Source organism: Sporolactobacillus sp. STSJ-5 (genome assembly GCF_024385605.1).
Classification (GTDB): domain Bacteria; phylum Bacillota; class Bacilli; order Bacillales; family Sporolactobacillaceae; genus Sporolactobacillus.
Genome location: NZ_JANFOJ010000015.1, coordinates 1 through 57671, shown reverse-complemented (window position 1 = coordinate 57671; position 57671 = coordinate 1). Strand labels below are relative to the sequence as shown.

At 42.8% G+C, this 57671-nt stretch carries 56 protein-coding genes and 2 riboswitches (1 of these 58 running past the window's edge); of the genes, 12 read left to right on the top strand and 44 right to left on the bottom strand.

Going from position 1 to position 57671, the window contains the following annotated elements; genetic code table 11:
* A protein-coding gene (locus NOM01_RS13250) for an HD-GYP domain-containing protein (RefSeq protein ID WP_255748980.1) crosses the window boundary here: on the top strand, positions 1-101 show its 3' portion. The gene continues 919 nt to the left of window position 1, outside the view; 101 of the gene's 1020 nt are visible here — the last part of the coding sequence; the start codon falls outside the window, past its left edge; its stop codon occupies positions 99-101.
* Between the two features lie 22 nt (positions 102-123).
* Here NOM01_RS13250 and NOM01_RS13245 read toward each other — a convergent pair whose 3' ends face one another.
* The 15 genes from NOM01_RS13245 to ilvB all read right to left on the bottom strand — a co-directional run bounded on the left by NOM01_RS13245 (position 124) and on the right by ilvB (position 14679).
* The gene (locus tag NOM01_RS13245; protein WP_255748979.1) at positions 124-588 is read right to left on the bottom strand and encodes a GNAT family N-acetyltransferase; all 465 of its coding nucleotides are present in this window, start codon (positions 586-588) and stop codon (positions 124-126) included.
* A 209-nt stretch (positions 589-797) separates the two neighbouring features.
* Positions 798-1526 carry a DsbA family oxidoreductase gene (locus NOM01_RS13240; protein WP_255748978.1) on the bottom strand — a complete coding sequence of 243 codons (729 nt, stop codon included), beginning with the start codon at positions 1524-1526 and terminating at the stop codon, positions 798-800.
* Between the two features lie 792 nt (positions 1527-2318).
* Positions 2319-2642 carry a type II toxin-antitoxin system RelE/ParE family toxin gene (locus NOM01_RS13235; protein ID WP_255748977.1) on the bottom strand — a complete coding sequence of 108 codons (324 nt, stop codon included), beginning with the start codon at positions 2640-2642 and terminating at the stop codon, positions 2319-2321.
* Position 2643: 1 nt separating this feature from the next.
* Positions 2644-2889 (bottom strand): type II toxin-antitoxin system prevent-host-death family antitoxin, encoded by a 246-nt coding sequence (locus tag NOM01_RS13230; protein ID WP_255748976.1) that lies wholly within the window; start codon positions 2887-2889, stop codon positions 2644-2646.
* A gap of 351 nt (positions 2890-3240) precedes the next feature.
* Positions 3241-4596 carry a PTS cellobiose transporter subunit IIC gene (celB, locus tag NOM01_RS13225; RefSeq protein WP_255748975.1) on the bottom strand — a complete coding sequence of 452 codons (1356 nt, stop codon included), beginning with the start codon at positions 4594-4596 and terminating at the stop codon, positions 3241-3243.
* Positions 4597-4610: 14 nt separating this feature from the next.
* A complete protein-coding gene (locus NOM01_RS13220; protein WP_255748973.1) occupies positions 4611-5111 on the bottom strand; it encodes a hypothetical protein in 501 nt (166 codons plus the stop codon).
* Between the two features lie 29 nt (positions 5112-5140).
* Positions 5141-5449 (bottom strand): PTS cellobiose transporter subunit IIA, encoded by a 309-nt coding sequence (locus tag NOM01_RS13215; protein WP_255748972.1) that lies wholly within the window; start codon positions 5447-5449, stop codon positions 5141-5143.
* A gap of 16 nt (positions 5450-5465) precedes the next feature.
* Complete coding sequence (locus NOM01_RS13210; protein ID WP_255748971.1) at positions 5466-7466, bottom strand: BglG family transcription antiterminator; 2001 nt, start codon at positions 7464-7466, stop codon at positions 5466-5468.
* A gap of 62 nt (positions 7467-7528) precedes the next feature.
* Positions 7529-7843 carry a PTS cellobiose transporter subunit IIB gene (locus NOM01_RS13205; RefSeq protein ID WP_255748970.1) on the bottom strand — a complete coding sequence of 105 codons (315 nt, stop codon included), beginning with the start codon at positions 7841-7843 and terminating at the stop codon, positions 7529-7531.
* A gap of 19 nt (positions 7844-7862) precedes the next feature.
* Positions 7863-9299 (bottom strand): 6-phospho-beta-glucosidase, encoded by a 1437-nt coding sequence (locus NOM01_RS13200; protein ID WP_255748969.1) that lies wholly within the window; start codon positions 9297-9299, stop codon positions 7863-7865.
* A 465-nt stretch (positions 9300-9764) separates the two neighbouring features.
* Positions 9765-10565: an ABC transporter ATP-binding protein gene (locus tag NOM01_RS13195; RefSeq protein ID WP_255748968.1), complete on the bottom strand. Its 801-nt coding sequence runs from the start codon at positions 10563-10565 to the stop codon at positions 9765-9767.
* A gap of 15 nt (positions 10566-10580) precedes the next feature.
* The gene (locus NOM01_RS13190) at positions 10581-11585 is read right to left on the bottom strand and encodes a threonine ammonia-lyase (RefSeq protein WP_255748967.1); all 1005 of its coding nucleotides are present in this window, start codon (positions 11583-11585) and stop codon (positions 10581-10583) included.
* 36 nt (positions 11586-11621) lie between these two features.
* Positions 11622-12656, bottom strand: a complete 1035-nt coding sequence (gene ilvC, locus NOM01_RS13185) for a ketol-acid reductoisomerase (protein WP_255748966.1) — start codon at positions 12654-12656, stop codon at positions 11622-11624.
* Between the two features lie 54 nt (positions 12657-12710).
* Entirely contained in the window at positions 12711-12968 is a 258-nt protein-coding gene (locus tag NOM01_RS13180) for an ACT domain-containing protein (protein WP_255748965.1), read from the bottom strand.
* A gap of 4 nt (positions 12969-12972) precedes the next feature.
* Entirely contained in the window at positions 12973-14679 is a 1707-nt protein-coding gene (gene ilvB, locus NOM01_RS13175; RefSeq protein ID WP_255748964.1) for a biosynthetic-type acetolactate synthase large subunit, read from the bottom strand.
* 562 nt (positions 14680-15241) lie between these two features.
* Here ilvB and NOM01_RS13170 point away from each other — a divergent pair.
* A complete protein-coding gene (locus NOM01_RS13170; protein ID WP_255748963.1) occupies positions 15242-15751 on the top strand; it encodes a hypothetical protein in 510 nt (169 codons plus the stop codon).
* A 67-nt stretch (positions 15752-15818) separates the two neighbouring features.
* Here NOM01_RS13170 and NOM01_RS13165 read toward each other — a convergent pair whose 3' ends face one another.
* Both NOM01_RS13165 and NOM01_RS13160 read right to left on the bottom strand, forming a co-directional pair.
* Positions 15819-17243: an IS5 family transposase gene (locus NOM01_RS13165; protein ID WP_255748962.1), complete on the bottom strand. Its 1425-nt coding sequence runs from the start codon at positions 17241-17243 to the stop codon at positions 15819-15821.
* Positions 17244-17724: 481 nt separating this feature from the next.
* Positions 17725-18234 carry a DUF1643 domain-containing protein gene (locus NOM01_RS13160; RefSeq protein ID WP_255748961.1) on the bottom strand — a complete coding sequence of 170 codons (510 nt, stop codon included), beginning with the start codon at positions 18232-18234 and terminating at the stop codon, positions 17725-17727.
* A gap of 268 nt (positions 18235-18502) precedes the next feature.
* Between NOM01_RS13160 and NOM01_RS13155 the strand changes: the two genes are divergently transcribed.
* Positions 18503-20323: a GmrSD restriction endonuclease domain-containing protein gene (locus NOM01_RS13155; protein WP_255748960.1), complete on the top strand. Its 1821-nt coding sequence runs from the start codon at positions 18503-18505 to the stop codon at positions 20321-20323.
* A gap of 343 nt (positions 20324-20666) precedes the next feature.
* Here the strand turns inward: NOM01_RS13155 and NOM01_RS13150 are convergent, their stop codons facing one another.
* The 6 genes from NOM01_RS13150 to NOM01_RS13125 all read right to left on the bottom strand — a co-directional run bounded on the left by NOM01_RS13150 (position 20667) and on the right by NOM01_RS13125 (position 24214).
* Positions 20667-20849, bottom strand: coding sequence for an amino acid transporter (locus NOM01_RS13150; RefSeq protein WP_255748959.1), 183 nt, complete (start codon positions 20847-20849; stop codon positions 20667-20669).
* Positions 20850-20876: 27 nt separating this feature from the next.
* The gene (locus NOM01_RS13145; RefSeq protein WP_255748958.1) at positions 20877-21266 is read right to left on the bottom strand and encodes a hypothetical protein; all 390 of its coding nucleotides are present in this window, start codon (positions 21264-21266) and stop codon (positions 20877-20879) included.
* Positions 21267-21383: 117 nt separating this feature from the next.
* Positions 21384-22004, bottom strand: a complete 621-nt coding sequence (locus NOM01_RS13140) for a C39 family peptidase (protein ID WP_255748957.1) — start codon at positions 22002-22004, stop codon at positions 21384-21386.
* 300 nt (positions 22005-22304) lie between these two features.
* Positions 22305-22619, bottom strand: coding sequence for a type II toxin-antitoxin system RelE/ParE family toxin (locus NOM01_RS13135; RefSeq protein ID WP_255748956.1), 315 nt, complete (start codon positions 22617-22619; stop codon positions 22305-22307).
* On the bottom strand, positions 22616-22879 hold the full coding sequence (locus tag NOM01_RS13130; protein WP_255748955.1) for a type II toxin-antitoxin system Phd/YefM family antitoxin: 264 nt from the start codon (positions 22877-22879) through the stop codon (positions 22616-22618). Before NOM01_RS13130 ends, NOM01_RS13135 begins: the two co-directional genes overlap by 4 nt.
* Positions 22880-22948: 69 nt before the next feature.
* Positions 22949-24214 (bottom strand): hypothetical protein, encoded by a 1266-nt coding sequence (locus tag NOM01_RS13125; RefSeq protein WP_255748954.1) that lies wholly within the window; start codon positions 24212-24214, stop codon positions 22949-22951.
* A 158-nt stretch (positions 24215-24372) separates the two neighbouring features.
* Between NOM01_RS13125 and NOM01_RS13120 the strand changes: the two genes are divergently transcribed.
* On the top strand, positions 24373-25896 hold the full coding sequence (locus tag NOM01_RS13120) for an AMP-binding protein (RefSeq protein WP_255748953.1): 1524 nt from the start codon (positions 24373-24375) through the stop codon (positions 25894-25896).
* Between the two features lie 124 nt (positions 25897-26020).
* On the opposite strand, the gene NOM01_RS13115 is transcribed toward NOM01_RS13120, so the two are convergent.
* A complete protein-coding gene (locus NOM01_RS13115) occupies positions 26021-26470 on the bottom strand; it encodes a MarR family winged helix-turn-helix transcriptional regulator (RefSeq protein ID WP_255748952.1) in 450 nt (149 codons plus the stop codon).
* Positions 26471-26602: 132 nt separating this feature from the next.
* On the opposite strand from NOM01_RS13115, the gene NOM01_RS13110 reads away from it, so the two are divergent.
* Positions 26603-27568 carry a quinone oxidoreductase family protein gene (locus NOM01_RS13110; protein ID WP_255748951.1) on the top strand — a complete coding sequence of 322 codons (966 nt, stop codon included), beginning with the start codon at positions 26603-26605 and terminating at the stop codon, positions 27566-27568.
* 61 nt (positions 27569-27629) lie between these two features.
* On the opposite strand, the gene NOM01_RS13105 is transcribed toward NOM01_RS13110, so the two are convergent.
* The 7 genes from NOM01_RS13105 to NOM01_RS13075 form a co-directional block, all read right to left on the bottom strand.
* Positions 27630-28880 carry an MFS transporter gene (locus NOM01_RS13105; protein ID WP_255748950.1) on the bottom strand — a complete coding sequence of 417 codons (1251 nt, stop codon included), beginning with the start codon at positions 28878-28880 and terminating at the stop codon, positions 27630-27632.
* A 333-nt stretch (positions 28881-29213) separates the two neighbouring features.
* Complete coding sequence (locus NOM01_RS13100) at positions 29214-30260, bottom strand: bifunctional transcriptional activator/DNA repair enzyme AdaA (RefSeq protein ID WP_255748998.1); 1047 nt, start codon at positions 30258-30260, stop codon at positions 29214-29216.
* Between the two features lie 597 nt (positions 30261-30857).
* Positions 30858-31340, bottom strand: coding sequence for a tetratricopeptide repeat protein (locus tag NOM01_RS13095; RefSeq protein WP_255748949.1), 483 nt, complete (start codon positions 31338-31340; stop codon positions 30858-30860).
* A 172-nt stretch (positions 31341-31512) separates the two neighbouring features.
* Positions 31513-33900, bottom strand: a complete 2388-nt coding sequence (locus NOM01_RS13090) for a glycoside hydrolase family 31 protein (RefSeq protein ID WP_255748948.1) — start codon at positions 33898-33900, stop codon at positions 31513-31515.
* Positions 33901-34211: 311 nt separating this feature from the next.
* Positions 34212-35087, bottom strand: coding sequence for an AraC family transcriptional regulator (locus NOM01_RS13085; protein WP_255748947.1), 876 nt, complete (start codon positions 35085-35087; stop codon positions 34212-34214).
* A gap of 142 nt (positions 35088-35229) precedes the next feature.
* On the bottom strand, positions 35230-35790 hold the full coding sequence (locus tag NOM01_RS13080) for a sugar O-acetyltransferase (RefSeq protein WP_255748946.1): 561 nt from the start codon (positions 35788-35790) through the stop codon (positions 35230-35232).
* 107 nt (positions 35791-35897) lie between these two features.
* Positions 35898-36833, bottom strand: a complete 936-nt coding sequence (locus tag NOM01_RS13075; protein WP_255748945.1) for an L-lactate dehydrogenase — start codon at positions 36831-36833, stop codon at positions 35898-35900.
* Between the two features lie 280 nt (positions 36834-37113).
* Between NOM01_RS13075 and NOM01_RS13070 the strand changes: the two genes are divergently transcribed.
* From NOM01_RS13070 to NOM01_RS13055, 4 genes are all read left to right on the top strand, one after another.
* Positions 37114-39681 (top strand): EAL domain-containing protein, encoded by a 2568-nt coding sequence (locus NOM01_RS13070; RefSeq protein ID WP_255748944.1) that lies wholly within the window; start codon positions 37114-37116, stop codon positions 39679-39681.
* Positions 39682-39965: 284 nt separating this feature from the next.
* Positions 39966-40493 (top strand): glycosyl-4,4'-diaponeurosporenoate acyltransferase CrtO family protein, encoded by a 528-nt coding sequence (locus NOM01_RS13065; RefSeq protein ID WP_255748943.1) that lies wholly within the window; start codon positions 39966-39968, stop codon positions 40491-40493.
* Between the two features lie 14 nt (positions 40494-40507).
* Positions 40508-41671, top strand: a complete 1164-nt coding sequence (locus NOM01_RS13060; protein WP_255748942.1) for an MGDG synthase family glycosyltransferase — start codon at positions 40508-40510, stop codon at positions 41669-41671.
* Between the two features lie 31 nt (positions 41672-41702).
* The gene (locus NOM01_RS13055; protein WP_255748941.1) at positions 41703-42620 is read left to right on the top strand and encodes a lysylphosphatidylglycerol synthase domain-containing protein; all 918 of its coding nucleotides are present in this window, start codon (positions 41703-41705) and stop codon (positions 42618-42620) included.
* 136 nt (positions 42621-42756) lie between these two features.
* Here the strand turns inward: NOM01_RS13055 and NOM01_RS13050 are convergent, their stop codons facing one another.
* The 10 genes from NOM01_RS13050 to NOM01_RS13005 form a co-directional block, all read right to left on the bottom strand.
* Positions 42757-43518, bottom strand: coding sequence for a hypothetical protein (locus NOM01_RS13050; protein ID WP_255748940.1), 762 nt, complete (start codon positions 43516-43518; stop codon positions 42757-42759).
* Between the two features lie 93 nt (positions 43519-43611).
* Entirely contained in the window at positions 43612-43869 is a 258-nt protein-coding gene (locus tag NOM01_RS13045) for a DUF4180 domain-containing protein (RefSeq protein ID WP_255748939.1), read from the bottom strand.
* Positions 43811-43996 (bottom strand): Fur-regulated basic protein FbpA, encoded by a 186-nt coding sequence (locus NOM01_RS13040; RefSeq protein ID WP_255748938.1) that lies wholly within the window; start codon positions 43994-43996, stop codon positions 43811-43813. Before NOM01_RS13040 ends, NOM01_RS13045 begins: the two co-directional genes overlap by 59 nt.
* Before the next feature lie 92 nt (positions 43997-44088).
* A riboswitch (SAM riboswitch) is annotated at positions 44089-44194 on the bottom strand.
* 131 nt (positions 44195-44325) lie between these two features.
* Positions 44326-45450, bottom strand: a complete 1125-nt coding sequence (locus NOM01_RS13035; protein ID WP_255748937.1) for an amidohydrolase — start codon at positions 45448-45450, stop codon at positions 44326-44328.
* Entirely contained in the window at positions 45447-46574 is a 1128-nt protein-coding gene (locus NOM01_RS13030; RefSeq protein ID WP_255748936.1) for an iron-containing alcohol dehydrogenase family protein, read from the bottom strand. The genes NOM01_RS13035 and NOM01_RS13030 overlap by 4 nt, the downstream gene beginning before the upstream one ends.
* 16 nt (positions 46575-46590) lie before the next feature.
* Positions 46591-47901: an O-acetylhomoserine aminocarboxypropyltransferase/cysteine synthase family protein gene (locus tag NOM01_RS13025; RefSeq protein ID WP_255748935.1), complete on the bottom strand. Its 1311-nt coding sequence runs from the start codon at positions 47899-47901 to the stop codon at positions 46591-46593.
* Between the two features lie 42 nt (positions 47902-47943).
* Positions 47944-49020 (bottom strand): Ldh family oxidoreductase, encoded by a 1077-nt coding sequence (locus NOM01_RS13020; protein ID WP_255748934.1) that lies wholly within the window; start codon positions 49018-49020, stop codon positions 47944-47946.
* An 11-nt stretch (positions 49021-49031) separates the two neighbouring features.
* Positions 49032-49448, bottom strand: coding sequence for a GNAT family N-acetyltransferase (locus NOM01_RS13015; protein ID WP_255748933.1), 417 nt, complete (start codon positions 49446-49448; stop codon positions 49032-49034).
* Positions 49449-49465: 17 nt separating this feature from the next.
* Positions 49466-50608: a trans-sulfuration enzyme family protein gene (locus NOM01_RS13010; protein WP_255748932.1), complete on the bottom strand. Its 1143-nt coding sequence runs from the start codon at positions 50606-50608 to the stop codon at positions 49466-49468.
* Positions 50574-50792, bottom strand: a complete 219-nt coding sequence (locus tag NOM01_RS13005) for a hypothetical protein (RefSeq protein ID WP_255748931.1) — start codon at positions 50790-50792, stop codon at positions 50574-50576. The genes NOM01_RS13010 and NOM01_RS13005 overlap by 35 nt, the downstream gene beginning before the upstream one ends.
* 131 nt (positions 50793-50923) lie before the next feature.
* Positions 50924-51022, bottom strand: a riboswitch (SAM riboswitch).
* A 1251-nt stretch (positions 51023-52273) separates the two neighbouring features.
* Between NOM01_RS13005 and NOM01_RS13000 the strand changes: the two genes are divergently transcribed.
* The 3 genes from NOM01_RS13000 to NOM01_RS12990 are packed head-to-tail and all read left to right on the top strand — an operon-like array spanning position 52274 to position 55098.
* Positions 52274-53317: an ABC transporter substrate-binding protein gene (locus tag NOM01_RS13000; protein WP_255748930.1), complete on the top strand. Its 1044-nt coding sequence runs from the start codon at positions 52274-52276 to the stop codon at positions 53315-53317.
* A gap of 30 nt (positions 53318-53347) precedes the next feature.
* Positions 53348-54340 carry an ABC transporter permease gene (locus NOM01_RS12995; RefSeq protein WP_255748929.1) on the top strand — a complete coding sequence of 331 codons (993 nt, stop codon included), beginning with the start codon at positions 53348-53350 and terminating at the stop codon, positions 54338-54340.
* On the top strand, positions 54334-55098 hold the full coding sequence (locus NOM01_RS12990; RefSeq protein ID WP_255748927.1) for an ABC transporter ATP-binding protein: 765 nt from the start codon (positions 54334-54336) through the stop codon (positions 55096-55098). Before NOM01_RS12995 ends, NOM01_RS12990 begins: the two co-directional genes overlap by 7 nt.
* A 129-nt stretch (positions 55099-55227) precedes the next feature.
* Here the strand turns inward: NOM01_RS12990 and NOM01_RS12985 are convergent, their stop codons facing one another.
* The 3 genes from NOM01_RS12985 to NOM01_RS12975 form a co-directional block, all read right to left on the bottom strand.
* Positions 55228-55983: an undecaprenyl pyrophosphate synthase gene (locus NOM01_RS12985; RefSeq protein ID WP_255748926.1), complete on the bottom strand. Its 756-nt coding sequence runs from the start codon at positions 55981-55983 to the stop codon at positions 55228-55230.
* Positions 55984-56000: 17 nt separating this feature from the next.
* Positions 56001-56813, bottom strand: a complete 813-nt coding sequence (locus NOM01_RS12980) for a DUF817 domain-containing protein (RefSeq protein WP_255748925.1) — start codon at positions 56811-56813, stop codon at positions 56001-56003.
* A gap of 126 nt (positions 56814-56939) precedes the next feature.
* The gene (locus tag NOM01_RS12975; protein WP_255748923.1) at positions 56940-57416 is read right to left on the bottom strand and encodes a DUF2975 domain-containing protein; all 477 of its coding nucleotides are present in this window, start codon (positions 57414-57416) and stop codon (positions 56940-56942) included.
* Positions 57417-57671: the final 255 nt, after the last annotated feature.

Sequence of the window (57671 nt, the reverse complement as noted above, 5' to 3'; positions counted from 1 at the left end):
TTAAGGAATACCGCAGTTCACATTTCGATCCGAAGCTGGTTGACGTATTTCTTGAGCATGCGGATGCGTTTGAAGCTGCCTTTGATCAATTTAGCAGCTAATTGTCTCAGAAAAACCATGTCATCAATTCCTTGGCGGTGATGCAACCCATTCATACAAAAGGTCATCCAATCCCTCCTCATTTTCATGACCCCGCGCAATAACCACAAAACCATTCCGTTCATAAAAACGCTGCGCCTTATGATTGACCTCGAATGTGTAGAGCCGAAGCCTCCCGCCGGATTCTTTTTTCGCTAAGCCTACCAAAGTCCGTCCAATCCCGCGATTTTGGCAGGCTGAGTGTACGTACAATTGATTAATTTCTTGCCGATTAAAGGCAAGCAGCCCGACAACACGATCTGATTGGCTCTCAATGGCAAGCTTAATGTCATTGTCTTTATTCAACATGTGATTGAGAAAAAAGATGTGATTTTCAAACGAATGGCCTTCTTTCTGACCAATCGCCTGCTCCTTGCTTTTCCGCCACATCGCCACAGTTTTCTTGGCGTAGCGCGGATCATAGTCGATGATTTTGATGGTTGGGTTCATGTTATGCCCCTTATTCGTTTCTTACAGCGATCTTCTTAGCCTTTGATTGACTGTTCGAGATTAAAAACATCGGATATTATAATCTCTTTGAGCAAATTCTGTTTTCTGCAATCTATATCAAATTACAGTAAGGAACTATCTTCTTATTCAGACGGTCACAAAAATTTCCCAGCACCATATCCACAAACATGGGTTTCGACCGTATTCTTTTATTTTTTCTGTGGAACGATACAATGGCCATCAGCACAAGATACATCATCGCCGCTGTCTGATGAAAGAATCTGTAATTTCGATGCGGGATTTTCTTCTTCCCACACTTGCTGAAGCGCAGCGGTGAAGGTATCTGTCGGCTGTGCGCCTGAAATCGCGTATTTGCGATTAATAATAAAGAAAGGCACGCCACTGATCCCGAACTGTCTGGCAGCATCTTCATCCGAACGCACATCATCTGCATAGAGATTCTTGTCATGAAGAACCGTTAAAGCTTCATTTCTTTCTAAACCTGATGCTTCTGCAAGATCAGCCAGTGTTTCCAAGCTCCCCAAATTCTTAGATTCAGTAAAATGGGCGCGGAACAATTTTTCCGTGATTGTTGCTTCTTTTCCGTGAATCTTTGCCCACTTAATCAGACGATGAGCGTTAAACGTATTTGTTAGTTTCATCTCATCAAAGTTAAAAGTCAGCCCAACACTCGCCGCTTGCCTAGTGACACCTTGAACATTCTGCTTCGCCTGCTCAATGCTGATTCCATAATTTGCTGCCAGTTTCTCATAAATACTTTTTTCGGTGCTTATTGGCGCATTGGGATCCAATTCAAAGCTTTTAAATTCAACCTCCACTTGTTCTTTATGAGGAAATTGGCTGAGCGCTTTTTCTAATCTGTGCTTTCCAATGTAGCAAAATGGGCAAGCGATATCTGACCAAACTTCAATTTTCATTATGAATACCTCCGTAATTACTTCCTGGTTCTAAGACCAAAATTGGCATCTATTCATTTTCATCCTGTGGTTCAACAGTGCCGCTTGAACCTTTATTTTTGTTTCGTTTCGTTGTTCCTGCGGTTCTGTACACGGAGTTTACCATACGAACAAAAAAAAGCACAAGCAACTTGCTTGTGCCGATCCAATCCTGAAAGCACAAAATCTCACTAGCATTTTCCCCTAGAAAAACAACGATTTTCAAAATCCATTGCCTATGTTCTGCAATTAAGATCAGATCCAATAATTTTCTACACTGCTGACTTTTAGATCGTATTAAATATATAGTAAGGCTTATAGAGTCTTTTTTTGTATAACCTAACCACATCGCTATGATGTTTTCCGTGATCTTTCCATTTCACAAGAACTTTTAAAGTGGTTTTATCTGAAGGTGGATCATCCAACTCTACAAAATTGACCCTGTTTGTTACATTAATTTTATCCTTTGAGTTAACCGTCACCTTGTTGTTTTCATAAAGAGTTGTTTGATTAACGGTGATCTTCTTTGAACTTTGCCAATATAGATAACCTGTGTACGTTTTTGTTGGCAAACTATAGTAATAACGTGCCGACCAATTCTTAGAACGTCCTTCCCATATAGGGTGCTGATAAAGATAAATTAAGTAAACTGCAACAAGGACAAGAACAATAATAGAGCATGAGAATACTATTTTTACCTTTGACTTGTTCGTTGTCTTCGCCCACTTTTAGATTCAATTAATTTCTTAATTATAGGTCAGCTATTCTGTTTTTTCAGCTATTATTATGCGAATCTCCAAATAATATTTTCATGTAATCGCGTCTACCATAAAGCACACGCAAGACATAGATATGATCACGCTCATGACGATAAAAAACAAAATAACTTCCGACTATTAAGAAACGACAATCAATTTGTATGCTCGCTTTTGAAGATAAAAGAGCTCCTGAATCAGGAAATTCAGAAAGTCTGTGGATGGATTTTGTGATTTTGGTAATCGTATTAATCGCTGCTTCTGAGTTTTCAAGCTCCGACTCAATATATTTCTTGATCTCTTTTAAATCGACTTGCGCCATGGGAGATATAGAAATGATCATGTTACAATCCCAATGACTTTTCTACTTCATTAAGCGTTAACCAGCCTTTATCACGTCCGGCTTTTTCGCCTTCAGCGAGCTGTGCCATCAACTTCATGGTTGCTTGCGTTTTCTCGTAATCGGCAAGATCAATGATCGCGTATCTCCCTCTTCCATTCTTAGTAAGAAAGACCGGCTCACCTTCAGCAACATCACGCAACACTTCATTGTAGTTTCTTAAATCCGAAACAGGTTTAATATTCGGCATTGGCTCACTCCTTTAATCGTTGTTCTTATTATACGTTAATTTGACGTAAAATAACACATCAAGAACAACAGCAAGATGACTTATCGGGGCATGTTTAATTCGATATTATCTTGAGCTTGCTTTCATGTTAATCCTAAAAAAATATAATTGCCCAAGACAAATGGGGCAGCTTCAAAAAAGCTAAAAAAGCTCTCCTGCTCGTCTCTTATGTGTCAAATGACAGAAGAGGAGCAGAAAAGCTAAGATTTATTATTGGAGTTTAAAAGAATGAAAAACAGAATTAAAATCTTGATTCCATAGCCGCGTCTTCATTCAGCGCAACGGAGAGCCGTCCGCCTCGCTGCTGCACTGTCAAATGCTCGTATCCATTTCAGCAGTCTTTTTTTGTTCATCTTTTACTAGTTTTGCATCATAGTATTTGATGAATGGGAAGTAGATTAAAAACGCCGCTGTCGCACAGATTATTGCTAGTATAATGGCCTTCCAATCCCCGGCCGTTCCGATAAAAGCACCAAGTCCTATTGGTGTCGGCCATGGTACTTGGGCGATAATCGGAAGAACGATTTTTAATTTGATGGCAAAATAAGCAATTGATGCGGAAGTGATGGGTGCTAAGAAAAATGGAATCGCCAAATATGGGTTATATACAATCGGCAGACCAAAGATAATCGGTTCATTAATGTTGAACAAACCCGGCACGATCGATGCACGGCCTAAAACCTTCAGCTGTTCTGATTTGGCAATAAAAGTAATAAATAGGATCAACCCCAACGTTGCTCCTGAACCACCCATAAAAACAAATGAGTTTTGAAATTCTCCGGCAAATGGTATGTTTGCGCCATGTATGTTTGCTTGCATGTTTGCTAAAACAATCGGAGTTGCAAAGGCAGAAACAATGTTGGCACCATGAATTCCTACAATCCATAGCGCACTGATGATGAAATAAATCACGCAGATACCTAACCAACTATTCGTTAAATAAGTGACAAACGCAAATGGAATCGCTACCATTTTAAAAATATCTGTTCCAAGAAGAACCAATGTCCCATTAATGATTAAAACAACAAAAGCGATAGCGAATGCCGGGATCAATGCGGTAAATGCGCGCGATACACCTGGTGGCACAGTATCCGGCATCTTGATGATCCAGTTACGTCTTACACACAAGCAATAAAGTTTAACGGCAATCACAGCCATAATGATGGCAGTAAAGATTCCTGATGTTCCTAGTCGTTGAATCGTATCACCGATACGAAGACCACTGATGACTTTGTCAGTATCCGTGATGGAATTTACTAAGGCCATTTTTCCATTGTTGAACAAAAGTTCCGGAACACATAGGAAGAAGGCAAACAGAGAGAGTAACGCACCATTTAGTGGGTTGACATTGAGTTTCGATTCGGTTTCTTCGATTCTGGTTAATTCGTAACCAATAACCAAACCGAAGTAAAGCGCTAAGATTCCCATCGTACTTGCATTTGCTAACATGTAGAGATCACTGAAACGATAAAACGTATTATTAAAGAATCCGTTTAAAAATGGAAAGGTTAACGGCAAAACGTTGAGTACCAAAAACATAGAACCGACGATCGTAAATGGGATGCTTGCCACTCCGGCAGCCATTACGGCTCTGACGATTTTCAACTGAGAAATCTTGGCCATAGGTTTCATTAAATATTTTTCCAGAACTGCAAATCCATTATTCATGTTGTCGCTCCCTTTCAAATGTGTAGTGTCTTTTCGTATTGTTTAATTCTTTCAAAATGTCGATCTTGATCGCAGCGGATCAAGCGCAATCTTCTCGATATGACCAAGCAGAGTAAGCTGCCAATGAATAAAATGGCAGAAAGTAACTGTCCTGCTTTTTGCGTATTTGCCATAAATGGAAACAGCTCAGAAGACTGTGATGACAAGACCAAAGGAAACAGTACTAGATTGATGAGCAGTTGGAGCCAATAATACAATCTGGTCATTGGTGTATTGTTCGTATGGGTACTATACAGTTTCACTTGTTCAGCTGCCACGACGACTAGGAATACCAGTAAACTAAGCGGAATAAAAGTAAATTTAGAATGAGCCAGCAGTAAAAACAAAAACCAGTATAGATTTACAAAGAAAAAACCGGCAGTTAGATAACGGACTAGTAAATAGCGATTATAATACATATTTTTTAAGCTTACCTTGGCCCGAGTGCGATCCAAATTTCTTTTAGTATCTGCCATTTTGGGTCCTCCTTTCTTTGAAAAAGTTATCATTTGTTTTGATACAAATGTTCCATTTCAATAGCGACCTCCCTTAAAGTCATGGTCGTCATCAAATGATCCTGCGCATGGATCATGATGATCTCCATATCAATCTTTTTGCCCTTCGCATAGTCTTGTAATAATTGTGTTTGAGAGTGGTGGGCTTTCAGTAACTCTTGATTAGCCTCAACTAGTTTTGTGTCCGCCTTTTCAAAATCACCTGCTCGCATAAATTTAAACGCCTCATGAACCATCGTCCGAGCAGAACCGCTGTGAAGAATAATATCAAATGCAATGACTTGTACATTTTCATCCATGTTGAACCCTCATTTCTTACATTAACTTAATAAAACGTTCTCGGAATTGCTCAAAGTTATTTTCACTCAGAATCTCTTTTTGACTTTCCGGTAAATCGATCAGACGTACAATCGTTTTCGTGATTGCGGTAATCGCCTCATTTTTCAGATAAGAAGGTGACAGCAAAAATATCAGTTTGATTTCTGGAAAATCTGGATCCCAATATAATCCATCGGGAACGATCCCCACAGCAATCTTCGTTTGCAGGCCCATAGGTGACGCCGGATGGGGAACGGCGATCGTGTCACTGAAAACGACGGAGCTCATCCGTTGTCTTCGTCTCATTTCTTCCTTCATTTGTTCTACATAGTTTTCCGATTCGTCTTCACTTAATCGTTGGAGCAAAGCATCAATGACTTCTGTTTTCGTTCTTTTTCCTTTAAAGATTTCAAACCATTTTTTATTTAGTTGCCGATCAAAGAGTTGCTCCTTTTGTTCGAGTGAGCTTGCTGTTTTTGTTGATGGCATCGGCTTAGAACTTTTTTTCGTGTAATACCCGTCAAGATACGTTCTAATTTGAGACATATCCTGCTCATTCAAAAAAACACTGACATGCAGGACAGGAACTCCAAATACCACAGTAGAGAGATCGATGGAAGAAATGATCAGATCAATAGTGGCTAAACTTTGATTCGTGATTTCATAGTACCCTTGAACATCCGCTATATTTAGATGTTTTCCAAATTCTTTGATCACACGATTTCTTAATAGCTGCGCACTTCCGTAACCGGTCGCGCAAATGACTAATACCTGTAACTTATGACGGTCTTTATATTTCTCGATGGCTGCCATCAAGTGAAGTGCCAAATAGGCCCATTCGTGATCGCCAACAGTGTATCCTACCATTGTCGGCATTTTTTCCAGATAGCTTTTGGTTAATTGAAAAGCATCGGCATGTTCTCTCATAATTTCATTAACCAAAGGATTTTCTAGATGAATGTCTTCCTTCAGACGAACGAGCAAAGGCTTCAAATGGTCCAAAAGCCCATTTCTAAGCGAATAATCTTCAGCGACCGGATAACCTGTATCTTCTTCCATTTCTTTTAAAACGGTTTGTAATTCACCCTCCAACAGATGATGGATCTGCTGATGACCTGTCTGCCGATGATTGGATTTAGCCATCAAATGGAGCGCCAAATAAGAAATTTCTTCTGGTGGAATTTCGATACCAACGGTCAGCTCGATACGTTGAATGATTTTTTTCGCAACTGAGTATTCGATACCGCCGACCAGTCCATGCTCCACGCCTAGATTGCTAACCTTGAATCCTTTTTTAATTCGCTTAATACTCAACGCTAAATGCAATACTAAGTTTTGAATGATAAAATCGGATAATTTGATTTTTGCTTCACGACATTCATCGATCACAATGATTGTGATCTCTTCAAGACGAACATCTGTAAAATAGTGACTGCTTCCCATATATTTTTGAAAAGAATTGATAAAGGTATTACCAAAAAAGTAGTTCATGATGAAGTGACGTCTGTCCCGTTCGCTGCCTTCGATCCGAATCCCTTTGTTGGCATAACTTTCGACCGTCAATCCATAGGGCTTCAAAAGATGTTTGATCTCGGAAAGGTCCTTTGTTAATGTGGAACGACTCACATATAGACGATCGGCTAAAAAATCCAACAAAAGAGTCTCATCTTCGAATAGTAGTTTATTCAAAATATAATTCTTGCGATCAGACATTTCTTCTGCTGTTGCATCATTTTCCTTAGTATAGATTTTCGTGTCTTCACAATGAGTCAAAAACAAATCAAAGGTCAGTTGCTGAGTAATCATCAATTGAAAACCGTAGCCTCGCTTTGAAATGATCTCGCCACCATTTTCGTGAATGGTTTTCTTCATGATTTGGATATAGGAACGTATGGTGCGATCAGTTAAGGACAAGGCTGCAGCAAGTTCATGACTGGTCACAAAGCGATCCTTATGCTCTATAAGAAAATGAAGCAATTCCCGTTCTTTTTGTTTCATCCTCATCCCGCTTTTCGTGCAAGCATATTGCAAAAATTTAAAGAGTCATTTGACATTCCTTTTTACAAATTATCGGTGATTAAATCCGCCATTTTTTCGATTCCTGAAGGTATTGGAATATAGGCCTGAAATGGAATGCCTACTACCGGTTTCCCGACTTCAACACCGATTGCTTTGAACTGATCGAGATACATCTTGGTTTGTGGACTGATTAAGAAAAGATCAAAATCACTGCTGCGAATCAATTGTTCACCTTCAGTTGCAGGCACTGCTTCCACTTCAATGTCGTGTCCCTTTTGTTTGAATAAATCTGTTGTTTTACTTGCCATCATAGAAGATGACATACCAGCTGCACAAATGATCAATACTTTTTTCATCTTTAGCCCTCCAATATATTTAGTTTAAGCTTTCGCCATTTGAAGCGATCACTTGTTTGAACCATTCAAAGGAGTCTTTTTTGCTGCGTTCCAGTGTTCCTTCGCCCGCATTGTTTTTATCGACATAGATAAAACCATAGCGTTTGTCCATTTCACCTGTACCTGCCGATACAAGATCGATGCATCCCCAAGGCGTATAGCCGATCAGATCCACACCGTCTTCGACCACTGCTTTTTTCATTTGTTCAATGTGTGTTCGTAAATAATTTATACGGTTTTGATCATGGATCGAGCCGTCAGTCTCGACTTTGTCATAGGCACCAAACCCATTTTCAACGATAAACAACGGCAAATGATACATATCCGTCAGCCAGTTCAATGAATAGCGCAGACCCTCAGGATCAATCTGCCAGCCCCAGTCAGAAACGTTGACATATTCATTTTTCACTAAATCACGACTTTCATCATAAGCGTACTTATCGTTGGCTTCTTTGTGTTGGATCGCAAGCGACATATAGTAACTAAATCCGATATAGTCGACACAACCTTGTTTCAAATCTTCTTCGTCTTCTTGGGTGAAACTGATTTTGAAGCCCTTTCTCTCCCAATCATTCAAAATATGTTTTGGATAAACGCCATGAACATGAACATCCGCAAAGTAATAACGTTTTTCCATAGCCTTTAGAGCCATCAATGCATCACTGGGTTTACAGGTTTTTGGATAGATGGGTGCCATCGCAATCATGCAACCGATCTGGAAATTCGGATTAATCGCATGACCGATTTTGACGACTCGGGCGCTAGCTACTAATTCATTGTGAGCTGCTTGGTACATGATTTCTTCCCGATTATCCCCTTCGCGATAAAAAATCCCTGAATTGGTAAAGGGAGCAAAATCCGCTTCAAAATTGGCTTGATTATTAATTTCATTGAAGGTCATCCAGTAGTTCACTTTGTTTTTATATCGTTTGAAGCAAACGGTTGCAAAGCGCTCATAAAATTTGATCAATTTTCGATTTCGAAATCCGCCATACGCTGTTACCAGGTGATAGGGCAATTCGAAATGAGAAAGTGTTACCACCGGCTCAATGCCATACTTCAAACATTCATCGAATAAATCATCATAAAATTTCAATCCTTCTTCATTTGGTTCAAGCTCATCGCCGTTTGGAAAGATTCGTGTCCAGGCAATTGATGTTCGAAAACACTTAAATCCCATTTCGGCCAGCAATGCTATATCTTCCCTATAGCGATGATAAAAGTCGATTGCTTCATGATTGGGGTAATTCTTTCCTTGAACGATACCTTCTGTGATTTCACGCGGATAATCTTTTGATCCAATCGTCATCACGTCTGCAACACTGATTCCTTTGCCGCCTTCTTGCCAGGCGCCTTCCAATTGATGAGCCGCTACTGCACCCCCCCACAAAAAGTCCGGGCGTAAACTATGTGTCATGTTTTTTCCTCCCTTTATTGTTATAGCAAGCGATTGATCCGGTTGAACTCCACCGGATCAGAACACTTGGAATAGCACTCGTTTCAACTTCTTCAGTATAAAATTAAAGCGCTTACATAACCAGCGCTATTTTTTCCTTATCACTACGGAAATTTGTAATCCTTTGGTGTTTTCGCTGATGAATCGCATTACGGATTGAAAAAAGATGAAGGATTCGAAATCAAATAATCTTGTATTTGTCAGGCGAAAAAATTATCTATATATTCGGTTAAATGCAGCCTTGATCGTACTCATTCAATGTGAATACGTTGTTTTTAGTATTCTATCGCCTTATTGGAATTAGGAAAATGGGGCGGCTGCAAAAACGCAAAAAAGCTTTTCCACCTTCTCTTACATGTCAAATGACAGTAGAAGAGCAGAAAAGCAAAGTTCTATTATTGGAGTTTTAAAGAATGAAAAACAGAATTAAAATCTTGATTCCATAGCCGCGTCTTCATTCAGTTCAACGGAAAGACGTCCGCCTCGCCGCTGAACTGAAACACGGTGATCGTAGAAAGCGGTCATGATTTCAGGCGTCATGACCTCGCTCGCGTGTCCGGATTTGAATACAGTTCCGGCTTTGAGCAGAAGCGTATGGTCAAAACATGGCAGAAGTTCTTCGACATGGTGCGTCACGAAAATCATAGACGGTGTATCTGCCGATTTTGCCAGTTCGGCAATCATCGACAGCATCTGTTCTCTTGCGAACAGATCCAGCCCATTGCAAGGTTCATCCAGAATCAGCAGCTCGGGATCCGCCATTAACGCACGGGCGATCAGCACCCTTTGCTTTTCGCCTTGCGACAGAAGCCCGAACGCTCGGTTTTCAAATGATTCACAGCCGAGTTGGTTTAACAAGGCGTGTGCCTTTTCTCGTTCGGCGGGCGACGTTTGCTCGTATAAACCAATCGAGGCGAATTTGCCGCTGAGCACAATCGCTTCCGGACGTTCGCCCGATCTGAATTTCTCAGAGAGTGCAGAACTGACCCAGCCGATTTTCTTGCGCAATTCGCGCAGATCGCATGTCCCGAACGGCCGATTCAATACAGACAGTGTGCCGTTCGTCGGCCAGATATAACCATTAATCATTTTCAGCAAAGTCGTTTTCCCCGAGCCATTCAGCCCGACAAGCGACCAGTGTTCACCCGTGCGGACCTGCCAGTCCACGTTCTTGAGAACTGTATGATCCGAACGCACCCAGCTGATCTTTCGAGCATCAATGATCATAAATAGTCCCACCTTTCAGAGATTGCAGACATTCCGATTTTCAACCGAAACCATTTGTTTGAGCAGGGCTAGTTCTTCCAGATCAGCATTGCCGCCGCTGACAATTAAGCCGACGTGCTTTTCTTTCACAGGCACACGGTCGAAAAGCACTGCCGCAAGCGAAGCAGCCCCGGCACCTTCGACCAGCATCTTGCTTCGTTCAAGCATCAGAAGCATTGCCTGGGCAATTTCCGAATCTGTGACGGTTACCAAATCATCAAGATAATGTCTCAGGACAGGAACGGTACGTTCGCCTGGTTTATCAACGAGAATCCCTTCGGCTATGCCTGGCGATTGGCGATTTGCCTGTTTCTTAGCATGATGAAAAAGGTTATACGCCGCTGGTGCATGATCGGATTGAACGCCAATCACACGTATGCTTGGCTTAGCACTTTTTAAATAACAGACCGTTCCGGCTGCCAGTCCCCCGCCGCCTATCGGTACGAGAACGGTGTCAAGCTCCGAACATTGTGTGAACATTTCTGCGGCGACTGTCCCTTGGCCGGCGATCACTTGATTATCATCGAAAGCATGAACAAAAACAGAATGATTAGCTTGACATTCGGCAAGCGCCGCTTCATAGGCTTCCTGATAAGATGCGCCCACCAGCACAACCTCAGCACCATAAGCGGCAGTTGCTTGAATTTTCGCCTGCGGGGTACGCTCCGGCATAAAGATTTTTGCCAATGCACCTCGTTTGGATGCTGCATAAGCAATCCCTTGGGCATGGTTGCCCGCAGACGCGGTCACAATACCGCGGTCCAGTTCTTTTACTGGTAAATGAGCCATTTTATTAAACGCCCCACGAAGCTTAAATGATCCGGTCCGCTGCATATTTTCCAGTTTCAAATGCAGATGTGCTCCGCTGATTCGGTTCAAGGTTGCCGACTCAAGCATCGGTGTCCGATGAACAACAGGCGTCAGTATTTCACGGGCCTCTGCGATATCCGCTGCTGACACATAATCCCCAATGGTCTTCACCCCTTCATCTGTTGTGATTCGGATTGGTAGGACGGTTTATTGTGCAACATTTGCTGTGATATCTTCGCTGTCCTGCTTACCTTCTTTAACAAAAGGCATCAGTTTGCGCAATTCTCGTCCAACACGTTCAAGCTCCGAATTGTTTTCTTTCTGCTGAAGTGCGTTGAACATCGGACGGCCGACTTTGTTTTCAAGTACCCAGTCACGGGCAAATTTACCAGACTGAATATTTTCCAGAACTTTTTTCATACGGGCTTTTACACCGTCATCGATGACATAACGTCCGACGGTGAAGTCACCGAATTTAGAAGTATCGGAGCAGGAGTAGCGCATACCAGTAAGGCCGTTTTCATAGATCAGATCAGTGAGCATTTTCATTTCGTGACAAGTTTCAAAATAGGCATTTTCCGGCTGATAGCCCGCTTCAACGAGCGTCTCAAATGCAGCCTCAATCAAGTGTGTCAATCCGCCCATCAGTACCGCTTGTTCACCAAAAAGATCTGTCTCCGTCTCTTCTTTGAACGTGGTTTTCAGTACACCGGCACGAGCCGCGCCGAGAGCCTTGGCCCAAGCGAGTGCGAGTTCCTCTGCTTCACCGGACGGGTTCTGCTCAACAGCGTAGAAAGCCGGAACACCGCCTCCATTCAGATATTCACGACGGCAGAAGTGACCTGGACCTTTTGGAGCGACCATGAATACATCGACGTCTTTTGGAGGAAGGATCTGAGTGAAATGGATGTTGAAGCCATGTGAGAAAGCGAGTGCGTTTCCTGGTTCAAGCCCTTCTTGAACTTCACTGTAATAGACCTCCGGCTGACGTTCGTCAGGGAGCAGCATCATGACAATATCTGCCTCAGCAGCAGCCTCCTTGACACTTTTCACCGGAAAACCATCGCGCTGCGCCTTATCCCAAGACTTGCCCGGCCTCACGCCGATTGTTACAGAAAAGCCGCTGTCGCGCAGGTTCTGAGCCTGAGAATGTCCTTGTGAACCGTAACCAAGAACCGCTATGTTCTTTCCGCGCAATACATTTTCATTGATATCTTTGTCATAGTAAACGTTCGCTGTCATTTTCGTATCCCCTTATCTATTTTTAATTTATTGCCAATAGTGAAATATTTTTAACTAAGCGTGTTCAGCCGCGTATCCATTTTCACCAGATGAGGCAACTGAATACACATCAACCAACTTTTCTGCTTGCCTGACAAAACGATTCAACTGACGTTCGCAATCCGCAGCCAGTGTCATCGCCATCTGAAACCGATCCCCTTCTCGCTCAGCATGCAGATCAGCAACCGACAGATTTCCGCGTGCAAGCAGCATAGTTACCCGTGCAAGCACATCAGGACTCGCCGCGGTTTCAACCATTACCGTCCGTTTCATTGACTCACACCCCCGTCATTTCCATAAGGCCCTTGCCGGGAGGAACCATCGGCGCAACATTTTCCATTTGTTTGACAGTACAGTCGACAAGAAACGGTCCATCGGTTGCAAATACTGATTCGATCACCTCTGCTGCACAGGAAGGATCAGTCAGCTGCTGAGCAGCAATACCATAGCTTTCCGCAAGCCGGACGAAATCGGGCTGCATTTCGGGAATTGATTCGGCATAGCGTTCCCCGTAAAACGCTTCCTGCCATTGTCGAACCATGCCTAACGTATGATTGTTCAGAATAAAAATTTTTACTGGAAGCTTGCGCTCTGTAATGACCGCAAGTTCTTGAAGCGTCATCTGAAAGCCGCCATCGCCTATAATCGCCACAACCTTTTTCTGCGGACAAGCAATCTGAGCGCCAATGGCAGCCGGAAGACCGAAGCCCATGGTCCCCAGTCCGCCCGAGCTAACAAAGCGGTTTGGCTGTTCAAAATGATAATACTGAGCCGTCCACATTTGGTGCTGCCCGACATCGGTCGCTACAACAGCATCAGGTCCGGCAAAGCGGCAAATCTGTTCAATGACGTATTGCGGCAGCAATTCCCGGCTTGCCAGCACGTGATCGTAATGTATCGGATGCGCATCTGCATAGCCATACAGATGATTCAACCAGGCGCGGTGCCCCGGCATCGGCTCTTTTAAAGCACTCTGCAATTGATCAAGGACCGCCCCAGCATCACCAACTAAACCATAGTCGGTGTGCACCACTTTTCCAATTTCTGAAGCATCAATATCGACATGCGCCACTTCAGCATTCGGGGCAAATTTTTCAAGATTCCCGGTCAGTCGGTCATCAAAGCGTGAACCGATATTCAGCAGCAGATCGCATTCGGAAAGTGCCATATTAGCAGCAAACGTTCCATGCATTCCGCCCATTCCAAGAAACAGCGGGTGCGATGCGGGCATACTTCCGAGGCCTAGAAATGTCGTAACCACCGGCAAATGACATGTTTCAGCAAATACCCGCAATTTTCTCGCTGCATGAGCATGAAGCACACCTGCTCCGGAAAGCAGCACCGGCCGCTCAGCCTTCTTCAACGCTTGAACGAGTTGATTCACCACACGGGCATCTGCCTTGTTCGGCACACAATAGCCGGGAAGCTGAAAATCACGAACTAAATCCGGTGCATTTTCCAGCCGTCCCGCGCAAATGTCCTTCGGCAGATCAACCAAAACCGGTCCCGGACGCCCGCTTGTCGCCAAGAAAAATGCTTTGGCAACCACCTCAGGAAGCTCGTTCGCATTGCGGACGCGGAAATTATGCTTCGTTACCGATCCGGTAATTCCGATCACATCCGCCTCCTGAAACGCATCGGTATTAATCGCCTGCCTCGTCACCTGTCCGGTAAAAACAACGAGCGGCAGTGAATCGATCAGCGCATCCATCAATCCTGTAACAAGATTCGTCGCACCAGGACCGCTCGTTGCAAACACAACACCGGGCTTACCCGAAACGCGGGCATAGCCTTCGGCGGCATGCACCGCCCCCTGTTCATGCCGAGCAAGCACATGGCGCATGTGGTGACGATAAACCGCATCATAGAGCGGCAATACCGCACCTCCCGGATAACCAAAAAGCACTTCCGCTCCCGATTGTCTGATCAAACGGATCAGTAAATCTGCGCCTGTTTCTGTGCGTTGTTCCGTTCTTTCGGTCACTTAAGGTTCCTCCTCTCTTTTTCTGTATAAGCCTTTGTCTCTGAGGCACTTCATCCTTTTCTGTATTTTTCTGCCTCAAGCCCTCGAAATCCACCTCCGATTTTTCATATCTGCAAGCGGAAATTTTTGGGTTGGCACAAATGTTAATCACTTTAAAAAATTCAGTCAACCCCTCTTTTTGTATTTCCCTCACCGTTTTCCAAGCGCTCTTATGGAAGAAAATCACTCGAAAAATTTTTTTGAATAGCAAGCAAACCCGCTGCAATCAGCACAATCAGTAATTTGTGCAAATTTATTATTGACACGGATTTCCAGCAGTGCTATAGTTGCGGTACTAAAAAATTCGACAATTCAGGTAAGGAGCAATTTGCTATGAATCGCCCATTACAATGCATGGTTAAAGCCATTATTATTATTAGCTAGGGTTCCGGCATTCGTTGACAACTTAACGAATGTTTGGACCCAGCTTCGCGTTGGATGGGTTCAGGCAAAGCCGCCCATTCATAATCGAATGGGCGGCTTTTTATTATGATCACATATTTAAAAACGAGGAGAGTTTTCTGTGAATAATCAATTCTGTACGAAACCAAACGTTCACATGTATCTCACATGGCTGTTGCTAAGTTTGTTCCGCAGCGTTTTCGGAAATAGCTATGCTGCATGTGTTTCTGCGAAAAAGACAAGCGGCTACCAAAAGCGGGCTTCATTTTTGTTCGTTCGGTCTGCGTTTCTCCGTTTGCCAACCGCCAGAGGACGGCTTGTTCTCAGCAAAGGATCAAAACGTTCATGCTCTGTTACTCATGACGGATTTTCATCTTTGAGATTCATATCTATCCTCCCGGCAAGCACGCAGCAGCAATTCAAAGCAACACGAAAAAACCAGGCAGCATCCCGCCCGGCCTTTTATCGTTTGATTCAATTTTTTCACCTATGCATTATCAACATCAAAAGCATTATTCATCAACAGTTAGTCATTCAAGAGCTCGGAATTGCCCGTCGAAAAGAAATTGTGTTTGATTTTCACTTGATTGATTTATTGTTCAATTTAGAGTCGAGCAAATATAAAAATTAAAAAAATAAGTGGAAGAGAACTCAGGTCTCATCATTCGAGGCATTCATGCTAACTAGTGGATGCTGAATTAGGCTGGTAAAAATTCAGTCTCTTTCCGTATTTTGTAGCTAATCGTTAGGTATGTATCCTTGATTTTTATGACCAGTAAAAGGGCCAAAGAAAAAAGGCGTAAGACCGTATCGATATTCGCCATCGTGATCCCCATATCAATGGTGACCGCAATCGTTTCAGCGGTTTTGGCGCGCACTAAACCAAGACCGCACTTTTGCTTGATAAAAGCAAAACGACGTTCAATTTCCCCTCGACGATTCTCAGCGTCACGTGCTGCTGCGTTATCGACGCGTCGTTGCTTTTCATCAACGTTTTTGGGCTTGCGCCCGAGTTTGGGTCCTATAATCGCAATGCCTCGCTCTTTGGCAAACGCGATGTTTTCACGATTGCGGTACAGTTTGTCGGCCAACACTTCGTCCGGGTAATGATCGTGCTGTTCTTTATAGCGCTCAATGGCCTTTTGGAAGTCGGTACTTTCATTAAACGCGTTGAAATCGACACGTTCGATTTCGATGATCCCATCTTGAATCGAGGCATCCATTTTCGGGCCAAACTCAGTGTTTTGTTTCGCCTTGCCCCGCTTGATTGGGCGCACGTATGGCTGGGACAGACTGACAATCCGATGATCCACTCGATGGGTCTTATTTCGGTATATGAACTCCTGCTGCGTAAACAGCTGCTGGATCGTGGTCAGTCGGCTGCGTTGCTTCTCCGTCAGTTCACCGCCTTTTGCGCGCAGCTCGTCGACATAACGCAAGTCACGTCGCACGTATTGCAGTTGCACTTTGACTTGGTGGCGCGTTTCCTTAGCTGTGCGACGGGGCTTCTTGGTGAAGGTGACATAGGCTTTATGGGCTTCTCGTTTGTACGTCCGTGGAATGGGGACGTGGAGCTGATGAGCCAGTTCCGTAATCATTTTTTCAAGGAAGGTGCGGGCCTGATTGAGTAAGGAATGGTCTTGTGGAAAACGAATGTTGACTGGCGTGACCGTGGCATCAAGGATCATCGTCCGGTCGTTGCCCACGCTGCCTTGAAGCCGGTCTTTACACCAGGCGCCCATGATCTGGCGCAACTGGGTGCTGATGGGGGCGATCCGTTTCCGAAAATGTGTAAGGGCAGAAGGGTCAAAAGGTCGGCTGACCACGTACGTGGGACAACCGATGAAGTACTGATAAGCGGGCGTATCCCGAATGGCCTTGACCAAATCAGCATCAGAAAGGCCCGTGGACTGCTTAATGAGCTGGGCGCCAAAAAGAAGCCGAAAGGGTTTGCCTGCTCGGCCAAGTGGAGACGGAAAAACGACACGATAAACATCCTCCATCTGGGTCCACGGCAACTGATCCGCGAGCTGAACCCATTTATTTTCCGGGCTTAAGGAGACACCCAGTTCCTGACCGAAAGACTTTATTGAAAGTTGAACCGTTTTTGACCGATAAACCATTCCAAGCACCCCATCTATTGAAAAATGCACAGAAAATCGCATCACAGCGCGTTATTTCATGCATTTATTATACAACAAATATGAGATTAATTCTTTAAATATAAAGCATTTTATAATTATTCAGCATCCACTAACTAACCGTCACCTTTTTCTGAAAAAGATCATTCTTTTCAATCCGTTTGCATGTTTGATTATGAAACATTATTTTCATAATCCACGACATGGGCTGATTCATTCACTCATAGTCCGAAAATCTACAGGAAGGATCATCATAGTCGATGATTGTACCAAGTGCGTACCATGACTACCTATCGCCAAAACTTGATTATTCTTTTCGTTCTGAATCTGGTTTCGTACATAGATCAAGCAATTCTGAGACTCCCGCCACCTGCCAATATATCGAGAAAGTCATAAGACTGCCGATTAATATATGCATGGAAATCATCTACCCATTCGCCTATTCTACTCACAGAAATCTTTATCAATTAAAAGTATAAATTTTTGGAGTCAGATCGTTGCGCAAATAAAGTGGATGCCTTGGAATCCCATCCTTAGTCACTTCTAAGCAGTACAGAGTATATCCATTTAATAGATTTCTGACTTCCTTTACCCTTCTCCAAAAGATTGGTTTGGTAAAGCTCTGACCCCAGGAAAGGATGATTTTCTCAGACTTTTGTGCAAGCTTGAGAAGATAATGATCACAATCGTATCCTATACAATCATCTGATTCCGTCAATTCTTGAGGATTGGTAGAAATGTAGGCAAATAAATTGGCAATACTGATTCCTCCATACCCCCATGTGCGAGCAAAATTAGTGCATCGTAAAACAGTTGGATCACAGCCTTCGAGACTAGCAATGCTTGGATTAAGCATCACAAACATTACTTTCGGTTTTGACGTGTCCCAGTCGCACCCCAAGGCATAGCGATATTTTTTCGAATCGTCAAATACAGCATTAACCACTTCATCTTTCTTCCATGCATGCAGCACTTTATATACTTCCCTCCATATTTTATCAAACTCTTGATTCTACTTTGATATATTCACAAATCAATTCGATCACTCTAAATTCGTTTTTGCCTTGAGAATGCTCAGCGCCCAAAAATTGTCCTGTATAATCAGCGAATGTAACCTTCCACGATTGCAAAAGCAAATCTTTATGAGTTTCTTTTCTATGTTACAATTTTACTGTGACTAACGAATGCCAAAAAATCAAAAAAAGATGCGAACTGAAAAAAAGAATGTGGAGGATTATTAATTGACAGCATCCTATGACAAATATACTGTTACGCAATACTCGATGAGTTCACTGCTAGGTTACATTGATGCGGGAGATATCGCTATCCCTGAGATTCAGCGTCCTTTTGTGTGGAAAGGTAAAAATGTCAGGGATTTAATCGACTCGCTATATAACGGCTATCCGACTGGATATTTAATCATTTGGCAAAATCCCAATGTCCGACTGAAAAACGGGCAAGAGTCCGTTGGAAAAAAAGTTCTAATTGACGGTCAGCAACGTATTACAGCACTAATGACGGCGATTGCTGGTAAACCTGTTTTAAATGAAGATTATGAGGAACGCACAATAAAAATCGCCTTTAACCCAATTGCTGAGGAAGAAGATGGACGCTTCGCAGTACAAACCCCTGTCCATTTAAAAACCAAGCACTGGATACCCGATATTTCAGAATTGTTCAAAACACAATTTTCTGTAAGAAAATTTATTAATCAATATCTTGAGGAAAATCCGAAGGCTGACGAAGATCTGGTCGATCAAGCTATTACGCAACTTTTGTCTATTAAGAGCTGCCAACTCGGAGCAATTGTTCTCATTCCCCAGCTGGATATTAATGAAGTAACAGAAATATTTGTACGTATTAATTCTCAAGGAAAGCGACTTAATGAATCCGATTTTGCAATGTCCAAAATTGCTGCGGATGAACGTTATGGCGGAAATCTGCTGCGAAAAGCTATCGATTATTTTTGCCATTTAGCGGTTGAACCTAGTTTTTATAACAAACTCGCTTTAAGTGACCATGATTTTATGAAAAGCGAATTCGAACCGAAATTGCGTTGGCTGAGAAATGATAAAGAGGACATTTATGATCCTGATTACAGCGACATGCTGCGTGTGTCTTTTATGCATACCTTCAATCGTGCGAAACTAGGTGACCTTGTCAGCCTACTATCCGGCAGAGATTTCGCAGACAGAAAATTCAAAGAAGAAATTGCCGCCACAAGTTTTGAAAAACTGCATGTCGGAGTATTGGACTTTATGAATGAATATAACTTTGAACAGTTCATACTTGCTATCAAGTCTGCCGGATTTATATCATTGAAACTGTTAAATTCAAGGATGACTCTGGATTTTGCTTACACATTGTTCCTGCTCCTTCAAAATAAAAATGAAGTGTCCAAAATTGAAATAAAAAAATACATTCAGAAGTGGTTTGTCCTGTCGACACTGACAAGCCGATACGTCAATTCTGCAGAATCACAGATGGATAGAGACTTACGGAGCATTGCTTCAAAAGGTTTTATATCATTTTTCAAAGAAAATGAATCATCAATGCTCTCTGATACATTTTGGACTGTACGTCTAGTACAAAACATGGAGACTTCATCTGTGAACAGTCCGTATTTCAATACGTTCATAGCTGCGCAGATTTTCAGCGGAGATCGGTCACTTCTTTCGAACAGTTCTAAGGTCGTTGATCTAGTCTCTGTAGCAGGAGACGTGCATCATATCTTTCCAAAAGATTATCTAAGGAAAAATGGTTTCAATGAGCGTTCGTTATATAATCAAGTTGCGAATTTTACTTATCTCGACACTGGGGTCAATATCTCAATTGGCAATAAATCTCCAAGCATTTATTTTTCAGAGGCATTAGCTCAGTGTGGAACGTCTACTATTGTGTCCGGAACGATTACCGATCCAAATGATTTTTGGGACAATTTATCAGTAAATTGTATACCCAATGAAATTATCAATATGACCGTAACGGACTATCCTGACTTTCTGATGGAACGCCGTAGACAGATGGCACAAAAAATCAAAAACTATTATTTTGCTCTATAATATTCTTGGGTTACCGGTCAGCGTCCCAAGACGTTGACTTTAATTTTGTTTTGGCTATCTATATTGCTTTCAGATCTTTTGCCTATCCATCAAAAGGACTCTGTACTACTCAGCGAACTCTAACAGGTTTCCGTATTCTCGTACACTTAATTTATCAAATGCGTTGTTTTGTTTTCCCAAGTCTTGAATGTATTTCTTGATGCTTGCTTCATTTTAACAAACATTAATACAATAATAGCCTTTTGCTCAAAAATGCCGATGCTCAAACTTAAATTTGGTATGTTTATGAAAGTGATTTATCTTTTGCCTATAGGATTGATCAATAAATTCTTTGGATCAACTATTAATCACTCAAACTCATAACGATGATCAGTAGCGTACTCACAACCACACAAGTGATCAGCACATAGCCAAGAATTCGAATTGGATTCGGGAGTGTTTTCATCTCGATTTTCTCCGGTCTGCCGGTTGTCTTATCAAAATGATCCATGATATCGTTGAAGGGCTCTTCGTCTTTTTCGAGCATGATCACTCATCTCCCTAATCTTTTTTTTCACATGACCGATGCTTTATTTTGAAAAAAAGCTTCCTTAATATGAATTGTATAAAGCAAAACCAGAATTGACCATATCATATTTCCGTTAAAAGGCTGTTGATGATGTGTTGACGATAAAGTCATACTTATTGCTCCAAAGAATAACGAATAACTGATCATCGCCCAAAAGCCCCATTTTCTAAGCTTCATATATCCATAGACCATGACCAGTGTGGCAAGAGCAAGCACTACTCTAAATAGGCGGTCATATGAGCTGGGCAGCGCAAACCGCATCGCTATATTCAGTTCATTTGCATCAGCATCATAAAAAATCGAAGTAGATAACAGGACAAAAGAGCTCAAGTACATAAAGGTGCTTATTAATATAACACCGAACGGCTTTTTCACAAGGCTCCACCTCTGAATAAATAATCTTTCCACTGAGGATCCCTACACAAAGTATGATAAATTTTACCTTCATTTAATATTTAATAAAGCTTTCTAGGTTGATCGTCGAATTTTTATTCAACCCACCACCAACGCTCTCCGCCCCATCGCATCATAGATCTTGATGAACTTGTACTTTTCCACCTTCACATCTTTCCCGCTCAGTTCGGTGGATTCACAGTCATTGAAATAAACGTAGTTGCTGTCTACACCGGTGACGACGATGCAGTGCAGCGGTCTCGGAGCGAAAACTTCTTTGCCTGCCGGTGTATGCCAGTATCTAAGGATCGGCATTTCATGAGAGATGGTGAACCAGACGAGGACGGGTTTGCTACTCGCCACATAATTCTGAACGACGTTGAAGTCTTTTCCATAAAGAGCAATGCCGCCGCTGCGATATTGATTAAGCACTTGTTTTAACGGGCTTGGATTAATCGTAATACCGTCTCCGCGGGGATCGCCGACAAAACCATCTTCGGGATCGCCCCATGTTTTAATCGAACCGTCTTCATTACTTGTCATCGGTGTCGTGTCGAGCGGCATTTGGTCAACGATCGTTTGCTTATCGACGTCTATTCCGTAGTAGTGGAGTGCCATTGTTAAGGCTACGCCTTCACATCCGGTAGGCAGCTCCGGTCTTTGCTTGATCAGGGGTACATCTAATCGTTTTGTCGTGTTTGGTTGTTCATTTGCGGTCACTGTTTCCACGTCCTCAAGTCTTTTTTCCGTTGCTGTATGTATTGGGGCCTATGATCTTTTTTTACTGATTTCCATAATTATTATAGCAGATCATAGACAACTGCTTGAGGTGCAAAGTTAAGGTTGGAATGTGGCCATTGTTTTCTAATTTTGGAGCATCATGTGTACATGACTGGTAATGATATCTTTGAGGCGATCCCAAACTACAAGCTAGATTTGTTGAGAAGAAGGAATGAGGGAAAAGCTATTTTAATTGATGATTAGTTTCCTTATGCATTGAGAAGATAAGGCTGCAAAACCTTACAACAAATGCTCCCAGTTTCGCTTGCCGTAAAGGATTCGGATAATCGAAACGACGCGCTTCTCTTTGTGAATAAGATAAAAGACCAGGTAATGATCAACGACTATTCTTCGAATGCCCAGAGAAGCTAAATACCGATCAGTCACACAAGGATAACGAGTCGGCAGTTCAGACAAACTCATCACGGTTCTTTTGAATCTGGCAATGAGCTTTTCAGCTGTTTCCGGTTCTTGTAATTCCTTTGCGATATATCTTGAAATTTCCTGCAGATCATTCACTGCCGGTATACTCATCATTAATTTATACGTACTCATTCATTCAGTCCGTCCTCGATTCGCTTAAACGCTTCGTCAGCAGGTATGGCTTCACCTTTTTTTAGAGACTCTTCGCCAGTGGCTAATAAATTGTAAAGTTCGAACTTCCCAACCAGCCGTTCATAAGTGTCAATACTCATAACCGCCAGATCCCCTTTGCCGTTCTTCGTAAGATAAACAGGCTCAGAGTACTCATGACAAAACTGCGAAATTTCATTGTACTTATTACGCAAATCAGAACTTGGCCGTATCTCAGGCATCATCCATACCTCCAAATTTAATTATATGCATATTTTATCGTTATATTGATATATAATAAAGTAAACCATTTATGATAGCAAATCATTTAGCATGACTATTTTTCCATCTGAAGCGTACACTGCATAGTCGCAGTCTAATTTTCCACAGAGAATGTATTGCTTTTGTTTAAAGTCATAGACGTAATAAGGGTTTAATTCAAGGAACGGTTTGATTTTTGTGTAAGCTTCCTCTTTCGTTACCGCTATTTTTTCCGACACTTGAAACTGATCAATCTGGTCTAAAAAGGGTTTATTATCAATAAAATTGCATAGGTGAAGGCTGTTTCGATCAATCATCAGCGTAAGTTTTCTTTGGAATAACAAGCGGTTCTTATGAACAGGTCTTACAACGGCAAGGATGTACCCTTTATAACGGTATAATGCCTTTAAGATCCATTTTCCTGAGTCGGACGAGTATTCTCGGCTTAAGAATGCCTTGACCTCATAAAGACACATCTTCTGTTCCGTTTCTGTGATTGGTAACGAATCCGGACTTGGCTCGCGTGAGAAGGCTTGCTCAACTGTTGCTTCGTCAGTCCAGTGAAGTACTTTTCGTTTGCGAGATTTACCAGATGGTTTATCCCAATAGATCATCTTGTCTATTGGATTGATTTTGTATTCAATGAATTCATAAGGGACTTCCACCATACCAACATTCGTCAGATAAATTTCATCAATTGCATAAACCGGAATGCTTTTTTTCTGCTCAAATAAGGGAAGGTCGGCTAAAACAAGCCGATCTATCGCCAAATCCTCTACTTTATCGAGTGTCAGCGAGTACGTATCTTTTTTAGTTTGTTCTTCAGTCGGTGCATGAGTATAAGCTGAGAACATCGTTAGATTACCTTGTGAGTCCCGTTTAATCTCAATCCAGCCTGAAGGATATAGCGCAATGCCGTCCACGCATTCATTAAAGGAAAGTTCGTTTATTTCGTTTTTTTGCAGCTGAAATTGCTTTCTAAAGGTGAGTCCTGTCTCTTGTTCCACCCATTTGATCATGTCTCGTTTATCAGCAAATGTGACGCCGTCGGCAAAGGACTTATCGTTGACAAAAATGACACTCTTGACTTTCTGCGTAGTCACATCAATCTCAATCACTGCAGTTCCTTCCGGATTTTCATCCTCTGCGTGTGCCACACTTTGATTTGGAACCCATTCCATTGATAATATGTATTCCGTATCATTGAACAGGTTAACTCTTCGGTACAATTGTTGACTCTCTAAATAATAATTTTGCAATCCGAATTTTGCATGTGTTAAATCAATGAGTGCTTTTAGTCTCGTATCCATCTCCATTCAACCATCCCTTCACTGTACATCGTTCTTTTTAATGCATATTAGTTTTAATATAGTAGTAGATATGTCCATAATAAGGGTAAAGACAGTGATTTGAAACATTCTGCCTTGCTTTTCGTAATTATCTAGTGATAGAAACAGAAACTGAATGTTTTGACATGGGAGTGACTATTTTGACGTTGCAAATACCTGAAGATGTGAACTTATTTGATGAAATGGTCAAACAGGCGAAAGCACATCCGAAGAAAGTCATCATTGAGGATACAAGCAGTTCCTACACCTACAATAAGTTCTTAATTGCTGTAAATATCATGAGCAAGAAACTGGAACAGGCAGTCGGAAATGATCAGAGGGTCGGCCTCTATCTACCTAATGTGGTCGCACAGGTCATTGTGCTCTTCGGTCTGTTTAAAAATGAACAGACGCCTTGCCTTCTAAATTTTACGATGGGCACGACAAACATCATTGACTGTATAGAGACAGCTTCCCTTGGAACTGTGATTACATCAAGAGAATTTGTTAAAAAGGCGGATCTCGGTTTCGTCGTTGAAGAAATGGAGAAACAGGTTAAGGTGATTTATCTCGAAGATTTAGCGCACGGGATTACTGCCTTTAATAAAATTACTGGTCTGATCGAATCAAGAACATCCCGATTAAAGAAAAAGGCACCTGGCGAAGTGATTCTCTTCACATCAGGAACCGAGTCGAAGCCAAAAGGAGTTATCCTGACCCATCGCAACATTTTTGCAAATATCAAGCAGACCTTTGCGCATATCGAAGTCAGGGAAACGGATCGCATTTTCAATCCGCTGCCGCTCTTTCATTCATTCGGAATGACGGTCGGTTCCATTCTGCCGCTTGTCACTAACGTAAAAGCATACCTTTATCCATCACCGCTGCGCTACAAAGACATTCCAAAGGCAATTGAAAAAGATAAAAGTACGCTTTTTGTCGCCACAAACACCTTTTTTGAGAACTACGCCAAATTTGCGACGAAGGAACAATTCCAAACACTGCGAATTGTGGTTGCCGGTGCGGAGAAACTGCAAAATGATGTCAGGAAAACCTACCAGGATAAGTTTGGGATCACCATCTTGGAGGGTTACGGGGCAACCGAAACCTCACCGATTATCTCACTGAATACGCATGAACGTTATAAGGCAGGTACGGTTGGTCCGTTAATTCCCCTTATGGAAGCGAAAATTGCTAAGGTTGAAGGGGTGAACGAAGGTGGAAACCTGCTGCTTAAAGGCCCGAATGTAATGAAAGGTTATCTCATTCACGGACAAGGCTTTATTCCATGCGGAGAGTGGTATAACACTGGCGATATCGCCGAGATTGATGAGGATGGCTTTATTCACATCATCGGCCGACTCAAGCGATTTGCAAAAATTGCCGGCGAAATGATTCCCCTGAACAAGGTCGAGGAATTGGCACTGGAGTGCTTTGGCGAGTCTAACTTCTATGCTGTGTGTATTCCTGACAAACGAAAAGGCGAACAAATCGTCATGTTCACAACGAAGTCCAAGGTTTCGTCGCGAGATCTTAAAAAGTTTATCAAGAGTAAGAAAATGTCAATGCTCTATATGCCGGCCAGCATCGAAACCATTGATGAAATTCCACTTCTTGGCAGTGGAAAACCGAACTACTGGAAGCTGGAGAAACTAGCAAAAAGTAAATAAGCGATATATGAAATCTCTTAAATAAGCAAGAGCTCCCACACTTTATTCCAGTTGGGAGCTCTTTTGCATCGTCCAATGGCCAGTTTTACGGTTTACAAGATGAAACAAGATTTTAGTCCCTTGGTCATTCATTTGAAGACACAGAACTCCCCAAAATTTTGGCAGCAAGGGCAGCCAGTTGTGAACGCTCCGTCTCGGAAAGCCCTTCGACAGCAGCACTCAGTTGACGCTCGACCTCCTCACTGCCTATCTGAATCAATTCCCGTCCCGCTGAAGTCACACTCACATTGTATCCGCGCCGGTCGTTTGGAGAAACGTTACGTTCGACGAGACCGCGACGTTCCGCTCGATCGACAAGTCCGGTAATGCTGGATTTATCGAGGTTGAGGTGCTTTGCAAGCTGCAGCATGCTTGGCTCTCGATCGCGGAGGATTCCAAGCAGTCGAAGCTGAATGATTGAGAGTCCATGCTCTGCACCGACTCGTCCGAGGATTTCCTGGACAAGAAACGAGAGTTGAACCAAGCCGTCCACGATTGACAGATCGTTCTGATTTTGTAATGGATTATTGTTCATGTTTTTCACCTTTTTAATTTGGACATTTTCTTCTCATAGTGTACCACATGCTTGACTTAGTTTGTTTTACAAACTATATTGTTTGTAAAGCAAACTAATTATTTATGCAATTGACGAATGGAGGTCTCTATTATGTACGCTGCTGTTGTACGTTCGTTTGATTCTGATCCAAATTATGAAATATTTGATACACCGCAACCTTCAGGCAAAAATGAGGTGCTTGTCGATGTTCTTGCCGCAGGATTACATCCTCGAGTACGTTCTCAGGCTAACGGTTCCCACTATACCAGTACTGATGAGCTGCCGCTAATCCCCGGTATTGATGGTGTCGGACGACTGCCTGATGGTCAGTTGGTCTATTTTATTGCACCCGATACAGCGCTGGGAACATTCGCAGAAAAGGCAGTCATAGATGTGCGGCGCAGTATCCCTTTGTCTGAAGATGCCGATCCGGTTGAAATCGCCGCAGCAATGAACCCGGCAATGTCTTCATGGGTAGCACTCCGTCGACGGGTAGCTATTCAGCCGGGGCAAAAGGTTCTGGTCCTTGGCGCGACCGGAAATTCCGGACAGATGGCCGTCCAAATTGCCAAGCTTCTCGGTGCAAGTCAGGTCATCGGTGCCGGTCGTGATCCGGAACGTCTCGAATCCCTGCCTGCGTTAGGCGCAAATGAGACTGTCTCTCTGGCGGGTGATCTGGAGGCAGCTGCCAAACGTCTTGGTCAAGCTGCATCTGAGGTTGATCTCGTGATCGACTATCTTTGGGGAAAGCCAGCTGAGCTTGCGATGCTCCCGATCCTGATGAAACGGTCAGATCGCAGCAAACTGTTGTCCTGGATTCAAATTGGTTCCGTTGCCGGCCCTACTGCCGCTGTACCTTCCGTTGCCCTTCGCTCTGCCAACTTTCAAGTACTCGGCAGCGGTCAAGGCTCTGTCACGACTGCCGGGTATCTTTCCGAACTTCCGGCACTCACTCAAGCAATTACCGCTGGTCAGCTGAAGGTAAACGCAGCACCTGTCCCGCTTTCCAAGTTGAAAGACGTTTGGAATGCTCCCGCTGAAACCGGGAAACGGATTGTGTTCATCCCAACGATATAAGTGAAATGCAAAAGCGCACAATATCCTAAGATATCGCGCGCTTTTATTACAGGCATGACCTTCATCCATTCTCAGATTCGGCAGGTTTGCCCGCCTCGATCAGTACTTTATTCCTGCCCATGCCGAGAGCCAGCATCAGCATGATGGCACCTGTTCCGAGGAGCAGCCATTCGATCCGGATGAGGTCTGCGATCGGCCCAAAAATCAGCATTCCAATCGGCATCATTGATGTTGAAATCATTCCCATCACCCCGAAAACACGTCCCAAATAATCTTCTTCGACTTTTTCCTGCAGAAGCACGGTCGTCGGAGTATTTAAGATCGGCATAGCCACACCGAACAAAGCCATAAATGCAAGGTAGACCCAAAAGTTGAAAACAAACGCCCCCAACGCAAAGGTACAGAATCCCATCAATATAGCCGAAAAGGTCATTGTCTTCACTTTATTTTGGAAGCCGCCCCATGACGCGATAATCCCACCTCCGCTCATCATGCCGACGGAAAAAGCGATCTCAATCGCAGTTAGGCGCCATACGTCGCTGCCGAATGTACGCGTTACCTGCAGTGGAGTCAGAAAAGCTGCCGGAGCCATCAGCACAAAAAAGACGGCAAAGTACAGGAAGAAAATTTTCAGAAAACCATGGTTATTAATGTAGCGCAATCCTTCTTTAAAATCACTGAGATAGCTTGTTGTCTGCTTCGTCATTGCTTTTTTATGAATGGATATCTTAACAAAGGCAAGCATTGTGCTGATTGCGATTGCCGCTGTAATGACGTCAATAAAAAAGATCACTTCAATGGATGCCATGGTCAGCAAAGCGGCACTGACAATCGGCGAGACAAACATGATCACCGCTTGGATGCTGCCGTTCGTGCCGTTCACTTTTGTCAATTTATCCTTGGGCACAATTTGTGGGAGGACCGCACCGACCGCAGGTGTCTGGATCCCTGTTCCAAAGGCGCGGATTGCCGCCATGAGAAAGAGCAGCCAAATCGAATCAAATCCGGCCAAAAAGAAAATGGCTAGAATGAGCGTTGCCGTGGCCACAAGCCCATCTGATAACATAATAAGGTTCTTTCTATTAAATCGATCTGCCCAAACGCCCGCAACTGGGGACAAAAGAAAAGTCGGAATAAACCCGCAAATAATGTATACCGTCATCATCAACCCGGATCCTGTCCGCAGCGTGACATACCACATCATCGCATATTGAACGAGGGATGATCCAAAAAGTGATACCGTCTGGCTGCTTAAAAAGAGGATAATCGTTCTTAGCCAATTTTCATTCGCAGGAGGCTTTAGTGTCGTCACAGTGAATCACTCATTTCTCTTTAATTTTTCAAATTAGCTCTGCATTGCTGACGCGCAAATTTCCCCCTTCCGGCAGCAAAAAAGAGGGGAGACCTATCCCCTCTTTTTCATCACCTATACTATAAGGTTTCCAAAAACAGACAGACCAATCCCGCTGCTCTAAGCGCAGTCAGAGCTCTCAAACGTATTTAGTTAGCGATTGAAAGCAGAAATTCTTAATCTTATTGATGCTGTCAAACGGAAAACCTCCAAGCTCTTTTGTCATTGATTTAATTTTAACAAAGGTAAGGGCCTCAGACAATGGGTTAGCCTCCACCCAATTGATCACCGCGCCTATTGTATAGACTTTTCATGTTCCAGCAGCCATTTTTTTCTTTCCAATCCGCCGCCATATCCTCCAAGTGCTCCATCCGATTGAATCACACGATGACATGGGATAATGATTGCCAGTTGATTTGCGCCGTTCGCATTTCCGATTGCACGAACTGCTTTTGGGTTCCCGATTAATCCGGCTAGATCCTTGTACGTTGCCGTCTCGCCCATCCGTATCTTCAATAATTGTTCCCAGACGCTTTTCTGAAAATCGGATCCAAAGAACATAATTGGCGTTTTAAACGTGTTAAGACCTTTATTAAAATAGTCATTAAGTTCATTTCTTATTTGATCTGATCGATCAGTCTTTCCTGGTATAATCGAGGCATTTAATCGATTTCTTAATCGTTCAATTTCTCGTTCCAACCCTCGTCTGTCGGCAAATTCGAGTAGATAGAGAAAATTTTCGTCCACGATACTTACCATGGGACCGAGTGGCGTATCAATCCAATCTGCGTAGAGCATTTTTATCTGCTTAGATCGATTCGGTGTTCTGCCCATAATTTTGGAAAACGCATCATGAAATCCGCTTGACGATATGTAGCCTATATCAATTTGCGTATTGATCACTTTTTCTCCTGTGCGTATTGATTTCATCGCAATCCCCATTCTTCTCGCCCTGGCATATTGTACAAAGGTCATGTTGTAGTTTTTCTTGAACTGTCTTCGAGCGGTCGCAGCATGGATTCCCAGTTCATTGAAATCAGAATCCTTCCATCTCTTTTCAGGATTTTCTTCAACGAGAGCTACCATTTTTTGAATGAGCGGCGATTGCTTTTGTGGAAACGATAAAGGATTGCATCGCTTGCATGGGCGAAAGCCCGCTAATAGTGCTTCCTCCGCCGTCTCATAAAACAAACAATTTTCATAATGCGGCTTTCTTGCGGGACAAGTCGCATGACAAAACACACCGGTTGTTTTAATACCTGCAAAAAAGATCCCATCATATGTTGAATTTCGCTCAACCAGAGCGTGATAATATTCTTTTTTCATCGACTCATCTTTAATCACTGCCACGCACCTCATTTCGATATGGAGAAAGGTCTTAGTTCTCTAGCTGTATCATTAATCAAATTATATCTGCAATCTCATGATGGCACATACGAAAAATGAACATCTATTTTTTCAAAATTTATCTGATCCATGTTCATGCATTGGTCTCACTTGTTATCTTTGCCATGGTTCAATTTCCACAAATCGCTTAACGGATGACCTAGTGTCCGGTTCGCCACAGGACGTACTTCCGCACGATGCGATGACTTCGGCGTCGCTCACAGGAAATGAGTGTCATGAGCCGAAGCTCCTTAACTTATCGGACCACTTATACTAAGTTTCTCTAAATCTTTATACTTATTTGTGTAAAAAAAGAGCTGCCTCAAAGTCAAAATGACTTATCAGGCAACCCTTATATTTAGTCCATCTGTTTATGCCGTCGTTAATGATGTATGCTACATATTGCTTTACAATCGAAATTCGATTCACTTGATGCTCCCTTTAAACATGTTTGTTGCTCCATGTATTTGTCCTTAGACATATAGAACCAAGTCCGAAAAGTAAGATAAAAAGAAGCAAGGTCAGAAGTACGCCACATCAAGTTAAAGCAGTTCACCATACATCATCCAATTTATCGGTATAAAACTCGATTGCTCTTTTATAACTCAGAATTTCAGTATCTGCAGTGGTTTCGATCAAACATTTAAGTAATCGTTCCATAGCTTCTGTATGTTCTTTTAAGTTGTATAAGGTCATCGCATAGAACACTTGAATCGCTCTATTATTAGGAAATAATTCAATCCCCTTAAGAAAGGTGCGCTTTGATTTTTCGTATTCGCCCAATGTTCTATAGGTACTCCCTAATCCCAGTAGTGCTCCTTGCATTTCATCAGAAGGCAATCCTAACTCAATCGCACATTCATAATAGGGGACCGCTTTTGTTTCTTCGCCTAGATTATCAAAACTCCATGCACAATGATAGTTAATCAAAGCGTTTTGCGGTTCCTTCTTTACAAGCATCCTTAATACATCATTAGATTCTTTATAGCTTCCACTTTCCCTTAAACTTATTGCTTTTTCTAGTTCTTTACTCATTTAATCTCCCTCCGGTATTGATCTATTGTCTTATGAAAGCTGCTAATAAGTCAACGTGATCGAACATGCTGCTAAAATGAAAACCCCGGAGAAAAAAGCTTTCTCTGGGGTTTCGTCTGTGCTGATCGCGGCAAAATGATTAAGTTCTGTTTTAGTCATTCATCTGATCCGGTCACAGCTTAATGTGCAGCTCTCCTTCTTTAACAACGAGGACCGTTTTGTTCCCCATGACTTTGAAAGGTATTGGCGCATCATTCTGCGCCACTGATGTTGCTTTGGTGTTGTTCAGAATAAGTTTAAAGGAATCATAGCTTTTCTCGTAACCGTGATGTGTCGCGTTAATCGATACATAAAGTTCCTTGCTCGACTCGCTCAGTTGAGCGGAAAATTCGTAAAGGTTGTAGCTGCCATTGCGATACTCGAAGCTTTCTCCGTCATCCTGATAATGTGTATAGCTGCTTGTTTCTCCATTTTCAGGCGGATACAGATCCAAGGTCAATTGGTCAATGGCTTTTTCTCCAACGTAGTTCTGAACAGGATAGAGCGGGATGATGCTCCCCTCTTTTATATAGATCGGACATACATCAAGCGGCGCTGCCTTCACAATGTATTGACCGCCTTCATAGCTTTCCTTCGTCCAAAAATCAATCCAACGGCTTCCTTTCGGCAAGTAAACAAGCCGCGTTTTGGCACCTTGCTCGACTACAGGCGCGACAAGAATCGCTTCCCCGCAAAGAATCTGATCGTTGATTTCATAGGTTGCCGGATCGTTTTGATAATCAAGCAGCAGTGGCCGCATGATCGGCAGTCCGGTTGTCTCTTCATCATGCAGCAGATCGTATAAATAAGGAAGCAGCTGATACCGCAAACCGATGTATTTTCGATTAATGGATTCAGTTTGTTCATCAAACGCCCACGGTTCTTGATCACGCGTGAAAATACTGGAGTGATTGCGGAACAGCGGCGTAAAAGCACCAACCTGAACCCAGCGCGACAACAGTTCAGATGTGCAGTCAAAACCGAAACCGCCGACATCCGTCCCGCAAAACGCAACACCGCTGAGTCCGAGATTCATTAGCATCGGCAGTGCCATCCGCAAATGTTCCCAAAGGCTCTGATTGTCCCCGGTCCAAACGGTGGAATATTTCTGCGTTCCGGCATAGCATGCACGTGTAATGACAAACGGACGTTTACCAGTAGCCTGCTTGATGCCTTCATAGGTTGCTTTCGCCATATAATGTCCATAGACGTTATGAATTTCGCGATGATCGGTTTGAATCCCGTCATTGTTGAATTGAACATCATCCGGAAGCGGTCCTTTAAAACTGGCCGGCTCATTCATATCATTCCAAATACCGGAAACACCGAGATCAGTCATGATCTTCTGATTGTCCGCCCACCATGCCCTCACCTTGCCATTTGAAAAGTCTGGGAATAGAGCATCGCCAGGCCAAACCTGATTCACATAAGGGAGATGATCCTTATCCGTCGCAAAGTAGTGATTGGCAAGCCCTTGATCATAAATGGCATAGCCTCGATCCTTCTTAACCCCCGGATCAATAATGGTGACCACCTTGAACCCCTCTGCTTTCAATTTCTTCAGCAATTCTTCCGGATTGGGAAATTTCTTGCGATCCCATGTGAACACACGATAACCGTCCATGTAATCGATGTCGAGATGCAGGACATCGCACGGAATCTCTTTTTCACGGAACGTATCAGCAACCTCATTAAGCCGCTCTTCAGGAGCATAGGCCCAGCGGCTTTGCTGATAGCCCAGTGTCCAAAGCTGCGGAAGCGGCGTTGTCCCGGTTAGCTTTGTATAGCCGGTGACGACTTCTTTAACCGAAGGTCCGTAAATAAAAAAGTAATCAAGATTACCGCCAGCTGATGCAAAACTGTAGTAATCGCTGTTCTCCTTACCTAAATCAAATTGCGATTCAAAGGTGGTATCAAAGAAATAACCGAACGCTTGATTGTCCTTCAATGCAATAAGAAACGGAATTGATTTGTACAAAGTTTCAAAGCTCTCAACATGCGGGGACGGATCATCTGTATTCCACATTTTGTAATGGTACCCTTTTTTATTTAAGTGACCCGTCTTCTCGCCAAGTCCATAAAAGAAGGTGTTCGGATCCAATTTCTTTTTTAATCGATAGCTTATTTTCTCTTCTTCCGAAGCAAGTTTATGACCTTCCTCAGCCGCCATGGCAATTCCTTCTCCTGCCCCCCTCCGAATAAAGGCTGTGCCCGTTCCGCGATAGTCCTCACTGAGAATCGTACCGGAAGGATCCGAGATGTTGACTCTAAAGTCGCTCGTTACTTTAACAATTAATTGTTCTGTACGAATGGTCAGCGTTTCCCCAGTAAAATCAACAATGAGTGCTCCCGGCTCTTCTTCAAGATGTTCAATCGCCTTTGACGGACGCCGCTCACCTGCGATCGGTGCAAAGAAGTTAATGATCGAAGGCGTGATCACTGCAATCGTGACTTTATTCTTTTCAAATTCAACCGTTATTCGGTTTTGTTTCCGTGCGTAGCCGATGATTTCACCAAACATAGTGCACCTCCATAATTCGTTCATCCTAACTTATCTTTCAAAACCGAACGTCTCAAATCCTGCAAATTGCTCAATAAAGCCTTAAATATTTCAGGCAGTTTTACATATAAAGTTGTAATCGTTTACATTATAATGCAAACATCTGATGAAAATGCCGCTCCGTCTCAATCCATAACATTTCATCACAATTTGCCTTTTCTTTCAAGCATCGGAATCATTTCCAATGAACAAAATCCCAGGTGAAAACACGAACTGTTCTCCCTGGGAAATGATGCTGAATGAATACCTTATTTTCAATAAAGCTGCAGCAATCATTTGGAAATACGTTTTACCGGTATCCAGATTTCACTTCTGAAATTTGGTGACGTTGTGTCTTTGCTTTCATTCCACAGTATCTCCGGTCCTTCAACCGCTTCATAATTGGACGAAGGGAACCATTCGGAATAAATGCGGCCCCACACGTTTTGCAGCGCACTTGGAAACGGCCCAACCGCCTCGAAAACCGCCCATGTAGATGCCGCAACCTCAAGGACTGCAAATTGATCTGGGCATTCCTTTGTTGTTGCTGTTCCGATGTAGTGATCAAGAGCCCCCTTTTCTTCCATTCTGCCTTCAGAAAAGTTGGTCGACGCACTGATAATTCCGGATGGCTCGACATTTGTGAGTGCCTTCAGTTCCTTAATTTTTTGTTCGTCTAAACGCTTCCACATGGCCTCAATTTCCGGATTGACACCACTGAAAATGATCGGCACTCTTTTTTTCAAACCGACAACTCGAAAGGCTTCTTTTTCGACAAGTCTATAGTTCATTTCTCCAACTCCTTGAATCGTCAATTGGAAGGTCATGGGGGGAAACGCTTTAAGTGTTTTCGCCGTGCTTCTTACTTCTGAAGGCGTGATGCCGTGCAATGCCTGAAAAGCTCGAGTAAATGCATCAGCAGAATTGTATCCATAGTTAACGGCGACATCAATCACTTTGCGGTTGTCTTTGAGTTCAAATGCCGCAAGAGTCAGCCGTCTGCGGCGGATATACTCAGAAAGCGGAACACCGGCAAGAAAGGAAAACATCCGCTTAAAATGATATTCCGAACAGCAAGCGCGCTTTGCTGCTTCTTTGTAATCGATGGATTCCGTCAGATGCGACTCAATATAATCCATGGCACAATTCATCTGCCTCAGCGAATCCATAGTCATGACCTCCTTGAACTAAATGTAACAAAAGCAGAGTGAGCAAATCCGACAATTCGTGCACCATTATGTCGGAGTGACGACTTGCCAAAATAAGGAGCTACCTTTGAGTGACCAAGTATCCATGAATGGAGCAGGCCTTTTACTCTTCTATTTTCTTCAAAATTTTTGCAGGATTGCCAGCGACAACTACGTTATCCGGAACATCCTTGGTGACGACTGAACCTGAACCGATGACGACATTATTGCCAATCGTAACCCCAGGATTAATCACCGCGCGCCCGCCGATCCAAACATTGTCGCCAATCGTCACCGGTTTCCCAAATTCCGCACCCGATATACGCAGCTTCGCGTTGAGCGGATGAGCCGCAGTATAAATGTGAACACCAGGAGCGAACATGCAGTTATCGCCTATGTGAATCTCGCAAATATCTAAAAACACACAATCAAAATTCGCATAAAAATGCTCGCCAACATGAATGTTGTACCCATAATCGCAGTGAAAAATTGGTTCAATGTATAACTTTTCTCCTGTCGAACCGAAGAGCTGTTTTAATAACTCAGCCCTTTTTTCGCGATCGGTCTCAAGCGTTTCATTATATAATCGTGTCAACCTCCGCGCGTTCAAACGATCGCTTTTTAATACCGGATCCGACGCATCATACAGCTCACCATGAATCATTTTTTCTTTTTCAGTTGTCATTAATTGAACTCCTTTTTTTGAATTTCATAGAAAAACGGTGGCCGAATTCCGAGTGTATCGGATCTTAACCACCGAGTATATGAAAAGTTTTAGTTTTGCATTACTAATCAATTAGGCTGTTTATCAAAAGCCTGAAATTTCTCCTTAATCGTATCCGCAGAGTGTTTGAATTTTGCTTCCTCTTCAGCGGTTAACGGCAGGGTGATGACTTCTTCCACTCCGTTCTTACCGATGATCGCCGGCTGACCCACATAGGTGCCGTACTTTTCATTATAGCAAGAGCAAATGTATGCAGCCTTGGCATCCGAAAGCACTGCTTGACTGAGCTTAACAGCACAAGTTGAGATCGCCCAGCTCGTATAGCCTTTGCCGGAATAGACTTCCCAGCCGCCGCGACGAGCTGCCTCTTCCAGATCATCCAGGTTTAGGTTCCGCTCTTTGGCAAGCTCAGTGATGTCCAATCCGTTCACACGAACCGTTGACCATGCACTGAATTGGGATTCCCCATGTTCGCCGTAAACATATCCGGAAACGTTTTTCGGATCACAATCAAATTGATCTGAAACTACTTTTTGCATCCGGGCCGTGTCAAGGAACGTGCCCGTCGCAAAGACTTGCTGCCGGCTAAGTCCGGTATTTTCCTGGAAATATTGCGTAATCGCATCACATGGGTTCATCGTATCGATGGCTACACCGTGAAAACCGGATGCTTTGACCTTCGGCGCTATGTCCTGCACAATATACTTCGTGTATTTGAATTCAGCCCAGCGGTTGCCTTCCGCCTGTTTTTCTTTATAGGCGAGAATATTGCCGGCAGTAATGAACAAGATGTCCGTATCGGCAAGCTCACTGTAGTCATTAATTTTAATAATCGTTCGCGTGTCGATTCGTCCTTGCATATCCTGTAAGTCGAGTTGTTCGGCGCGTGCCAGGCCCTCATTCGTATCAATTAATATCAGTTCATCCGCAATTCCCTTTGAAACCAAAGTGAACGCAACGGCTGCGCCAACGTGACCGAGACCAATAATTGCGTACTTTCTCATATCTGTCTCCACCCTTCTCTTTTATTGATTATGTACATCCCAAGTCTATCTTAGCACAATACGTTTTTACTGAATCAACCATATTTTAAATAGTTTGTGATTTTTAAAGGAATTTTTTTCAAATCATAATAACAAAATTAAGATTTGCTAATGATGCAAACACAACTTAAAATCATATAGTCAAAGTCATACGAATGTACTATTATTTATATCACAAAGATGTCTTTGCGCACATGAATCGATTGTATTTCCCCCAGTTCGAATTAGGGAGGCATAAACCATGCTTGATCATAAATCTAAAAAAAATACAGATCCTTCAACAGACCATGTAATCGAATATCCGGATCTGTTTTTTCGATCATTATTTGAAGGAAACCCGGACGTAACTTTTTATATGGATGTTAACGGGGTGATTGTATTACCAAATAAACGTTTTTCTGAATGTTTTGGCTATATTAATGATGAAATCATTTTAAATAAATTTGAAAAGTTCCTGACGGAAAAGGAAGTACCATCCTACAAAGAAACGTTTAAAAAAGTGATGAGCGGCAAAAAACAGTACATCAACACGACACTGACACACAAAAACGGTACACAAATCGAGTGTCAATTAGCCCTAATGCCGGCACGTTCAGCGGGACAAATTATTGGCGCATTTGGGCTTCTCCAGGATCTAACAAACAAAAATCGATTACAAAAATCCTTAATCGAATCTGAACTGATATTCAAGAGTCTTGCAGATGAGGCATCCTTTGGCATTTTTATTCTTCAATGCGATAAGCTGATCTATGGAAACCCTAACTTCTATGCATCTGTTGGTCCAAATTTTACGGATGGCACCTGTTTCCTAAACACTCTGCATCCTGATGATCAATCAACAACTCAATTAATAATGGATGAATTAACCGTTGGTGGAGCCGGCAAAGACGTGCCCTTACGAGTCATTAAAGAGGACGGCACACATTATTATGAATGTCATATGAAAAAAATTATCTACCAAAACCAATTAACGATTGTTGGCTCGGTCCAAGATGTAACCAAGTATAAAAAAGCACAGTCGCTAACAAAATTTCTTGCGAATCACGACGAACTTACCGGTCTCCCGAACAGCAGATTCTTTCGAGAAAAATTGGAACAGGAAATGGTTATCAGCAACACTTTAGGGCAGAAATTGGCCGTCATGTATTTGGACTTAGATCGCTTTAAATACATTAACGATACGCTAAGTCATCTGGTTGGCGATGAACTGTTGAAGCAGTTCGCAACAAAATTGACTAAGATCCTTGGGCCTCATCAATTAGCTGCTCGAATTGGTGCCGACGAGTTTCTGGTTCTTTGCCCAAATGTCTTTGATCACACCGTAATCAGCCAAGCAGAAGCAATCATCAATGCATTCGATCACCCATTTATTATTAGCAATTACCGATTGCAGATTTCACTCAGCATCGGCATCAGCATCTATCCGGACAACGGTGATCATTCGGCGACGTTAATCAAGCATGCCGATTCAGCTCTTCATAAAGCAAAAGGGAAGAAAAACAGCAAATATCAACGCTACACCTCCACAATGGATATCGTCGGCTATAAGCGTTTTACTTTAGAGGCGGATTTACAGAATTGGCTTGAATTAAATCAGTTCGAATTATACTATCAGCCTAAGGTAGACATCGGCACCAAACGTATTATAGGCGCTGAAGCACTGATTCGATGGAATCATCCGAAGTGGGGACTGGTCTCACCAGCAGAGTTTATTCCTTTAGCCGAAGAAGTCGGCATCATGCGTAAAATCGACCAATGGATCGAACACACTGCTTGTTTCCAAAACAAAGCATGGCAAGATGACGGTCTGCCCGCGATTCCGATCTCAATCAATCTGTCTGCAAACCGTTTTTTGGATCATGATCTGACTGTGGATCTTTTGGATGTGTTGGAACAGGCACATTTGGATCCGAAATACTTAGAGGTCGAAATCGTTGAAACATCTCTTCTGGAGAATGAAAAAACAATTTTTACAATTATCGACAGTCTTAGACGCAAAGGAATTAAGATTAACTTGGATGATTTTGGAACAGGTTATTCATCACTATCCTACCTTAAGCGTTTCAAAGGACGAATTGATACGTTGAAAATTGATAAGTCTTTTATTGATGCGTTAGATGACACCACCGATGAAAGCTCAAAATATATCACCCAATCAATCATTGAATTGGCCCATTATTTAAACATGAATGTGGTTGCTGAAGGGGTGGAAACTCAGGAACAATTGCAGCTGTTACAAGATTATCACTGCAATATCATACAAGGCTACTTTTTCTCCAAACCGGTTCCAGCCGCTACGTTCGCTAAGCTGTTGCGAAAGGAAAAAGAGGGAGCTCCTGCTGTACCTGTCTCACGAAATCGTGGAGTCTATGAAAACCGAAGAAAGCATTTCAGAGTGGATCTTGATTATCCTCTAGTCGCAATGATAACCCTTGTGCAATTTCATGGGCAGCATGTTAAACTGGGCAACACGCGCATCCTTATTGAAAATATTGGCTCTGGTGGACTGCGCTTTCTTTCTGACCTACGTTTTGGAATTGATTCATCCCTGGTCTTAAAGATTGAAACAACCATTCTTGGAGAAAAAATTACACTTTTGGGTTCCGTCGTTTGGGTGAATGAACTGAAATCCGAGGTATTCCAGTATGGGTTCAAACTTTTGATTGAAGAGAAGAAGCGCATCATTTTTTCTCAGTTATTAAATAAACTTGCACTGCTTCTTAGAGAAAATCCAATGCCACCAGATTGTGATTTTGTGACAACGGGTAAATACGAATTTTTTGCAAAACAAATAGAAAGTCACTCCTAGGCGGATTACTTGTATAAAATATGATCCTGTTTCTTCTTTAATAAAGATGGGAAACAGGATCTTTATGTTATACCGCTTCCGCTGGTTTTCAATCAGCTCTGTTTTAAGTTTGACACATACCTGAAGACATGCCATATTGATTCCACCTGACTTTTAATCTATAGTTTAAGTGAATATCCTTCGATGATTAACACAAATAGTCTTATAAGCTGTTTTTTACCGGACAGCAATTTTTGCATGGATTTTTTTACAAAAAGGTACCTTTGATTTTAAAAAGAGAGATGATGAGTATTGTGAAAGTACTTGCATTGGTTAATAATTTTATCATCTTCATGATTATTTCGTTGATCAATACGATTATTTCGATCAAGCTTCCCATAACCATCTTCCAATTGGATAGCTGGCTGTTTAGGGAAAGGCGCTGGGAAAAAGGCGGCCATTTCTATCAGGACTGGTTTAATGTGAAAAGGTGGAAGAGTCTCTTACCGGAGCTCAGTGATTTTCTGTCCTTCCTTTTTTCAAAAAAACAAATGAAGCGATCCAGCCCGGATTATTTGTACAGATTTGCTTTGGAGACCTGCCGTGCCGAGCTCGTTCATTGGTGCATTATGATCAGTTCTTTGCTCTTTACGCAATGGAATCATACAGGTGTTTCGATGCTTATGATCTTCATTGCTGTCGTGTGCAATCTTCCCTATATCATGATACAACGTTACAATCGACCGAGAATTTTAAGTATTCTTGCCAATAAAAAAACGAACTTAAACGGAAATAGGATAAATGATTTGGAAGTACTCCATAAAGATATATGAAGGGGAATTTTTCTGTGAGTAGAATTCTGTTTATTTCATCTGAGCATACGGGATGCGGACATAAAAGTATCACGGAAGCGCTGAGCAAGCAGCTCCGGCTTTTGTCACCGGATATTCAGTTTACAGTTATTGATGGATTCGACCTGGGAAGCCGTATTCTTCGTTCATCCAGCCGAGGTTATGACTCATTTGCAGTGAAATTTCCTGCTCTTTGGGGTCTCATTTACCGATTGAGCAGTCCATTTAAGCAGCTTGTCAATTGGTTTGTCGCACATAACATCAGAAAGTCATTGTTAGAAAAAATCGACGCCTTTCATCCCGATGTCATCGTATCCGTTCATAATCTTTTCATCGGTTCGGTAATCAATGTCTTAGATCGGGCACATTTGTCTATTCCTGTTATCTCGTTGATTGCGGATTTAGACAATGTCACGAGCCTTTGGGCAGACAAGCGGGCAAAATATATTATATGTCCTTCTGACGAAGCGGAACAAAGAATGCTAAAGGCTGGTATGTCTCAGGATCAATTGTTTCATACCGGCTTCCCGACACGCAGCGACTTCTGTGACTTGAAACTGCCTAAAAAGCCTGATCTCCGTCACATGCGCAAAAATTTTATTTCTATTCTCCTAATGAGCGGGAGTCAAGGCTCGACTCAGGTTCTGAAAATCGCCAAAATCTTGCTAAGTGATGAGAAAATCCATCTAACGATTATTGCAGGACATAACACGGCATTAATCAAATTAATGGAAAGCACTTTGTCCCCCTACATTGGAAAACGAGTGACCATTTATGGATTTATTAAAGAAGTAAAGGCGCGCATGATGGAGGCTGATCTTCTGATCATGCGGGCTAGCCCTAATGTATTAATGGAGGCGGTCAACCTGTGCAAACCCGTCATCGTCACCGGTGCATTGCGTGGACAGGAGGCAAAGAATCCTCATTTTGTCCTTAAACACAGATTGGGACTCTATTGCAAAGACTTGCGCCAATTGCCGACTATGATTTCAGCATTGTTGGAAAATGACGGGGAACAGCTCCTGCAGATCGCTCAGAACCAGTATGAGTTCAAAAAGCCTGAATCGGCGCGCAAGATCACTGAATTGCTCATACAAACAGCAAAGGAACCCAACGCTCTGAAAATCAGTCAATCACTTGAACATTCTTTGACCGACTAAAATTCAAAAAACGTGCAGCAGGAGCAGTTGAATGGCAACAAAAACAAAATTCAAATTACTAATAGGAATAATCATAACTGTTTTAGTCGTCTATTATTCATTCAAAACATTCGGCAGTCTGGATCTAAGCACTGTATTCAATGCGAAAATAAATTGGTTCTTAGTTTTTTGTTCAGTTGCCATTAATATCTATTCAAACTATGTTCGGAGTCTTGGATACACATTGGGCATTGATCCGAATATTAACCGTCTGAGAGCTCTGCAAATCGTTGGTATCGGTCATGCAGCAAATATGATTCTGCCCCTTCATATTGGTGACGGATTACGTTTTGCTTTTTTCCCGGACAACTACAGCGCATTTCGTCGGACGGAATTGGTGATGATACCGGCGATCGCCGACTCGATAGCAATTATCGTCATCTCCCTTTTCGCCGTACCCTTTTCCGGATTTAAAGAGCCCATGATTGTTACAATCTTATGGATTTCTTTCTTTTCATGTATTACCCTCATCGCGTTGCTGCTGACTGTTGTTTCTTTTGTTCCGCGATTTCGAAACTATGTTCATGGCTATTTAACAATCGGAATGCTGAACATGATGCTTTGGGTGCTTTTCTCGTATATACTTCTCCTCCTTTCCATTTGGATGGGACTAATTGCGTTCGGCTTCGGCTGGGGCGCATCTTTGCGTATGTCGCTGGCCGTTTTTGCCACAACAAACCTTATTGGGTTTATACCTGCCTCACCCGGTTCCGTGGGTCTTTTCGAATACGGAGTCATTATCGGTCTTGCCGGACTAGGCATTCAGCAGAGCGCGGCGCTTTCGGCAGGCTTACTGCTTCATTTCATACAATATGCCGCACTGCTTCCATTGGGTGTTGTTCTATATATTCTGGCCCTGCACGGGAAATATGGAAAAGCACTCAGAAATATGCTGCATCAGAAACTGTAAAAAGCTGTTTGGGCGATGCACACTTATCATTTGCTAACTCAGTTTAATTAAGCGATTCGATTGGTAAAGTTACAAAGCACAAATAAATGGATTTCATAAGAGGATTAAAAAAGGTGTCAGATGATCATGAAGAATATTACCATTCATTCACCGCATAGAGAGTCGCTAAACATAACTGTCTAAATAATTCCGCAGATAAATGTTCATATTGTTCGTCTACATTTTTTTCATGAGCCATGTATGGCGGAGAATCATTCCATGAGCCCATAGCACCAAAAACATCAGCGGTACTTGCTGCTTTAAAAAGATTCAAATTCTTCTTCGGCATATCAATGAGCAGTTTCATTTCTTTCGTAGATTCCCCTTCTGCAGCAAGGGCAGCCTCATGAAATAAATTTGCAAAATGGTCACATTCAATGAAGTGCGCGAATTTCTCAATTTCATTTAAAACGTTTACCAAGTCTGCTGTATTATCGTAAAATTCCGGCTTCTCTTGAGGTGGATTATCCCAGCGGTGTTCTGTATAGGTGATTGTCCAGGCGTGCCTTTCTTTCTGGAAGTCCCAATGCACTGTATTATAAGTTACATGACCACTTTTATAAAAGCAGACAAAAATGTTTTGTCTTGAGTTTGAAAATCCAAGCAGATTTCTGTCTTCTACCTGCATCGGCGTTAAGCATTTTATATCTTCTAACCCGCGTTTACAACATTCATCAAACCATTCTGCTACATTACTAGCTTTAAAAGGCTTTTTCCCAAACCATGACTTCTTTTCAATAAGCTGAAAAGTAATGGAATCCTCATATTTGAACGATTCAAATATGATTTTCTTGTTCTCTTTTAGCGCTTTTTTTGCACTTGCAACAATTCTGCATACCTGAAGCAGTTCACCATTCATTTTTTGATTGTGCCCCCTCGTTCCTCTTTGTCCTTATCAGTGGTATATGTCCGATTCCAGTATATTTCAACAATTCCCCATTCTCAATGATAATTATTCAAAATCCAATGTTCTTTTATTAACATTCTTATAGACTCTGAATATATTGCCGCTGTTGCTCTCGGAAATAAACTTCTTGAACTTGCCTTTGATCTGGCTATTATCAAGTACAGCTGCTGCTTTCGTATGATACAGTGCAAATTTCTGTACGATCGCCTCCGCAACACCAAGCTCTGTCACTAAAAAGCGGCGCTTACGCCAAATCTCGATTATGCATCGATGAACTGCTTGCCTGTACCTGCTTGTATTCATGTTCCAGTTCAGACAGAGATAATTCAAAGAGATGCCTTCCGTCTTTCTTATAAACTCGATGTGCAATCAGCTGTTCAATTAATTGTTCGCGTCTGTCTTCCACCATCTTTCTCAGTGCACTGCTCATTTGCCGCATCTCCCTATAAAAAGATAAAAAGCCCAATTGTTCTCTTCCCACAGTGATAAGAAGAGAAATCAGGCTTTCTTTATGCTGCTCTCAACTTATCTCCAAGCATTGATTCTGCTTTAGGAATTAGCACCGTACCGCAATCAGCCGGTTGCTGAGGTTTCGCAGGGCCAGTCCCTCCGCCTCTCTGGATAAGCATTTTTCAATAATTTATATTAGGTATAGTATGGTCGATTATTTATTCCTGTACTCACTATTTAAAAGATCCGCTAACGAATTCTGATCATAAATACGATGACTCTATCATACGTTTGCGTTCTTTAATGCTTTCAAAACGGCAACCGCAGAGCGATAATAGAATTCTGCGGCAACGCGGATCCCTTTAGGGTCACCCGGTACGCAGGATGATGCCAATCTTCGGGTCCGTTCGATCCTACAAATGCGAATACGCCGGGTACCTCGCGTTGGAAGCAGGAAAAATCATCCCCGGCCACCGAAACTTCAGGTGTCACCACCCGCACTTCATTTTCATTTGCTTCTCGAATAATTCGAGCTATTTTTTCTTCATTAAATACGGATGGCGTCCCTTGGCCCCATTCCACAGCAATCTGTACGTTGAACGCCTGTTGAAGTCCGTCGGCGATTGCGGCAAAGCGATCAATGATCAAATCACGATCCTGATCGTAAAAAGTGCGTACTGTTCCGAGCAGTTCGACCTTTCCAGGCAGCACATTCCACACGTCACCGCCGTGAATACTGGTAATGCTCACGACCGCTTCATGCTTTGGCGAAATGTTTCGGCTGACGATCGTTTGCGCTGTTTGAACGAACGATGAAGCCGCTACAATCGGATCTCGGGTCCGCTCGGGAATCGCCGCATGACCGCCGATTCCATTAAACGTAATTTTAAATTTGTCGCAAGCCGCCATTAAAGGTCCTGCCTTGATTCCAATGGTTCCCACCGGCAAATCTGGTTTGTTGTGAATACCAACGACCGCATCCAGTCCTTTGAGCTGACCGTCTTTGACCACCTTGAGTCCACCGTGTCCGGTTTCTTCTGCAGGTTGAAAAATCAAACGAACGGTGCCGGGAAGATCCAACTGATTTTGTTTCAGTAAAGCAGCGGCCCAGAGCAAAGCGGTCGTATGAAAATCATGACCGCAGGCGTGCATCACACCTTCATTTTGTGATTGATAGGGTAAGTCAGTTTGTTCATGAATCGGCAAGGCATCAATATCCGCGCGAAGCCCAACAGCAGGACCGTTCAGATCACCTGAAATTTCGGCAAAGACGCCGGTCGGCAGGCTGGTCTCTCGCAACGTAACTGATTGACCCTGCAGCCAGTTTTTAATTCTTTTTGTTGTCTCATATTCATGCAACGACAGCTCCGGGTTCTGGTGCAGCTCTTCGAATATGGATTGAAAGGTCTTACCATCATTTGCAAATCTGCTCATACTTTCGATTCATCTGCCTTGTAGTCGAATTCACCGGTTGCCTGGCCTTCACTTCCGCTTTCGTTCACCAACGTTTCCACCCGGTTCAAAGCATTCAGGATAAACGCCTGATCAAAATTTTTGAAGACAAAACGGAAGCCAAGCTCCGTTTGACATTCTCTGGCAAGAATTTCTTTAGTTTTATCTATATCCTGAAGTTTGAACTGACTCAGCGAATAACTCAGACCCACTCGTTTGTAAAAAGGCAGCAATTTCCGAACTTCAGCATCCTGCCCCAAGGTCGCGAGTAGTACAAGTAAACCGTACGCAACCTTTACCCCATGTTGATAACGGCTCGTCTCCGGAATCTTGCTCATTGCATTATGGACTGCATGAGCGCCGGATGCACGGCCATAATCTCGAGCAAAGCTGCCAACTGTTCCGGAAAGACCGACAATCACATCCGATACAATACGGAAAGCAGGGCTGAGCTGATGGTGTTCCAGGCTTACCACTGCTTCCTCCGAATACCGGAGCAGCAGTTTTTTCGTTTGCAGGGCCGCAGTGAGTCCCAGTGATACAAAGGGATCGATCTGCTGGCTCACATCTTTCGGTATCGCTTCCGCCTCATACCATTTCGCTAACGTATCCCCTATACCGGCAATGTAGTAGTCTTTCGGAGATTCAATCAGCAGAGACAAATCGACCAGTACCGCATAAGCGGATTCTTGAAAATGATCGCGGCCGATATGCTCGTGCTGCTGATTATAGATGATGGCAAGCGGCGTGTACGCAGAACAAGTGCCAAGAACCGTTGGGATACAGATGTATTGAGAACGAAGCCGATGATTGACACCCTTAGCCGTATCTAATACACGTCCGCCGCCGATCCCGATGATCAGGTCTGCTTTTCCGATCTCACTCGTCAAACGGTCCATATCTTCATGACTGGATGTTCCGTCATAGCGATGAACCGGCCACTTGACTTCTTTTTTATAGACCTTCTGAAAAGCTGAAAATGATTGTTCACCCGTAACAATATGAACAGACGAAAAAGGAGAAACAAGTTCATCCAGTTGGCTGATGGCATCCTCTGTACACAGATACTGACTTGGACCGCCTCTGACGATTTTTCCTAAATCCATTTTCCCCACCCCATTCTTATTCATATGCTTTGTGGATCGCCTGATCCAGATCGTCAATCAGGTCATCCGCATCTTCCAGTCCGATCGAGAGGCGAATCAGCGTGTTGCTCAGCCCGGTTTTTTCACGATTTAATGAAGGAATTTCGCGATGCGTGGTTCGGCCGGGATTAACAATTAATGAACGCGCATCTCCCACATTTGGCAAATAGCTGAAAATTTTCACAGAACTCAGAACCTTTTTTGCCTGTGCTTCGGTTCCTTCAATCTCAAACGCAAAAATTGCCCCAACTCCATGTGGAAAGTATCGGTTCACCAATTCGTGCTGCGGATGCTCTGCCAATCCAGAATAGTGTACTGCTTTAACATGGGGATTGTCTGCAAGGTACCGGGCAATCTTCTTCGCACTGTTCACTTGCTTAGCTAGCCGTTCGGACAATGTTTCAATACCTAAGAGAACTAAATAAGCTTCAAAAGGGCTCAATACAGCACCGAGCAAGCGAAGGTACTTAACCCTGATCCGTGCTGCAAATGCGTTCGAACCAAACGCCTCAATAAAGCTCCGCTCCACATGCTCGTCTTCATTCCCCAGAACAAATTCTTTTTCCTCAAATTGTTTAAACTTGCCGTTCCCATAATCAAAGGTTCCAGCGTCAACAATTAATCCTGAAACAACTTCTCCGTGTCCGCTGATTCCTTTTGTCGATGAATAGACGACGATGTCCGCACCATATCGGATTGGGTTAAAGAGATACGGGGTCGGAAACGTATTGTCAATAACCAGTGGAATACCATGTCGATGAGCCAGTTTTGCCAGTGCCTCTACGTTCGTCACCGTTGTATCCGGATTCGTGACGCTTTCTGCAAAAATTGCTTTCGTATCCTCTTTGATCACTGCTTCAACACATTCTAGGTCATTAATATCATCGAGGAAGTCAAAAACAATCCCGAATTTAGGAAACAGGGTTCGAAATTCATCAAAGCTTGATCCATAAATATTTGCTGCGGCGATAATTCGACCACCGCCTTCGGCTAGATTTAACAATGTATAGGAAACGGCCGCCATACCGGATCCGACCGCCACCGCTTCTGCGGCACCGTCCAGATCAGCGATTCTTTGTTCAAGAACAGCAGTCGTCGGATTACCGATTCGCGTATAGCTGAAGCCTTTTTCTTTAAGGTTGACCAGCCGTTCTGCACGCTCCGGATCGCCAAAGCCAAAGGCAACCGTCTGATAGATCGGTACTTGTGATGCATAATTATGTTGTTTCGGATCGTACCCCGCATGTATTTTCAAAGTATCAAATCGTTTCTCCGATTTCTCCGTCATCTCTAGTCCCCATTTCTCATTCAAAAAATTTCCATGTACACGTTAAAGATATGACTGATAGGGTATATGCAATCGTTCCGAGACTTCCGCCATTTCTTTCAATGTTTCAGGATCAATTGGAATCCCGTTTTTCAGGCGGTCTTCAAACGCAGCAGCTTCTTTGTCGCCATGTATGTACATCTTCTTCCCAGGTTCAGTTGGAAGATTCCGAATTCGTTTAAGCATAGCAGATAATGCTTCTGAAATATCGCCGGGATCACCAAACAAACGAAGATCAATTGCGGTAAAAAAGTGACTGATTCCCTTTACCTTGCCACTGCCCAGATCAGCAGAAAGATGTCCTTGCGACAGAATCGACGTTAAAATTTCTACAATTAAAGAATGGCCAAATCCTTTGTATCCGCCATTTTCTTCTCCGCGTCCTCCCACAGGAAGCATCCCTCCTATTTTTGGATGCTTCGACAGATTTTCGCGCAGCTTTGTTGCGTCTCTGTTCACCTCATTGTGTTCGTCAACCGCCCAAGCTCCGGGAATCGTCTTTCCCTGTTTGGCATACACTTCGATCTTCCCGAGTGATACGACTGTTGTTGCCGCATCAAAGAGGAAGTCGTGAGGCTCGGCAGGCATTGAAAAAGCAAGCGGATTACTACCGAGAAACGGCTGCACCGCATGAGTAGGGATCAAAAAAGGATTGGAATTCGTTGCGGAAATTCCCAGCATTCCTTTGTCGCTCGCCATTTTGGCGTAATAGCCGGCCATTCCATAATGATTCGAATTGCGAACCGAGACGATACCAATGCCGCTCTGTTCTGCTTTTTCAATCGCAAGGCTCATCGCTTTTCCCGCCACGAGCTGCCCCATCCCCTTATGTCCATCCACTACAGCACTCACCGGCGTTTCCCAAATAACTTTAGGAATTGCGCCAACTTTAATATCACCGGCAGCGATCTTTCGGTCGTACATCGCCAAACGCTGCACACCATGTGATTCAATACCGAACAGATCAGTGGTCACAATGGATTCGGCAATGATTGAACTGCTCTCTTCTGAAAAACCGTACGCCTTGTATATACTTTTCACCCATTGCTCGATGCTCTGATAATCGTATCGATTTCCCATCTTCGCTTACCTCACAAATCCCGATCGAGATACACGATGTCTTGCCTAAAATTCCAACCCTTTTTTCTCCAAAACTGCTTGCCTTCCTCATTATCAAGCACCACGAACAAACCAATCTTCGTAATCTGTTCTTTTTTAAAACTCGTACAGACTCGGTCAATTAAACGTGTACCGATTCCTTTTCCCTGCTGGTCCGGATCAACTGCCGTATGGTAGATGAATCCCTTGCGTCCATCGGTTCCGCCGAGTATCGTTCCGATGACCCGCTCGTTATCGGCAGCGACGAAACAGGTTTCCGGATTCTTGCGAATGATCCGGGCAATTCCGGCGTAGCTGTTATCTAAGGATGCTAGATTCATGCCGGGCACCCGTGTCCATAGATCATAAGCGCCTTCATAATCCTCAGGAACCATCTTGCGAATCTCCATATCTTTTCAACTCCAAGTTATCTTTTTGCTTTTTCCAGTGCGCGCGCCAGATCCTCCAGCAGATCATCTGCATTTTCAATGCCGATTGCTAAGCGAAGCAGACCTTTTGTGATGCCGATTTTCTCCTGAAGTTTTTCATCAAAGGATTCATGCGTCATTGTTGCCGGCTGACAAATCAGGCTTTCAACCCCGCCAAGACTGACAGCAAGATCAAACAATGAAAGTGCCGCCACAAATTGATCCTGATCATAATTCGATGCAAGCCGAATGGAAAGAACGGACCCATGACCCGATGCCTGACGCTGCTGAATTTCTTTTTCCTCCTGCGAGTACGATCCGGGATAGTACAGGCGTTCAATGCCGGGATGAGTGCTGAAAAAATCGATAATCTTATCCGTATTCGCCTCTTGGCGATCCAAACGCACACTCAATGTCTTGATTCCTCGAATCAGTGCATAGGAATCGGTCGGACTCAGGATTCCACCGAGTGTATTCTGCAGAAATTTAAGCTTTTGCGCAATATCCTCTTGATTCGTTGCCACAAGACCGGCAATGACATCAGCGTGACCGCTCAGATATTTCGTTGCGGAATAAAGAACGAGATCTGCGCCAAGAGCGAGTGGATTTTGATAATAGGCAGTTAAAAATGTATTATCAACAATCAGCAACTTGCCTTTCTCATGCGCGATCGTTGCTAGCCGCTGAATATCGGCAACACGCAGCAGCGGATTCGACGGCGTCTCAATATAGAGTGCCGCCACATCATCATCTAAATCCTCTGCCCTCAGTTCATTAAAATCGTGCACCAATTCATAAGCAATGCCTCGATCCCTAAAAAGATTGCTGGCATAGCGATAGGTTCCTCCGTACACATTGTTGTTCAGGAGAATTTTATCACCGGACTGAAACAAGCTGAAAACGGCGGACACCGCCGCCATTCCTGAGGCAAACGCATAGGAATAACCTGCCTGTTCAATTTTGGAAAACAAGGTTTCGAGATTATTTCGTGTCGGATTCCCGCCTCGTGCATAGGCAAAGGACTGAAAACCATGCAGATCCTCTTGAACATAAGTTGTTGCTAGAAAAATCGGCGGTACCACTGCATGATTAGGATTGTCTTTCGCATCAATCCCTTTTACGATCAATGAATCTAGTTTCACTGTATTTATCCTCCTCGCAGTTCATTGCCTTTGTCTTTGAAAACTGAATGTTTTTAAATGTGTTCTTAGTATGCGCCACAGGTACGGCTGCATTGCTGAATGCTTCGCACTCCCAGGGCAGATAAATCGGCTCCCACATAAGCGATTGAATTAATTGAACAAAATTGATTTTCGCTATACTCATCAATGATCAACCTCCTATAAGCTTTAGTCCGAGACTTTTGCCCAGCGCGTCATTTGCGGCAACTAAGCTAAAAAAGGCAATAAAAAAATGCTTTCTTATGAGAATAGATAAGAAAACATGATGCGTCGGTTCTCTTATCTCTCAGTTTAAACTGCTGGAATTAACACCATACACTGTGTGCTGGTTGTCGGGTTTCATTGGGCCAGTCCCTCCGCCACTCTTGATAAGAAGTTTACTATTTAATTTTGAAAAGAACGTTTAGGTGACAAAACTGATGCACGCGTCACCGCTGAAATAATTCGTATGTGTTTACTAGGTAATATAATAGTTTAAATTTATTATGTCAATGCTTTTCTGAATGTTTGGTGCAAGAACTCAAACCGGCAGATGTTCACACGTATGACTTCTTGACCAATCGCATAGATCTGCTTCTCATCTTCTGCTTAAGAAAAAACGGGCAAAAAATTCCCGGTTCTTACTACCACAGGATGCAGTGACTTTCGCGTTGCATAAAGGACGTACTTTCACACGATGTGATGGCTTTCGCGTTGCATACAGGACGTATGCGTATTTAGCGAAAGTTCCTTTTTCGAAAGCTCCTTTACAGTTAGCAAAAGTTCCTTTGCTCCAAATGTGGTTTTTAATCATCAACCCCTTGCTTGAACAAACATTTCAATTTCATAACGCATTCTGGTCCTTAATTAAGTAACGAGTAAAATAAGCGGAGATTTTCCGCTTATATGCACCCTGAACATGTTTCGCCGGTAAATAAGGGTAATTTTTCCGCTTATTCAAAGCAAAACCCTTCATTTTCACGTTTATCGATTCGGATAAGGGGAATTTCTCCGTCTATTTCAGCTATTTTTTCGATCATTTTCTAAATAAGCGGAATTTTTCCGTCTATTTTTCAGATTGGGCACTTACCGGCGGGGCAAAATCAAAAACGTTCTTTGCTTGTCAGAGAAGCTGAACGGAGCCTTGCGATTATAGGTGTAGGGACATTTCTCAATAAAATAATCCCGTTTTTGTACTTTAAATCTTCACCAGGATAGGAATCAAACAAAATTTTTTTGGGGGTTGACAAGGATAATCGAATGGTTTAAATTTACCATCAACAAAGTAAGCCGTTCATCAGCTGCTAATCATTAAGACGTTAATGATCGGCAATGAACGGTTTCGCAGTGAGAATCGCAGCAGATCAATAGGTCTTGTCAGCACCTTCTTCATGCGATTTATTGCGGCCGCAATACTGCGTATCTGGTTAATCCCTTAATCAAAGAAAAGAGGTTTTGCACAAGAATACGAATTTTGCAGACACTGAACTTGATTGGTGTGCATTTACGAGTTGTTTTTTTTTAAGTTTAATACCAAGTAAATAGGGCTGTTTAGTTAAATTAATAAAAACTAATCTTTACCTAAACATTTGAGGGTTTGATTTAAGTAAATTGAATTTGCTCTACTTAGAGGGGGAAGCAATCAACATGGCGAAAAAAAGAAAAGCAAGCCGCTTAGTCAAATGGATTCTTTCAGTTGCTGTGGTTATTATTGTGGTACTTGCAACTGTGGTTTCCATTAACCAAATTACAGTGAACAAGAACAAAAGTTCAGCTACTGCAAAAGATGACAATTATGTATTAAAACTCGCAGACTCATCAGGCTTATGCGAAGCACCACAGCAAATTGCGATTGAGAAAGGGATTTTCAAGAAATACGGCGTCAAATATAAGAATGTCAAAATCGGAGACTTGTCAGGTACTGAAGCCCTAACAGCCGGAAAAGTTGACGCGACGAATTCGCTCCTTGCCAGCGTTGTGCAACCACTGACGAACGGTGCAGAGCTAAAGATTACAACCGGTTTGCATACAGGTTGTCTCCAGATCTTAGTAGGTAAGAATTCTAAAATTAAGTCGATCAAAGATCTTAAAGGCAAGAAAATTGGTGTGGGTACGGTAGCCGGCAGTCCGGCAACGTTTGCAAAACGCGTCCTTTCTTACAACGGATTAAATGTATCGACCAAAAACTCAGACGTACAATTTATTCAATATGATTCGGCCAGCTTGCCAATCGTCCTTAGTAAAGGGCAAGTAGACGCGATTGCTGTAGGCGATCCGGATACACAAATCGCTATTAAGAACTATGGCTTTACATCACTAGCTAGTTCCGCAACCACAGCACCATTTAATAAAGAATATTGCTGCGTAGCCTATGTTTCTAATAAACTAGCTAAAGAACATCCGGAAATCGCACGCAAATTCACTCTTGCATTGCAAGAAGCTGCAGAATGGATTGCAAATCACCAAGATGAATCCGTTCATATTCAAACAGATAAGAAATATATTGCCGGCGATGAAAAAACAAACTTGTCCGCTTTGGAAACCTACAAATGGGAACCATCTTTTACAGATGCGAAAAAAGCGTTCAAACAAACAGCCGACAGTCTGCAGGATATCGGTGTCATCTCAAATGATGTTGATACTCAGGCACTTACTGATCACTCCTTCCTAAAATTCAAAGGGGTAAAATGACATAAATATCAAAGAAAAGAGGGAATTTTTTTGGAAAAGGACTCGGTTTATATCAAAAAAATTACCCGGATAAAAGATCGCCAAATTGGTCGGGCTTACTTTGCAAGTATCGCGATTGCAATCAGTCTTGTTGCTCAGCTCGCAATTCCTAAGAGTGATATTTTGATAACCAAATCACTGCCATGGTATACCTGGCTATTAATCATAGCGCTCATCATCACGACAATACTCGCAACCTATTATATTTTTTTCGGCGGACTTGAGAAGTTTGTTTTTAAAAGCTACTTTATTGGCGCAGCATTTCTAGCACTAGGATTATATAATTTAGTCACGCTAAAATTCGCTTTGATTAAGCCGATTTTCTTTCCCGCTCCTGAAACGATTATCAATGTTCTGATTGTCGATGCCGGGTTCTTACTAAAATGCCTGCTTCATTCAGCTTTATTGCTTGCGTACGGATTAGGTATTGGCATCATCACCGGACTTGCTACCGGTATATTAATTGGCTGGTACTCATCGTGGAATTATTGGCTGGAACCACTCGTAAAATCAATAGGGCCGATACCATCCACTGCGTTTATACCGATTGCTCTGTCGGCTTTTGCGACCAGCTTTCAAGCAGCCGTCTTCTTGATTGCTTTAGCTTCATGGTTCCCGATCACTGTATTAACGCAATCCGGTATTGTAAACGTCAAAAAAACGTTTTTCGAGGTTGCCGATACGCTTGGTGCGACGGATTTTCAAAAGATTTTTCATGTTGCCGTACCTGGTGCTCTGCCAAACATATTCGTAGGCATCTTCAACGGAACATGCGGAGCATTCCTAACCCTAATGTCCGCCGAGATGATCGGGGTTCGCTACGGCATCGGCTGGTATATTAACTGGCAGCGTGAAATCATGTCTTATGCCAATGTTTATGCCGGTTTGGTTGTTATTGCAGTCAGCTTCTCACTGATGATTGCGATTCTCTTTAAAATACGCGACTATGTTTTAAGATGGCAAAAGGGGATTATTAAATGGTAGCTACAGGACAAATCACATTCAACAATCTTCGTAAAGTCTTCCCGCCGCGTACAGAGACCGGTTCACCGGTTGAAGCGTTGCATCATGTTAATGCAGAGGTTCAGCCTGGTGAGTTTATCGCACTAATCGGGCCTTCCGGTTGCGGCAAATCAACGCTGTTAAGGCTATTGGCAGGGCTGGAACATCCTAGTCAAGGTAAGATCTTGGTTGATGGCGATCTTGTTGAACGTCCCAGCCGAGAGCGTGGATTAGTTTTCCAAGACCCTACCCTATATCCATGGCTGACGATCGAACAAAATGTCGGCTTAGGACCAAAACTAGCGGGCGAATACCGTGAAAAACGCGATTTGATCCAGCAATTCATTGATTTGGTCGGCTTAAAGGGATTTGAAAAGAATTATCCCTATGAACTCTCCGGCGGTATGCAGCAACGTGTTGCTTTAGCACGAACGCTGATCAATTATCCGAAGGTCTTATTGTTTGACGAACCTTTTGGCGCGCTCGATGCGTTTACCCGGATAAAAATGCATGATGAGCTTTTGAAAATTCGGGAACGTACAGACATCACGATGGTCATGGTCACGCATGATGTTGAAGAAGCTGTATACTTAGCGGATCGTGTCTTCACAATGACGCCGCGACCAGCCATTCTGAAAAAAATCGTTAATGTAAATTTGCCGCGTCCGCGACGTAGAGACAGTCAAGCATTCATCGAGAAAAAAGAAGAAATTTTGGACATTCTGAACTTTACTGCTTGATGTCACTTGGTCCTGCCAAAAAAGATAATTAGAAAAATCATTCTCTCATGTTATCGAGGGAATGATTTTTTATTGTTCATATGAGTAGATTAATCAGGATTCTTGTGCTCGTTGCACAAATCGCACAGCCTAAATTCCGCCAAACCTTCTCTTTCGCTGCTGGTATGCATCAAGTGCTTGCATAAATTCCTCCTCTGAAAAATCCGGCCACAGCACATCGGTAAACCAAAATTCCGTGTAGGCGAGCTGCCAGAGCAGGAAGTTACTCAAGCGTTTTTCCCCACCGGTACGTATCATGAGATCAGGCTCCGGCATACCGGCCGTATTCAGATACTGTGAAAACCGTTGTTCATCCACATCGTCGAGCGACAATTTCGCATGATTTATATCCGAGTACATGTCTTTCATCGCTCTCAAAATCTCGTGCCTGCTTCCATAGTTCAGTGCGAAGTTCAACTGAAGGCCATCATTGTTGCGCGTACGCTTAGTCGCGTACTGCAGCGCTTTTCGCGTATAGATGGGAAGATATGCCACATCGCCAATTGTTTCAATCCGTACATTATTAGCCATAAGTTCCGGTAGATAACGATTAAGAAACTCCATTGGAAGTTTCATTATAAAATCAATCTCCGATTTCGGCCGTTTCCAGTTTTCCGTTGAAAATGTATAAAGTGTCAAATACTTCACCTTGCATTGGACTGCCGACTTGACGATCTTAACAACGGTTGTCAATCCTTCTTTATGACCGGCAACTCTGGGCATACCCCGTTTCTGAGCCCAACGTCCATTTCCATCCATAATTATCGCGATATGGTTGAGCTTATTATCCTCTAAAGAACTGATCCGGTCTTCTGATTGCTTATTATCGATAAAAGAAGTTTTCATTAATGGTATCCATCCTTTCAAAAGGTATTGTTATTCATTTCTCTTCGCGTGCTCCTAACCTCGTCAGCCTCTTTTCTTTCCTTAACCTGCTTTAGCGTTGCCACTATAAGAAAGCTTACAATCACTAACAGTATCCAAGAACTCACTTTTCCAATGTGAACGAGTCTCCAGGAACCCGTTTGATTGGGGTATTTCCAAGCACCAAAAAGCGTTGCAATATTTTCAGCGATCCATATAAAAAATCCAATAAGTACAAAGGAAAGTGTGAGCGGCATACGATAACGAATGCCATTAACTTCGTATGTGACCCACGATCGCCAAAAAACGATCATGACAAGACCGGTTAGCCACCAACGAATGTCAATCCAATAATGATGAGTGAAGAAATTCAAATAAATTGCAAGGGCAAGAGTGACAACAATCAGAAACGGTGGCCATTTAATCAGTTCAACCTTTAGTCTTCTCCACGATTGACAAAGATAGCTTGCTACACTTGCGTACATGAATCCGCTATACAAAGGCACACCGAGTAGTTTAAAATACCCTTTCTCCGGATAAGCCCAGGAGCCCATGTGCACCTTGAAAATTTCAAGTGCTAGGCCGAGAAGGTGAAACAACGTGATCACCTTTAATTCATCCTTTGTTTCCATCCCGGAATGTACCATCCACCACTGCATCAGGATGAAAATGACAAGCAAACAATCGTAACGTGGCAAAAAAGTGAAAGGTACAATTTGTGTTAAAGCCAGAGAAGCAAAGATGACAACAGGAACTATACACGCTTGAGTCTGTTCCCAAGCAAAACGAATAAGCTGCTTTAGTGCATCCATAATCTTTAACCTTATTATCCTTAAGTGTTTTCAAATTTTTTGTCGGCAAAATTGTCTCCCAGCTGAGGGTCCCTTCATCAAGGTCATCATTACACTAAAATTAATGATCATAGCCATACGTTCGTCTCAGACCGTTAAATCATTTTCTGATTTTATAACAATTGCTTCTTTTATTAGTCTTTGAAGAGCAGCAGCAAAAACTGCGATAACCAGTGATACAAAGATAGGAACCATTCCGACTATAATAAGTCCTGGGGCATCGTCTTTATCTGCTAAGAAATAAATAAACGGAATCATGAACACAAACATGCCGCTGAATGTCATGGCACATTTTTTTATAATCTTTAAAGCTCTTACAGATAACTCGGAAAAAGCATGGTTATTGTCAATAGAGTTTAAAATTCTCAAAGCCTGATACAATGCAATGTAAAATGGTATGACGGATCCATAGATGCCAATTACTATGGGATACAATATATGGGCATACTCCGGATTCACAGGATTATTTGCTAACCACGGCAGTCCAATGATACACAATGCAAGAACTGGAGCTCCAAAAAGACAAACAGCTATTTTTAAAAGAAAAACTGAATGTTGTTTCATAATAAAGGCACCTCACTATATTATTTTCAAATTGATTTTAACCCAATATTTATTGTTTTTCAATAAATATTTATTGTTTTATGATATTTTTTATTGTTTTATTCGTACACACTCTGTTCCCATATTTGTTTTCTAACTGTTGGATCGAACGACATTTTGCCGCCGGCTTAGATAAAAAAGAAATCACGTCAATAAATACTTACATCGGGCTATCAAAATTGCACCAACCGTTCATCGTCATTGTCAGGAAATAAT

Bases quoted from the DNA above. Each gene is read 5' to 3' on its own strand.
- NOM01_RS13245 (WP_255748979.1), bottom strand. From the start codon at position 588: ATGAACCCAACCATCAAAATCATCGACTATGATCCGCGCTACGCCAAG.
- NOM01_RS13240 (WP_255748978.1), bottom strand. From the start codon at position 1,526: ATGAAAATTGAAGTTTGGTCAGATATCGCTTGCCCATTTTGCTACATT.
- NOM01_RS13235 (WP_255748977.1), bottom strand. From the start codon at position 2,642: ATGATCATTTCTATATCTCCCATGGCGCAAGTCGATTTAAAAGAGATC.
- NOM01_RS13230 (WP_255748976.1), bottom strand. From the start codon at position 2,889: ATGCCGAATATTAAACCTGTTTCGGATTTAAGAAACTACAATGAAGTG.
- celB (WP_255748975.1), bottom strand. From the start codon at position 4,596: ATGAATAATGGATTTGCAGTTCTGGAAAAATATTTAATGAAACCTATG.
- NOM01_RS13220 (WP_255748973.1), bottom strand. From the start codon at position 5,111: ATGGCAGATACTAAAAGAAATTTGGATCGCACTCGGGCCAAGGTAAGC.
- NOM01_RS13215 (WP_255748972.1), bottom strand. From the start codon at position 5,449: ATGGATGAAAATGTACAAGTCATTGCATTTGATATTATTCTTCACAGC.
- NOM01_RS13210 (WP_255748971.1), bottom strand. From the start codon at position 7,466: ATGAAACAAAAAGAACGGGAATTGCTTCATTTTCTTATAGAGCATAAG.
- NOM01_RS13205 (WP_255748970.1), bottom strand. From the start codon at position 7,843: ATGAAAAAAGTATTGATCATTTGTGCAGCTGGTATGTCATCTTCTATG.
- NOM01_RS13200 (WP_255748969.1), bottom strand. From the start codon at position 9,299: ATGACACATAGTTTACGCCCGGACTTTTTGTGGGGGGGTGCAGTAGCG.
- NOM01_RS13195 (WP_255748968.1), bottom strand. From the start codon at position 10,565: ATGATCATTGATGCTCGAAAGATCAGCTGGGTGCGTTCGGATCATACA.
- ilvC (WP_255748966.1), bottom strand. From the start codon at position 12,656: ATGACAGCGAACGTTTACTATGACAAAGATATCAATGAAAATGTATTG.
- NOM01_RS13180 (WP_255748965.1), bottom strand. From the start codon at position 12,968: ATGAAACGGACGGTAATGGTTGAAACCGCGGCGAGTCCTGATGTGCTT.
- NOM01_RS13165 (WP_255748962.1), bottom strand. From the start codon at position 17,243: ATGGTTTATCGGTCAAAAACGGTTCAACTTTCAATAAAGTCTTTCGGT.
- NOM01_RS13150 (WP_255748959.1), bottom strand. From the start codon at position 20,849: ATGCTCGAAAAAGACGAAGAGCCCTTCAACGATATCATGGATCATTTT.
- NOM01_RS13135 (WP_255748956.1), bottom strand. From the start codon at position 22,619: ATGAGTACGTATAAATTAATGATGAGTATACCGGCAGTGAATGATCTG.
- NOM01_RS13130 (WP_255748955.1), bottom strand. From the start codon at position 22,879: ATGCCTGAGATACGGCCAAGTTCTGATTTGCGTAATAAGTACAATGAA.
- NOM01_RS13125 (WP_255748954.1), bottom strand. From the start codon at position 24,214: ATGGAGATGGATACGAGACTAAAAGCACTCATTGATTTAACACATGCA.
- NOM01_RS13120 (WP_255748953.1), top strand. From the start codon at position 24,373: ATGGGAGTGACTATTTTGACGTTGCAAATACCTGAAGATGTGAACTTA.
- NOM01_RS13115 (WP_255748952.1), bottom strand. From the start codon at position 26,470: ATGAACAATAATCCATTACAAAATCAGAACGATCTGTCAATCGTGGAC.
- NOM01_RS13110 (WP_255748951.1), top strand. From the start codon at position 26,603: ATGTACGCTGCTGTTGTACGTTCGTTTGATTCTGATCCAAATTATGAA.
- NOM01_RS13095 (WP_255748949.1), bottom strand. From the start codon at position 31,340: ATGAGTAAAGAACTAGAAAAAGCAATAAGTTTAAGGGAAAGTGGAAGC.
- NOM01_RS13090 (WP_255748948.1), bottom strand. From the start codon at position 33,900: ATGTTTGGTGAAATCATCGGCTACGCACGGAAACAAAACCGAATAACG.
- NOM01_RS13085 (WP_255748947.1), bottom strand. From the start codon at position 35,087: ATGGATTCGCTGAGGCAGATGAATTGTGCCATGGATTATATTGAGTCG.
- NOM01_RS13080 (WP_255748946.1), bottom strand. From the start codon at position 35,790: ATGACAACTGAAAAAGAAAAAATGATTCATGGTGAGCTGTATGATGCG.
- NOM01_RS13075 (WP_255748945.1), bottom strand. From the start codon at position 36,833: ATGAGAAAGTACGCAATTATTGGTCTCGGTCACGTTGGCGCAGCCGTT.
- NOM01_RS13070 (WP_255748944.1), top strand. From the start codon at position 37,114: ATGCTTGATCATAAATCTAAAAAAAATACAGATCCTTCAACAGACCAT.
- NOM01_RS13065 (WP_255748943.1), top strand. From the start codon at position 39,966: ATGAGTATTGTGAAAGTACTTGCATTGGTTAATAATTTTATCATCTTC.
- NOM01_RS13055 (WP_255748941.1), top strand. From the start codon at position 41,703: ATGGCAACAAAAACAAAATTCAAATTACTAATAGGAATAATCATAACT.
- NOM01_RS13050 (WP_255748940.1), bottom strand. From the start codon at position 43,518: ATGAATGGTGAACTGCTTCAGGTATGCAGAATTGTTGCAAGTGCAAAA.
- NOM01_RS13045 (WP_255748939.1), bottom strand. From the start codon at position 43,869: ATGAATACAAGCAGGTACAGGCAAGCAGTTCATCGATGCATAATCGAG.
- NOM01_RS13040 (WP_255748938.1), bottom strand. From the start codon at position 43,996: ATGAGCAGTGCACTGAGAAAGATGGTGGAAGACAGACGCGAACAATTA.
- NOM01_RS13035 (WP_255748937.1), bottom strand. From the start codon at position 45,450: ATGAGCAGATTTGCAAATGATGGTAAGACCTTTCAATCCATATTCGAA.
- NOM01_RS13030 (WP_255748936.1), bottom strand. From the start codon at position 46,574: ATGGATTTAGGAAAAATCGTCAGAGGCGGTCCAAGTCAGTATCTGTGT.
- NOM01_RS13025 (WP_255748935.1), bottom strand. From the start codon at position 47,901: ATGACGGAGAAATCGGAGAAACGATTTGATACTTTGAAAATACATGCG.
- NOM01_RS13020 (WP_255748934.1), bottom strand. From the start codon at position 49,020: ATGGGAAATCGATACGATTATCAGAGCATCGAGCAATGGGTGAAAAGT.
- NOM01_RS13015 (WP_255748933.1), bottom strand. From the start codon at position 49,448: ATGGAGATTCGCAAGATGGTTCCTGAGGATTATGAAGGCGCTTATGAT.
- NOM01_RS13005 (WP_255748931.1), bottom strand. From the start codon at position 50,792: ATGAGTATAGCGAAAATCAATTTTGTTCAATTAATTCAATCGCTTATG.
- NOM01_RS13000 (WP_255748930.1), top strand. From the start codon at position 52,274: ATGGCGAAAAAAAGAAAAGCAAGCCGCTTAGTCAAATGGATTCTTTCA.
- NOM01_RS12990 (WP_255748927.1), top strand. From the start codon at position 54,334: ATGGTAGCTACAGGACAAATCACATTCAACAATCTTCGTAAAGTCTTC.
- NOM01_RS12985 (WP_255748926.1), bottom strand. From the start codon at position 55,983: ATGAAAACTTCTTTTATCGATAATAAGCAATCAGAAGACCGGATCAGT.
- NOM01_RS12980 (WP_255748925.1), bottom strand. From the start codon at position 56,813: ATGGATGCACTAAAGCAGCTTATTCGTTTTGCTTGGGAACAGACTCAA.
- NOM01_RS12975 (WP_255748923.1), bottom strand. From the start codon at position 57,416: ATGAAACAACATTCAGTTTTTCTTTTAAAAATAGCTGTTTGTCTTTTT.